Below are 57,671 nucleotides of genomic sequence, written 5' to 3'. Positions count from 1 at the left end.
CTTTTAGTAAAGAACCAGAGTTTATACAAAATGGTGCTGATATATTAAGAGTTGTAGTTTTAATGGTGCCTGTTATTGGAATTCAAGTAGTAGGATCTACCTTATTTCAATCTATAGGTAAGGCTATGCCATCATTAATATTATCATTACTTAGACAAGTAATATTCTTTATACCTTTAGTTATTATATTGCCAAAATATATAGGGATTTCAGGCATATGGAAGTCATTCCCTGTAGCTGATTTTGGAGCAACGGTTATTACAGCTATTTTAATGATTAATGAAATGAAAAAATTAACTATGGAACAAGAAAAGTACGCTGTAGAATAATAGTACTTTGCAATATTATTATATTCTCTCTTGTAGTATTTAATTTTGAAGATTAAAATTAATACTATAAGGGGGATTTTTACATGATAAAGGAAAGTTTTAATTTTAAAGATAAAGATGGTCTTGAAATTTTCGTTTATAAATGGAGTCCAGACAAAAACATAAAAGCTAAAGCAGTACTTCAGATAGCTCATGGAATGGCGGAAACAGCTGTAAGGTATGAGAGACTTGCTGAGAATTTTACAAAGCAGGGATATATTATATATGCAAATGATCACAGAGGACATGGTAAAACAGCAAATGAAATAGAAAAACTTGGTGATTTAGGCGAAGATGGATTTAATGCTATGGTAGAAAATATGTATCAGCTTACTAAAATTATTAAGGAAGAGAATGATAAACTTCCAATTTTTCTACTAGGACACAGCATGGGATCTTTTTTAACGCAAAGATATATTTGCCTTTACGGAAAAGAGTTAAAGGGAGTAATATTTTCTGGGTCAAATGGTAGTCAAGGAATTATGGCTGACATTGGAAGATTTATAGCAAAAAGAGAAATAAGAAGAATAGGAAGAAGTGCAAAAAGTGAAAGGCTAGATAAATTATCTTTTGGTGGATATAATAAAAGCTTTAAACCAAATAGGACAAAATTTGATTGGCTAAGTAGAGATGAAAAAGAAGTAGATAAATATATAGAAGATCCATTTTGTGGTACAATTTTTACAGCCGGGTTTTTCTATGACTTATTAGGAGGTTTAAGGCTAATTGCAGATAAAAGAGAAATAAGTAAAGTGCCAAAAGATTTACCAATATATATTTTTTCAGGAGATAAAGATCCTGTAGGTAAAAATGGAAAAGGGGTATTAAAACTTGTTAAATCATATAAAAATCAAGGAATTAAAGATTTAACATACAAGCTTTATAAGGATGGAAGACATGAAATGTTAAATGAACTAAATAGAGACGAAGTAATAAATGAGTTATTACTTTGGCTTGAGGATCATTTGCAAAAATAAAATCGTAAAAATATAAAGAAAGATAGTAGATAGCGTCAGTGCAATCACTGTCTTTTTTTATTACAAAAAATATTAGCTTATATAGAAACATGTCAAATGATGTATAATATATTTATAGTATTGTAATTGGAGGTAAGAGAATGGTGGATGAAATCAACTTAAAAGAACAGAAAAAAGATGTACTTGAGAATAAGTTATCTTTTGAAGAACTAAAAAGGATTGTGGATAATGCTTTTGATGAAATCTTTGTTTATGATAATAATTATAATGTAATTTATGTAAATAAGGCATGTGAAAAGCATTACGGAATGAAACCATCTGAAATTATTGGAAAGACATTTTGGAAATTAGAAGAACTTGAATGTTGGCATCCATCTGTATTACCTATGATATATAAAGAAAAAAGGCGAATGACCATACAACAAAAATCTTATCTTGGAGAAACATTAACAACTACTGCAGTACCGATTTTTAATGAAAACAAAGAAATTGAGTTTGTAGTAATGAGTGTTAGAGACGGCATAAATGAGATATCTGTAGTGAGAAAAGAGTTAGAAGAAAATATAGACAATAAAAAGGATACATATGATTTTCATGAACATACTACGGATTTATCAGGAAATAGAATTATTTTTAGAAGTAAACAAATAAAAGAACTACTTAGTCTAGCTAAAAGGGTTGCTAAAGTAGATTCTACAATAATGATTCAAGGAGAATCCGGTACTGGTAAAGGAGTTATAGCAAAATATATACATAAAAATAGTAATCGGAAAGATAGACCATTATTAACTATAAATTGTGCAGCAATACCTGAGGACTTACTTGAATCAGAATTGTTTGGATATTCTAAAGGAGCATTTACAGGAGCAGCTAAGGAAGGAAAAGTAGGTCTTATTGAATTGGCTGATAAGGGGACATTGTTTTTAGATGAAATAGGGGAGCTTTCGCCTAGTCTTCAAGCTAAACTATTACACGTAATTCAGGATAAGCAGTTTATTCCAGTAGGAAGCAGAGAAATAAAAAATGTTGATATAAGAATAATAGCAGCAACTAATCGTGATTTGTTTGAGATGGTAGAAAATAATAAATTTAGAGAAGATTTATATTATAGATTAAATGTAATTGAAATTGATATTCCACCTTTGCGGGAAAGAACAGAAGATATTGTAGCGTTAAGCAATTATTTTATCAATAAATTTAATAAGAAATATAAGTATACTCGCTTTATATCAGAAGAATGTTTAGAATTTTTGGTTAATTACAGCTGGCCAGGAAATGTAAGACAGCTTGAAAATTTAATTGAAAGATTAGTAGTTACATCTATTAATCCTATGATAGAAATTAGTGATCTTCCTAAGATTTTTTTTAGAGATCAGAAATCAGATAATGATAGACATTTACCTGAAACTTTTGATTTAGCTGTAGAGGAATTTGAAAAAAAATTAATCACAAAAGCTTATGCAAAATTTAAAACTTCTCGAAAAGTGGCAGAGTGTTTGAATATTAGTCAAACAAAAGCATCTAGACTTATACGAAAATATTGTTCTTCAGAAATAAAATAAATAATTATTAATTGACGGTTTAATAGCCGTTTTTTTTTATTTAAATAATTATTCGTATGAGTTGAAAAATGAGTCAAATATGATGATTTTGATTCAAAAATGACTCAAATTTAATGAGTAATTGTGATTATAAAGTTAAATAACCAAGTAAATTGGATAAAAAAATATTGGCACGTATATTGCTATATATAAATTACGAAATCAAAAATGAAAGAAGGTGTGTTGAATGAAAAAGGCAATAAAAAAGTCTAATGACGATAACGTAGCAACTGCTTTAGAAAATATTGATTTAAATGAAGTGGTTCAAATAATTTCTGAAAAAAATGACAAACTAGGCGAAATTCAAGCAATTGAATCGATTCCTTTTGGCAATAAGATTGCTCTTTACGATATAAAAGAAGGTGAAAATATTTCTAAATATGGTCATATAATTGGGAAAAGCATTAAAGCAATATCAAAAGGTAGATTAGTTCATGTGCATAATGTAAAAAGTAACAGAGTTGATATACCAGAAATGGCTAAGAAAGAAATTATTAAACAGATGGGGATTAAAGTAGGTTAGTTATTTTTTAATATGTAATAAGTGGAGGAGCGTTAAGCATGAAATTTAACGGATATGTAAGACCGGATGGCAGTGTAGGTGTTAGAAATTTAATTTTAATTATTGCAGTTGATGAATGCTGTGAAGGTATTGCAAGAAAAATTTCTGAAAAAGTAGATAATTCTGTAGTAGTTACAAATTACTACACTTGTATGCTAGGAGGAAATGAAGAAACTTTAAGCAATATGATTAATGCGGGATGTAATCCTAATGTTGCTGGTGCATTAGTATTAGCTATGGGATGTGGAAGTATTGATCCAAATTTAGTAGCTGATCCAATTAATGAAACTGGTAGAATGGCGAAAACGATTACTTGTATAAAGAGTAATGGGACAAGAAAAACTATAGAAGAAGGAATCAAATTAGCAAGGGAAATAGAAGAGTTTGCTAAAGGATTCAAACGAGAACCAGTAGATATTTCAAAATTAATTGTTGGGGTTAAATGTGGTGGCTCAGATACAAGTTCTGGTATTGCATCTAATCCAAGTGTGGGGAAAGCAGTTGATTTATTGGTAGATGCAGGTTCAACAGCTGTATCAGGTGAATTGTTTGAACTTATAGGTTGTGAAGAGGTTTTATGTAAGAGAGCGGTAAATGATGAAGTTGCTGAAAAGATTAAAAAGCTAATTTCAGATGAAGAAAAAAGATGGAGCGTACCAGGTGCAGACCTTGAAACTATGAGTGTAGGAAACAGTATAGGTGGACTTACAACAATTGAAGAAAAGTCACTTGGGGCACTTCATAAGACAGGAACAAAACCAATACAAGGAATTCTAGAATTTAGCAATAAAGGTCATGAGAAACCTACAAAACCTGGAATGTATTTATCAGAAGCAACAATGCTTTGTGGTGGATCTGCAATGCACTTTGCAGCAGTTGGAGCTCAAATTATCTTATGGACAAGCGGAGCAGCTGGATTTAATAATCCAATCGTTCCAGTTATACGTGTAAGTGGAAATGAAGATTTAATCAATGAGGATATTGATATTGATGCTACAAAGATAATGAAAGGTTTAGAATCAGCTGATGAAGTTGGAAAAAGAATTTTTGATAAAGTAATTGAAGTAGCAAATGGAGAAAAAACTAATATTGAAGACATTGGATATTCTTATTGTAGCCTTATTCAAAAAGATTTAAGAGTTGAAAATTGTTTAGGTATATAAACTAGCAGGAGGAGAATAGAAAAATGAAAGATTTTATTAAGTATAATGTTCCAATTAAAAACACTCATGATTTGCCATCATATCCTATACCAACATTGCAAGATACGTTAGACAGATATTTGGAATGGGTTGAACCTCTTGTGTCTTCAGATGAGTTTGAGGAAGCTAAAAAATCTGTAGATGAGTTTTTAAGCATAGAAGATTCTAAAAAATTGGAAGAAAAGATACAAGAACTAGGAAATAGAGAAGATGATAGTTGGATTTATGATTACTGGGTTAAATCCCACCTTTTAGTACGAGCTCCTCTTACACCTCATACTAATGTTCCAATTATATATGAAAACCAGAAACTCCTAAAATTCGAAGTGCTTGAGAGAATAGCTATCCTTATGCATTCAGCTGCTGTTGTATATAAAGATTTTAAGGAAACGGGTAATGGAGAATATTGGATTAAGAATAAACGTTATTCTAATGATGAATTTCATGGATTGCTAGCGTCCATCAATGATATCAAAGAAGGAATGGATGAATACTATATTAGCGATAAATGTTCAGAGCATATTGTATTTTCTTATAAGAATCATCTTTATAATGTTCAAGTAATTAGAAATGAAGAGGTAGTTTCTGCTGGTGAAATTCTAATGGTGCTTAAGAATATTGTTTCAAGTACTATTGAACCGCTTATACCAAATGCGAATTATGTAACTATTGGTGTAGATAGAGATGAAGCAGGAAGAGTACTAGAAAAGATTTTGCAAAAGGATAGCAATCAAAAGGCATATCAACAAATTAAAGATGCCATTATAGTTATGAACTATGATGATATAGAGGTTAATGGTGTATATGAAGAACTAGACAATGGTTCTTATAATAGAGAGTATGTAAATCGTTGGCATGGAAAGGGATTCCAATTTTCTTGCACGAAGAATGGTGTTTTCTCTTTTATTGCAGATCATTCATTTGTAGATGGTGGAACAGAAATATACTTTATCAATAGACTTAAGCAATACATTGATGAAACTGCATTTTCATTTGAAGAATTAATTTCAAATGCTAAAGCAGAAGAGGTAATTTTTGATCTTTCAGAGGATGTTAAAAAACCCCTTTTAGATTTAAAGAAAGGCTTCGATCAGTGTATGGATAGTTTTGAAACTAGATATGTTGATTTTGATGGATTATCTAGGCAAGGGTTAAAAGAAAAAGGAATTCTTTCTGGTGATGGATTTATTCATCTTGCATTCCAAGTAGCACAGTATATGACTTACGAACGTATTAATAATACGTATATCTCAGTGGATGCTAGAAAATTCTTTAGAGGAAGAACTGAGTGTAATCGACCTGTCTCAAAACAGAGTGTTAGTTTTGCAAAAGAGTTTATGAAAAAAGAAAAATCAAAAGAAGAGCTTTATCAAATGATGAAAGATGCATTAGATGAACACCATAGACGTGTTAAGTTATGTCAGGCTGGACAAGGAGTAAACAGATATCTATATGTACTGGAATCAGTATACAAAGACTATGGTAAAGAAATGGGAATTACTGAAAAACCATCTTTGTTTAATACAGAAGCCTTTAAGGTTATAGCGAATAATCATTTATCTGCGACTTCATTTGGTCACCCAGATATGAAATACCTTTATTTCCCTCCTGTTGAAGAGCATGGGTTCGGTATTTACTATTTTGTAGATGTAAAATCATTTATGATTATTACAGCTTATAAAGACGATGTAGAAACAATGGACAGAATGATAGCAAATCTTCAAGAGTGTATTAAAGGAATGTTAGACTTGCATAAGTAAGATGTACTCCACAAAAACTACTATAACATAGAAGATTTTGTGGAGTAGTAGAAATAACTAATAAATAGGATAAAACTTATTATTTATAAGAGGAGGAATATTAGTGAAGACGAATCAAAATATGAAAAAAGTTAAAATAGATAAAACGGTCTTTTTCGGTGCCATGATTGCTTTATTGGCTGTTTCATTGCCTATCATTATTTTCCCAGAAGCAAGTGCAAAGATACTTAATTCAGTTAACAAATTTATTATAACGAAATTGGGTAGTTTCTTCATTTGGTTTGGATTGTTTTGTTTAATATTTTGTTTATGGATATCTTTCAGTAGATATGGAAAAGTAAGATTGGGAGATGAAGGTGAAAAACCAGAATTCAGTAGTTTCTCTTGGGCTGCAATGCTTTTTTGTGCTGGTGTAGGAGCTGGAGTTGTATATTGGGGAGTTATTGAATGGGTTTATTACTATAAAGCTCCACCACTTGGAGTTGCAGTAGGTTCATGGCAGGCAGCTGAAATGGCAGCAGCATACGGTATATTCCACTGGGGACCTATGGCTTGGGCTATCTATTCAGTAACAGGTTGCGCTGTTGGTTACATTATTTTTGTGAGAAAAGGTAATATTTTAAAATTAAGTGAAGCTTGTCGTGGTTTAATTGGAAATAGGGTTGACGGAATTATTGGAAAACTAATTGATATTTCATTCATTTTTGGTATTGTTGGTGGTGTTGCTACAAGCTTAGGACTTGGGTCACCATTAGTAACGGCAGGTCTTTCAAGAGTATTTGGAATTAAGGAAACGCCTGGTCTTCAAATAGGTATATTATTTCTTGTAACACTTATTTTTGGATTTAGTGCTTATTCTGGATTAAAGAAGGGAATAAAAGTTCTTAGTGATTTAAACGTAGTATTGGCTATAGGTATTGTTTTATTTGTTTTTCTAGCTGGAAATACTATATTTATACTTGAAATGGGAACAACTTCACTTGGTGTTTTAGCTACAAATTTCTTTAGAATGAGTACATGGCTTGATCCAGCGGGTAAATCAATGTTTCCTCAATCTTGGACTGTTTTTTACTGGGCATGGTGGGCTGCATATGCACCGTTTTTAGGAATGTTTATTGCACGTATTTCAAAAGGTAGAACTATTAAACAAATGGTAATGGGTTCATTAATTTATGGATCAGCTGGATGTATTCTTTTCTTTGCTGTTCTAGGGAACTATGGATTAGATCTTCAACTTTCAGGAAAAATGGATGTTGTAGCGACACTTAATGAATTAGGTGGTCCACAAACTATTATTTCTATTCTACAAACTTTACCTTTCGGTAAATTGGTTATAACTTTAGTAGTAGTTCTTAGTGTTACATTTATGGCTACTTCTTATGATTCAGCTTCTTATATTCTTGCAGCCAATTCTCAAACGCAAGTAGGAGAAAATGGTGAACCTATAAGATGGCTTAGATTAGTATGGGCATTCAGTTTGGCACTTATTCCTATTGGATTCATCTTACTTGGAAGTCCACTGAAAACTCTGCAGACAGCATCACTAGTTTTTGGTATTCCTGTTTGTATTATTGTTATAATGTCTGCATTCTCTTTCGTGAAAATGGTGAAAGTAGATATTAAAGAGAAAAAATTGAAACAAAAAGCGGTAATTAATGAATTTGAAGATGATGAATTTGAAGAGGCGGTATAAAAAGGCTAGATATTTATAAAACATTAATAAAAACCTGTAGAATAGTAAAATCTACGGGTTTTTATTTCATAAATGAATTGTACTTAGGGATATATAATTAATGAATATTAATATGGAGTGAGTAAATTAATCGGAGGTTAGAAAATGGATAGCCAAGAGAAGTTAAAGACAAAAGAAAAAAATAAAATAGAAAATAAATTGACTCTTGAAGTATTGAAAAAAATTATAAATAATGCTTTCGATGAAATTTTTGTTTATGACAATAATTATCGTGTGGTTTATGCAAATCGAGCAAGTGAAAGACACTATGGAATTAAAGCAACTGAGATTATTGGAAAAACATTTTGGGAGTTAACTGAAATTGAATGTTGGTATCCATCAATATTACCTATGATATATAAAGAAAAAAGACAACTGACTATAGAGCAAAAATCTTATCTTGGTGAAACCTTAATAACCACGGGAGTTCCTATTTTTGATATAAATGGAGAACTTGAATTTGTAGTAATGAGTGTAAGAGATCATATAAATGAAATATCTGTAATAAGGGAAGAGTTAGAAAATAATCTAGTTAATAATAAAAAAAATACTTATAAACTAGAAGATAATAGCATAAAACAATTATCAGATAAAATCATTTTTCGAAGTGATAAAATGGAAGAATTACTTGAGTTAACAAAGAGAGTTGCCAAAGTAGATTCAACAATAATGATTCAAGGTGAATCTGGTACAGGTAAAGGTGTTATAGCAAAATATATACACAAAAATAGTAAGCGTAAGAATAGACCACTTTTAACTATAAATTGTGCAGCAATTCCTGAGGAGCTACTTGAATCAGAATTATTTGGTTATTCTAAGGGAGCTTTTACGGGAGCTAATGCAGAAGGAAAAATAGGGATTATTGAATTGGTAGACAAAGGAACTTTATTTTTAGATGAAGTTGCAGAGCTTTCACCGAAGCTTCAAGCAAAGATTTTACACGTAATTCAGGACAAGCAGTTTATTCCAATAGGAAGTAGAGAAATAAAAAAGGTTGATATAAGGATAATAACAGCTACCAATAGGGATTTATTGAAAATGGTTGAAAATAATAAATTTAGAGAAGATTTATATTACAGACTAAATGTTATTGAAATTGATATACCACCTTTAAGAGAAAGGCCAGAAGATATTGTAGCTTTAAGTAATTATTTTATCAATAAATTTAATAAGAAATATCAATATAGTTGTTATATATCAGAAAAGTGTTTGGATTTCTTATTGAATTATACTTGGCATGGAAATGTAAGACAACTAGAAAATGTTATTGAAAGATTAGTTGTTACATCAACTAAACCTATGATAGAAGTTAGTGATCTTCCTAAGAGTTTTTTTAGAGATATAAAATCAGATAATGATAGACATTTACCCCAATCTTTTGATTTAGCTATAGAAGAATTTGAAAAAGAAGTAATTACTAAAGCCTATAAAAAATTTAGAACTTCTAGAAAAGTGGCAGAGGCTTTGAGTGTTAGTCAAGCAAAAGCATCTAGGCTTATAAAAAAATATTGTACTTCAGAAATATAAAAAATAAATTTTATAGATTTTTTTAATGATTCGTAACGAAAGTTACGGTTTTTTTTTGCCTTAAATTTTATAATTTAGGCAAGTACTTTGGTAGAAAAAGTGCTTGAATAAGTGTGTGAATATAATTACTTAGAAAATATATAAACAATAATAATGGAGGTTTTATAAAATGAGTATGTTTTGTTATCAATGTCAAGAAGCAGCTGGAGGAAAAGGCTGTACAGGAAAAGGCGTATGTGGAAAAACTCAAGATGTAGCAAAGACACAAGATTTATTAATATATATTACAAAAGGAATATCTATATATAGTACAAAAGCTAGAGAAGTAGGTATAGTTAATAAAGAAGTTAATAACTTTATAGTAGAAAGTCTTTTTTCAACTATTACTAATGCTAATTTTGATAATAAGGCTTTAACAGAAAGAGTAAAAAAAGGATTGAAGTTAAGACAGGAAATGAAAGAACAATTAATCAAAGCTGGTATTAAAGTAGGATCAGCTGAAAATGATAATTGGTTATCAAAATTATTAAAATTTGCAGGTGTAAAAACTAAAGAAGAAGAAAATTTACATGAAGCTGCTACTTGGTTTGCAGACAATGCAGAAGAATTTAGCAAGAAAGCAGAAAAGGTTGGAATTTTATCTACAGAGAATGAGGATATTAGATCATTAAGAGAACTTTTAATTTATGGATTAAAAGGTATGGCGGCTTACTTGCATCATGCCAACAACTTAGGATACGATGATGATAATAGTCATGCATTTATGCAGAAAGCTTTAGTGTCAACTTTAAATGATAACTTAAGTGGAGATGATTTAACAGCAATAGTTCTTGAGTGTGGTAAATATGGTGTAGATGTTATGGCTTTATTAGACAAGGCTAATACATCAACTTATGGAAATCCAGAAATAACTAAAGTAAATATAGGAGTTAGAAATAAGCCAGGAATATTAATAAGTGGACATGATTTAAAGGACTTAGAAGAATTATTAAAACAAACTGAAGGAAAAGGGGTAGATGTATATACTCACAGTGAAATGCTTCCAGCACATTATTATCCAGCATTTAAAAAGTATACACACTTTGCAGGGAATTACGGTAATGCATGGTGGAAACAAGATAAAGAATTTGAAAGCTTTAATGGGCCAATATTAATGACTACAAACTGTATTGTACCTCCAAAGAATTCTTATAAAGATAGAATGTATACTACTGTAGCAACTGGTTTTGATGGAGTAAAGCATATACCAGAAGGAAAAAATGGTAAAGCAAAAGATTTTTCACAAATAATAGAACAGGCTAAAAAATGCAAACCACCTGTAGAAATAGAAAAAGGAGAAATAGTGGGAGGATTTGCTCATAATCAAGTACTAGCATTAGCTGATAAAGTAGTAGATGCAGTAAAATCAGGTGCAATAAAAAGATTCTTTGTAATGGCTGGTTGTGACGGAAGAATGAAGAGTAGAAATTACTACACAGATTTTGCAAAAGCATTACCTAAGGATGCTGTAATACTTACAGCTGGATGTGCTAAATATAAATATAATAAACTTGATTTAGGAGATATAGGGGGAATTCCTAGAGTATTAGATGCTGGACAATGTAATGATTCTTATTCATTAGCAGTTATAGCTCTTAAATTAAAAGAAGTATTTGGATTAGAAGATATTAATGAATTACCTATATCATACAATATAGCATGGTATGAGCAAAAAGCGGTAATAGTATTATTAGCCTTACTACACTTAGGGGTTAAAAATATTCACTTAGGACCAACTCTACCAGCGTTCTTATCACCAAATGTAGCTAAAGTATTAGTAGAAAACTTTGGAATTGGTGGAATAACTAATGTAGAAGATGACTTAAAAATGTTCATGGGAGAAAAATAAAATTAATTAAAATACCAGCAAATTGCTGGTATTTTTTATATACTACTTAATTGAAACATATTGTAAAAATGATTGTATTAAAAGCTACAATTTTACAAATACTATGGCTAAAGTTATTAAACATAAATAATTATATCGTAACTATAGTTACGATATTTCGTTTTATAAAACAGTATAATTATAAATAAGTAAGGGGATGAAAAATATGGACATGCCAAAATATGCAGCGTTACAAAAGGTTAGAGATGGAAAAAGAACATATGCAGTTACACCAAGAATTCCAGGAGGATTTATTAAACCAGATAAATTAATAAAAATTGCAGAAGTTACAAAGAAATATAAAGGGGTTTTAAAAATGACCTCTGGGCAAAGAATTATGATAACTGGATTGAAGGCTGAAGATGTTGAAAAAATATGGGAAGAATTAGATATGGAACCTGCCGTTAAATCTCCATATTCAGTTAAAAACGTGGAAATGTGCCCAGCTACCTTCTGTAAAAGAATGAAACAGGATTCCTTAAGATTAGGAATGAGACTTGAAAAAAGATTTTATGCAGCAGAAGCTCCCAATAGAACAAAAATTGGAGTGGCAGGTTGTAGAAATGCTTGTGGAAGTGTTCATTCTAAAGATATTGGAGTTATAGGTACAAAAGATGAGGGATATGTAGTAGTAGCGGGAGGAAGTGCAGGATTTCATCCTAGACTATCAGATAGAATAGCTAGTGATCTAACAGAGGATGAAGCATTTATAATGGTAGAAACTATATATGAATATTACAATAATAATGCTGAATTTGGTACTAAATTAGGTCATTTTATTGATGAAATTTCTATAGAAAAGTTTAGAAATGATGTAATGGAATTATTTAATGAAAACTTAAGTAAAAATAAGGATAAAGTACTGGAGTAAAAAATATTTTAAGGTTAAACTTGACAATTTAGGGAAAAATGGTAGTATAGCTTTAAATATTGCAAAGCAAAGAAATATAAAGGGGGCAAAAATAAATGAGTTTAGAAAGTGTAAAAAAACAGTTTGAAGAACAAAATTTAGATTTAGAAGTTATTGAGCTTGATGAGAGTACAGCTACTGTTGAGCTTGCAGCTAAGGCTATTGGGGTTGAGCCTGCACGTATTGCGAAAACAATGGCATTTGGATTAAAAGATAGAGATATCTTAATAGTTTCAAAAGGTGATGCTAAAATTGATAACAGAAAATACAAGGATTTTTTCAATGGTAAGGCTAAAATGTTGAGCTTCGATAAAGTGGCGGAGGTAACAGGTCATCCTGTTGGAGGAGTTTGCCCATTTGGACTTGAAACTGCAATGGAAATATATCTTGATAATTCACTTAAAGAATTTGATTATGTATATCCAGCAGCAGGTTCGCCAAATTCAGCAGTAAAAATAGCTCTTGATAAACTAGAAGAAGTAACTAAGGGTAGCTGGGTAGATGTTTGTAAATAATAAATATATAATAGGTAACAAAAAAAGTACTTATTAAAAATGATTTATCATAAAATTATAAGGTGTGAAATGTATGTTATGCAATAATTGAGAGGTGAAGGCAGTGGGAAGTAAAGTTTATTTTATGAATTTACGATCTAGAAGTCCAAGGGAAAATAAAATAACTAAATTGAGAAAGTTATTTGAAACAGCGGGATTTGGTGATTTTTTAGGAAAAAATGATTTAACTGCTATAAAGCTTCATTTTGGAGAAGCGGGTAGTGAAGGTTATGTAAATCCTGTTTTTGTGAGACAAATTGTAGATAAAGTAAAAGAAAAAGGAGCTAAGCCTTTTTTAACTGATACAAATACTTTATACTCAGGTAGTAGAAAAAATACAGTAGATCATATGGAGACAGCAATATTACATGGATTTGATTATGCTGTAGTGGGAGCCCCTATTATAATTGCAGATGGGCTTTTACAAGAGAATGCAGTAGAAGTTGAAATAGATAAAAAGCATTTTAAAACTGCTACTATTGCAGGAGCTATTGCACAAGCAAATAACATGATAGTTCTTTCTCACTTTAAGGGACATGAAATGGCTGGGTTCGGAGGAGCAATTAAGAACTTGGCTATGGGTTGTGCACCATCAAAAGGAAAGAAAGCTCAACATTCTACTAGACCTGTAGTAAGTGAAGATAAATGCATAGGATGTGGAAATTGTGTAAAAGTTTGTCCGGAAGAGGCAATTACTTTGAAAGATAAAAAATCCATTATAGATAAAAATGAGTGTATAGGTTGTGGAGAATGTATGACAGTTTGTCCTACAAAAGCCATAGAGATTAATTGGGATACAGAAATTAAAGAATTTACTGAGAAAATGACAGAATATGCGTATGCTGCAGTTGTTGATAAGGAAGATAAAGTAGGATATATTAATTTTGTAATTAATGTTACTCCAGACTGTGACTGTGTTCCATGGAGTGATGCATCTATAGTGCCTGATATAGGTATATTAGCATCTTGTGACCCTGTAGCTTTGGATAAAGCTTGTTTAGATTTAGTAAATAAAGCAGCAGGAAATACAAATACTTTCCTCAATGAACATGCACATGATTGTAAATGTGGAGAGGATAAATTCAAAGCTATGAGAAAAAATACCCATGGAGATATACAAATTAGTTATGGAGAAGAAATTGGACTTGGAAATAGTGAATATGAATTAATTGAAATATAGTGGGGGACACATGAAACTAAACAGAGAATTTTATAATAGAGATACTTTAGTAGTAGCAAAAGAACTTTTAGGGAAAATCCTTGTTCATGAAGTAGACGGAATAAGGACTGTGAGTAAAATAGTAGAGGTAGAAGCTTATATTGGACCAATGGATAAAGCTGCACATTCGTATAATGGAAGAAGAACTCCAAGAGTTGAGCCTATGTATGGAAATCCAGGTTTTGCATATGTGTATTTTATATATGGTATGTACTATTGCTTTAATATTGTAACAAGAGAAGAAGGAATGCCAGAAGCTGTATTAGTTAGGGCAGTAGAGCCAATAGAAGGAGTAGAGATAATGGCAGAGCGAAGATTCAAAAAATCGTTTGATGAACTGACTAAAGCACAAAAGAAAAATTTAACTAATGGTCCTTCAAAATTGTGTAATGCATTGAAAATTAACAAAGAACAAAATAAAGAAGATTTGTGTGGAGATAAATTATATATAGAACAAGGAAAAGAAGAAGAGTTTACTATAGGAACTTCGGAACGTATAGGAATAGATTACGCAGAAGAAGCTAAGAATTATCCTTGGAGATTTTATATTGAAGGAAATCCCTATGTATCAAAATTGAGAAGGAAATAAGAAATGGCAGAGAATATCCCTGCCATTTCTTATTTTTATGCAGGATAAGGAAAAAAGAGTGCAAATCCAATACAGAAAACACCAAATATTACCATGAATATTCCGCTTATCAAAGATTTCTTTCTAAGACGTTGTATGTACTGTTCATCTGTTTCACCAGACTTTTGTTTACCTTTAATTTTTGTGATATCGAAAGTTGGTTTGGTAGCGTTGACAATATACATAGCACCTAGTACTAAAAATAATCCACCAATAAATAAAAACAACAAGACGTATTCCCCCTATAAATAACTTTTATATTACTAACAATATATAATAACATAAATTTTTGAAAAATGTATAAAAAATTACAGAATAAAAAAGTATCAGATATTTTGTCTGATCCCCTTTTTATTATTGTAGATGAAAAAAAATGTCCATATGTAAATTTATAATAAAATTAGCGATTAGGGTTTTATTAAATTCGAGGAGATGAAGTTATGAAAGAAAAAATGGAGAAAATATTAAAAAAAGCAAGTTTTAAAATAAGTCTAATAGAAATAGCAATCACTAATGCAGCAGCATTACTTACATTTTATTTAATATATACATTGAATATCGAACAAGTTCCTCAATTAGAGAAATACTATGTTATCCCTCTTATAGTGCTTGTTATATTTCTTTTAAAACAAAATAAAAAGATTATGGCGGAAACTAGAACTGAAGTTGAGGAAATGTTTAATGAATATTCAAAGGAGGAGTTATAAATGAAAGAAATATTAGTAACATATACAGAAAAAGGAGAAAAAGCATTAAAATATTTTAATTTAGAAAAGCAAAGAATAGAGAATGTGTTAAATAAAATGATAAGAAAAGAAGGATATAAGTTAACAAATAATGAGGAAATAACTTTTTTTGAAGCCTTTGTAGATGAAAAAACTTTTGCAAAGTATATGCTGATTGGGAAAATTAATAAAATAGATATGGATAAATTTAAAGTTGAAATAGAGGAATTTAGTAAAAAGGTTACAGATGGTAAGAATAAAAAAGTTCATATGTATGTAATGCCTAACTATGAAAATGAAAATGCACCTACATTAAGAGAACACCTCCAGAATATAAATAAATAATATGCTGGAGGCTTTTTTATGTTTAAAATAAAATTTTACGAGCACTTTTTAGTTTTTAAAGATGACAATGTTGAGTTTTCAGGTAGTTTAAGCCATGAATATTTAGGAGCACATATTGTTTGAGAACCGTAAATACCATGGTGACCAGAGAATAGGTAACTTATTATACAAGAAATAAACAAAAAGGGTATTCCTTGTCCATGGAATAGTTCTAAGCCCATAACAAAACAAGCTAAAGGTGTATTAGTTGCACCTGCAAATAGAGCTACAAAGCCTAAACTAGCTAAAAAGTAAGGGGACATATTCAGTAGTTGCCCTAAAGCATTACCTAAAGTTGAACCTATGAAGAATAACGGAGTAACTTCTCCACCTTGGTACCCAGCACCTAATGTTATTGAAGTAAATAAAGTTTTAAAGAAAAATGTTGGTAGTGCTACTGGTTCTTTTAAAGATTTATCTATCATTGGAAGTCCTAAACCTAAATAATCTCTAGTATTTAATATGAAAACTAAAATAATAATTATTGTACCGCCTATTAAACTTCTATATGCTTGATTCTTAGTAATTTTACCAAAAGTTTTTTTGAAAAAATAAGTAAGTTCACTGAATAAGATACTTCCAAGTCCAAAACAAATAGATGCAATTATAACCTTAATTAAAACAACAAAAGACATCTCAGGAATTTGTATCATTTGATAATGTGAGTGTGTAGCGCCTAATGCTAAACATACTTCATTTGATACAAAAGCGGATATGAAGCAGGGAATAAATGCATAGGAATGCATTTTACCTATTGCTATTACTTCCATTGCAAAAATTGTTCCAGCAAGAGGAGTTCCAAATACAGAACCGAAACCACTGCTTATACCGCAAAGTAATAATATTCTTCTATCTTCCTTATTAATTTTTAACAATCTAGCAACTGTATCTGCTACACTTCCACCCATTTGAATAGCAGTACCTTCTCTTCCAGCAGATCCTCCAAATAAGTGAGTGATTATTGTTCCAAACAAGGTAAGTGGAGCTAGTCTTGAAGGAACAGATTCTTCTTTTTTAATTCCATGTTCTACTTGCTCAATAATTAGATTATTCCCCTTGCTGCTATTTTTTCCCCACTTCATGTATATGAAGCTGACTAAGGCACCACCTATTGGAAGTAGAAATATAATGTTAGGATGAATCTCTCTGATACTAGTTACTTTACTAAGTGATATCAAAAAGAAAGCAGATAGCATTCCAGATGGCACAGCAACTAAGGAAGCTAATACTAACCATTTAATAAAGAATATAATGGCGTTAAAATGTTTAAAATCTTTGTTTGTGTAATTTTCTAATATTTTTCTCATGTAATAGTACCCCCTTGCATTTTTAAAACAAATAATAAAAAAACTTCTACAAATTAGCATGTACATAAAAACATATGTATATGCTAATTTGTAGAAGTTATTAACTTAATAGAGTATAACCTATTAAGTGGTTTAGGATTTCTCCAAGGGCAACTTCATGCCCATTTTTAATTTAACCATGAAATTATAACATGAATTTTATTTGAATACAAGGATTTGATTACCAATAAATTTAACATTCACCCATACAGTATTTCCCACATAGTATAGAGTATAAACAATTAAGATGGAGTGTGTTTTAGTGATATATGCACTAATATTGGCCGGTGGAAAAGGGACAAGACTATTTCCATTATCTCGTGAGAAAAGTCCAAAGCAGTTTTTGGAAGTAATAAATGAAAAGAGTTTTTTACGGAATACCGTTGATAGAATAACTCCTTTAGTTAATAAAGAAAATATATGTGTGGTTACTAATAAAGACTATATAGATAAAGTTAGTGAAGAATTACCTGAAATAAATAAGGATAATATATTTGTTGAACCTACTAACAAGGAGACCCCGTTATAGACGATATAGGTCGTGGGGTGAAGGGGGGAGGAGAGTACATAAAATATATTAAGAGTAGTAGAATTTATCTGATCATAGATAGCTTTTATTTTTTGAAAAACCTTAAGGAATATTAAGAAAAATTTGATACAATATGTATTGATAGTTAAATTTTTATATTATACTTATTTATAAAATAAAAAATTGCTATAAATAGATGATTTAAAGTTTTGGAGTGACAATTAAAAATAAAAGTAATTTTAGTTTTTGTAGAAAAGAAGTATTGTTGCCTTAAATCTATGGATAGTAAATAGGAAAATACGCTAGAAAGAGGGGAGATAATTATTTTAATGCAGAATTTTACGTGAAAAAGAGTTAGTTATCAAGAAAGGTGAATAAAAATATCAAAGGATAAAGTATAGGTTTTGAAGTTTAATAAATTTTAAAACTAACTAAATATAGAGGAGTAAATATATGAAGCAACCAATATTAATGATAGCAGCTGGTATGAAAAAACCAAAGAAACAATTTAATCCTATGAATGAATTAAACCTATATTTAAATTATGGATTATTAGGGTTGGCAACAATTTTGTATAACAAGGGATATGAAAATGTAAAAATGATTCAAGGTGATTATAAAAATGTTGATATCGTTATACAAGATATAAAATCTTTTGGAATAGATATTAAAAAGTTAAAATATCCTGTTTTTATATCTGTACCAAGTTTTATTTCTTTATCATGGGCTGAAGAAATGGTAGAAAAAATAAAGAAAGAAAACAGGGAAATAAAAATAATATTTGGAGGAAGATGGGTTGTAGATAACAATATTAATTGGCTTAAAGAAAGATTGAATAAGGTTGATTTTTTTGCTAAAGGATATGGGGATAAATATATAGAACATTGTTTACATGTAGAAAATTGGAAAAATATAGACGAGCATTATCAAGAGGAAGTACAAGTCTTTAATGAGTTTAACTACAAATTGCTTTATCAGTATGAAAAATATCAACCGTGTATAGAAATATCTAGGGGGTGTGGAAGAGGCTGTGAATTTTGTTTAGAAAATAGGCAGAAAGCATTATTACCTAAAAATCCTGAAAATATAATGAAAGAAGCAATATTGACTTGCAAAATTTATAAAGAGGATGAATTAAATTTTTATTTTCAGGCAGCAATTTTTAATCCAACAATAGAATGGACTGAAAAATTTTATAGAATGTATAATGAACATAGAGCTAAGTTTAAATGGAGATTTGAAACAAGGGTAGACACATTAAATAAAGAAACATTATCTTTATTATCAAAATCAGGGCTAAAAGTAATTGATTTAGGGCTTGAATCAGCATCCTATACACAGTTGGTAAGAATGAATAAGACAAAGAATATAGATAAATATTTAAAAAAAGCTGAGGAGATAGTAAAAAAAGCTCATAACAATAATATTTGGGTAAAACTTAATATATTACTGTATCCAGGAGAAAACAGAGAAACACTTGAAGAAACGTTAGATTGGTTAAATAAAAATAAGAAATATATAAAAGGAGTATCAATAAATCCATTAATAATATATAGAAATGGAGAGTATACAAAAGAGTTTGTAAGAAGCATAGAAAAATTCAGTGAAAAAATGGTCGATATTGATAGAGTGGACGAATATGGATATACATTTATAGATTTAAGTAATGAAATAGATTTGAAAGAATCTGAAAAATTATCTTTGGAAATATCTAGAGAATATATGAATATTGATGACTATTTTGATTTAAAATCAATATCATATTTTTCTAGATTTACTGATTATGAAAAACTAAAGAAAGATATTATTGAGAATACATCTAGAAGTGAAATGTTACCATTTGAGATTATGGAGGAATAGAGTATGATATTTTGCATTATAGGATTAAGTTGCGTAGGAAAAAGTACTGTTGTTGATATGATTAAAGAAATGTATGGAATTAGGGGGATTAAGCAGTATACGACCAGATCTGAGCGAGAGGGAAAAGAGGAGAAAGATTATATATTTGTAAGTGAAGAAGAATATAATGAATTAGAGAAAAAAAATAGAATATTAGCAACCAGAAAATTTGAAATAGAATGTAGAGAGTATAAATATGGAATTCCAAATGATATTTCTAACAAAGAAACTTATATTATGCCAATAGATCCTGAAGGATATTTGAAATTAAAAAATAATATAGATAATTTAGTAGTGATTCTATTAACTGTTGATACTATGAAATTAATTGAAAGATATAAAAAAAGAGGTGGTAAAAATTTAGAAGAATTTAAAATTAGAATGCAAAAGGATCAAAAAGAAATAAATAAAATAAAAGATGAAATAGGTTATTTTATAGAAAATAATGATATATCGAATAGTGTTATTGAAATTAAGAAGATAATATTGAATTCTTAGGATAATATAAATCAGGCTAGTTTAAATGGAAACTGTACAATAATATTGATGAGAGAGTATAAATGTATAGAAAAATAGGTAGCATATTTTTGGAATTTATTGAAAAGGAAATAAATTCAGTTTCGGGTAATGAGATTTAAAAAATGAAAATAAGATAAATGAATTATTAATGAAGAGACTATTCTGATATTAGTAAGCTTTAAATGAGTAAAAACACTTGCATTATTTTACATTTAGCAACAAAAAAACTGTTCCAGTTTTGTAAGGAGCCTGTCCCCTTATAAAGATCTAAGTATAAGCATTGGTGGATTTCACATAGTATATTTCGCCTCCACCATTAAAACCCACGAATACATAATAATCGTATTGGAGAAATCTGGTGCGATTTATTGTTTTAAGCTGAATAGTTATGCTATAATAAATCATAAAAAATGGTAATCCAAATAAAGGACATAATGTTAAAGTTGTAGATATGTAAGAAGTATTTAACATAAATAAGAATATATATAAGACATTTAAAATAAAGGAGTAAGGTGGTTTACTACTATGTCAAAGTTTGAAAAACCTAAGGTGTTAAAAAAAATATGGAAAAAGGAGTATAATCCATTAAGAAATATAGTCTTATGGGGATGGGATAAAAACGATAACCCTAGTTTTGTTATTTTCTATGGACAACATGAGTTTGAAAGTACAGAAAATGATGATGATTATTATGATTATAATTCTGCAAGTTATATACTTGATGATGATGTTGAGTATACAAGCTATGCTGTATTTAAAGGGAAGGATGGGCACTTACCTTCTTTTGAAGCTATAACAATTATAGATGATAGTGGATACTATAACAGAAATGATGATGATTACCCCAAAATGTACTATAAAAAAGGGGTAAAAAAAGGTTGGTATTGGCAGGAACCAGATGACAACTATTTAGTTGAAGAATTTAAAAAGTTAGAACCAGAGCAGCAGGTTAGCTTTCCTTATTTTATTTCTCAATCTCATGAGCAATACGTACAAAAAATAGAAGCACAAAACATTCAGTTTTCTGACTTCAGATTAGCAAAAAATCCAAATGAAATTTTAAAATTACAGGGTGACCTTACAGCATATTATGAAATTATTACTGATATACTTAGTCATCACAATCTTTATATGAGAAAAAAGAATTTGAAGCAGTTGCTTTCAATGAATCCTTCTAATGAAGTGTATAAGATACTTTTCGAGTTAGGAAGCGCTGAAGTAATATCAGGGTTATTTTTAGAGTTAGGAAAAATGAATAATTCAATTTTAGTTGAAGAAGCAAAAAAACTTGTTCAATCTGAAATAAATTGGGCACATGAGAGTTATGCAAATGGTGTAAAGCGATGTGCAAATATATACATAAATGCTATGGACAAGGAATTAAAAGAAAATAGGACAAAGTGGATTCGTGAATCTCTTCCAGAGATGGATTTGAATCTTATTAGTATAGATGGTGAGGAAATTTCACCAGATAAAGTACTAGATGGATCTGCATATAGAAGATATGCTTCTTATGGATTATTAAGGGAGTATAACTACAGTTATGATTATGAACAACGTAAATCTGTGAAGAAGGATGTTCCAAAACGTTATAAGATAGGGCCATACACAGATGGGATAAGAATTAAAATTGGTGATTTTAAAAATACATTACAGGAAGCTGAGACTTATGGATTAGCTGATGTGATTGGGAAAATAGCCTATTACTTAGATGCACCACGATTAACTTATTATTTTAAAGGTAGTGATAGAAACAAACAATTAGATTATTTTCAAAGATATGTGAGAAGAATTATTGATTCTTATGCTAAGAATGACCCAGATAAATTTATAGAAGCTATGAAACATCTTTTCATAAGTTATAAGCCAGGAGATTATGTATGTAAGTTTCGTGGTAACTTCCAATTTAATAAGTTTATAAAGCACTATTTATATTATGATTTTAAGGAAAAAGCTCCTGTCGGATGGGATAATTGGGAAGCTAGAGATGAGTGGATGAGTAATGACCAACTAATGAAGCTTGAAGGTCGATATGAGTTAATGCAGGAAATATGGGACAATCATTTAGATGTTGTGGTAGATATTGCCCTTAAATCACAGGTTAATACTGTGGTAAAAGCATGTTATTATATCTTGAAAGATTCTCCAAATACTAATGAGCTAATTGAGAATATTACATATAAGCAGTTAATTAATTTAGCACTTGCATCATATGAACCACTTGCTGAAATGTTCATGGATATTCTTAAAAACAAGTTAGAGCAATTAAATACCTTTGATTCAGAATTGATGATTGCTTTAATTGGTTCTTCAGATAAGAAAATGCACGAACTTGCTATGGAGTTCTTTGAAAGCACAAATGGATTATTTGCACCTTCAGATGTGGCAGATTTATTATTCTTAGATAGTCTTGAAGAATGGAAGGAATTATTTAAGCAAAACCTGTTTTCTTTAGATGGAGATCAATATGTGGAATTTATAAAGTACACTATAAATAATGCAAATAGATTCACAGAAATGGACATAACTCTTTCAGAAGATATCAGAGACATGCTTTCAATATCAATGGATAAAGCGAAACATATTTCAAAAGCTGAAAAACTTAATTTAATGTCAGATTTGATTGCTGTGCTAAATGAAGGACAAAAGATGCCGGAATGGTTAGGGACATTTGTGGAAGAAGTAATTTTTTCATTTGCATATGAAGATCTAGAGTCTTTGCTTACAGAAATAATTATAGAACCTGCAAAAAGTTCAATTCCATCGAGAAATAAACAAGTTATTTCTATTTTGGAATCAATCAAAAATAAGAGTTTACCTTCTGATTCTGAAATCATAAGTATTTTAGAATCTGGTACATCTAAAATGATTAAAACATTATTTGGTATTATCACGCAAAATAGTGAAGAACTAAACAACAGATTTTCAACTTTGCTAATCATGCTTGAATCAGAGGCAACTGCACTTAATAAAAAAGCAGAAGAGATTTTTGATAATATGCCTCAGGAAAAACAAAAAAAATTACATGGTCTTATTATTGATTCGCCTGTAATTAGAGCTTATTCCTTTGGACTTAAAAAATTGGATGCAATTTATGGGGAGTTAATTCCTGAAGAGTTTATCATTCAAATGTTGGAACATAGTTCTTCTGATGTGAAAGCTTATATTTCTGATAAAACGAATAAAATTCTTGATAACTTAGGAAATGGAAATGAGGATCTTTTTATGTATTACATAAGAACTCTCTTATTGTTACCTAATAAAATTTCTAAAAGTAAAGATAGGGTGTATGAAGTTATTCCTAAGTTCGTACTTAAATATAGAGATAAATTAGAAGAAATTCAAAATATATTACTGGATATTGGAGGTTCCAATATCATTAAGGATTCAGAACGTGCACTGATTGCACTAGCTAAAATTAGAGAGGAGGTTATGTAACTTGAAAGTTAATTATGAATATGCAAGTCCATCCATGTGCGTTCAGCAAGGGGACCAAACTGTTTTAGGACTTAGTCCTGATCTTTCAAGAGATGAAAAAGTATCTTTTTTAGGTAAATTGAAACATCCCCTTGTTTTTAGAGATGCTATGCTTATGCTCCGTGAAATTGTTGTTTCAGATATGAGCCAGAAAAAGAAAGAAAGAGTTGAATTTTTTGCATGGCTTGAGCAGGAGATTGAAAGACGAATGCTTGAGCATGAACAGTATATGCCTGGAGTAAGAGAAAATTTACAAAAGGATATGGATGAACTAGTAAATCAAATAGGCCAAAAAGGTGATGAAATAAAGAAGCTAGTAGATATTAAAAACCACATAAAGAAAGAAATTGACAAATATGATATTTGGAAAGATTATTATAAAATCGAAAGAGATTTTTGGAAATTTATAAAAGATAGAGATTATGCACTATGGTTTGTATTAGACCCTGTAATAACTGTGCACCCTGATCAAGTGTCGTTTGAAGCATTTTCTCTAGATGAATCTACATATGGATGTTTATCTATTGATATGGATGAATTTGAATTGCTTCAAGAGCCTAAGCTTGGAACAACAAATATAGATTTTTCAGCTAAATTGGCTAAGGAAATGGAAAGATTCCGTACATATACAGATGTAGAGTTATCTGTAAATCCAGGAGGTTTTACTGTAGATACAGGGGTAATGCCTGAGCACGTTGAAAAGAAAATAGATTTGCCAGAAACTTGGATAAAGGGCTTTAATCAGGTTTCTTCAGCAGCAAGTCTAGGTGGAATAGATATTGAACTATCTCCAGTAGATATGTATGATATATGTTCTTTTTTAAGAAGACACAAAGCACATAAAAGTCCTAGATATATGAAATGGGTATTAGAGCCTGGCAAGCCAGTGAAAATTGTTTTTGAACCTTTTGGAAAAGAATGTACTCTTAAAGCTATTTACAATGGAGAGAAAAAGCGAGAAGAGAAGATATGGGGAAGAAGACGTTGGCTGGTTATGGAGAAGATAATCCCACTTGCTAAATCTTTTAAAGTTAGATTGCTTGGTTTTGGAATGCCTCAATTTATCACAGCAGATTTAGGAACAATGAAGATGACTATTGGTTTTTCTTCATGGTCTTCTAATGACTGGGTAAAGGGAACTGCATTTAACATTTTAGGTGGATTTATTGGAGATGGAAACTATGAGGATATCTATAAGTTGATGAAAGAGCATAGAGGTTTATCTTTGGAGGATATTTATGATAAATTAAATGATACTTCAAAGAAAGATAATAAAGCAGGCGTAGGTATGCTATTTAGACGTGGTGAAGGATATTACGATGCTGTTAACGATACAGTACGATTTAGACAGTTATGCAATACTCCTATTGCTAAAGAATTATATGAGACAACTCCTATGGAGTTAAAAGTTCAGGAAAATATGGATGAAGAAATGAAAAACTTCAAAGTAAAAATGACAAGTGATAAGGAATTTGTTGCATCCCATTCATTTAAAACGCCTAACAGTAAATATAAAAATTGGAGATATCATGGTTCTGATGACTATTATAGAAAATTTGATATGACAGAAACAGAATTAACTATTGATGAGGATGGTCAAATTTCTAAAGTGAAATGTACATGTAGGGAGTTTACGAAAGGACCAAGGAACATTTCAGCTCCTTGTTCACATATCCTTGCTTTATATATGATGTCTTCAAAATTTTTGAAGCTAAAATTGAAGCCAGATAAAGAATATAAAATGAATGATATTATGGAGTTGTTATTATGATGGATAATTATGAAACTGTACAAAATACACAGGCAGAATACAGAGAAAGAGTAAATCATATGGGTAAAAAAGAATTTACTCTGTTAAAAATGCAGGAATATGGATTTTGGCCAAAAGATTTACCTACACCTTATGAAAGACAAGATAATGAAACACCCGAGCAGTATGAGGACAGACAAAAACTTTTAAAAGAATATAACAAAATAATTAATGAAATTGGAGAATTATACAAAGAAAAAGATGAAATTAATATAAAGTTACGTCAGATGAAGAAAGAATATGACGAAACTTGGGATTACGAAAAAATCCGATTAGATGTAGCACAAAAAATTATGAAAGAGTCCATTGCACGACGAGCTGAAAGAAAAAAACAACGAGAACTTGAAAAAAGACAGCGCTCAGAAGCATGGGAGAAGAAAAAAGCTGACAAAATTGTGTTTATTGGAAAAGGCTATTCCAGCTTGCTTCATGATATGGAGTGCGATGATGAGAAATTATTATCTCTAGGACTACCTATCATAAAAACTGATAAGAATTTGGCTGAATTATTAGGTATTGAGTATAAACAACTTAGATTTTTAGTGTATCATAGAGATGTAGTTTACGTTGATCATTATAATAGATATACAGTTCCTAAGAAAAAAGGTGGTCTTAGAAATATTGCAGCCCCAAAATCCACAATGAAAACTGCTCAGAAGAAAATTTTGGAGGAGATTTTGTCCAAATTTTCTGTTTCAAATCATGCACATGGATTTTTGAAAGGAAAGTCAGTTGTTTCAGCAGCACAATCGCATGCTAAGCAACCTGAATTACTGATTAATATGGATCTTGAAGATTTCTTTCCAACTATTACATTCGAAAGAGTTAGAGGTATGTTCAAGGCTTTTGGGTATTCTGGATACATTGCATCATTGTTGGCTATGATTTGTACTTATTGTGAGCGTATGCCTATAGAAGTAAGGGGAAAAATAAAGTACGTTAAAACATCCCACAGAATTCTACCACAAGGTTCGCCAGCAAGTCCTATGATTACAAATATTCTTTGTGTTAAACTAGATAAAAGACTAAGTGGATTAGCTTCTAAGTTTGATTTTGATTACACGAGATATGCAGATGACATGAGCTTTAGCTTTAAAGCTAACATAGATGATATGGAAAATTTAAATTCTGGGAAATTTTGCGGTCTGGTTTCAAAAATAGTAAATGAAGAAGGTTTCAAGATTAATAAAACTAAAACTAGATTTTTACGAAAAAATAATCGTCAATGTATTACTGGTATTGTTATAAATAATGAGCAGATTGGTGTTCCAAAAAAATGGATAAAAAGATTAAGAGCCGCTATTTATAATGCTAATAAGTTGAAAAAGACTGAAAAGGTTCCAGCTAAAGTAATAAATGAAATATCTGGTATGACAGCATGGATAAAAAGTGTTAATGCTGAAAGATATAAAGATATTATTGATGATGCTATGAAAATAATAAATAATTAACTATTAAGTATTGAATTTATTGTCTTAATTTGGTATACTGTTACATAGAGTTGAAAGTATAATAATAGATTTCTTGGCCTTTATGCCTCGGTGTTGCGCCGCGGTGGAGATTTGTAGCTCATACATCACCAGGTTGTGCGCAATTCGCTGCGCTGCCACTAATGTGCAAATGAAAAATCGATCCTTCGGTTATTCGACATTAGTGGCGCTACGCTGAAGTGTCACAACCAGATATAAGAATTGTTAGCAAGAAATCTATTATTTGTTTTTTTATAAATATTATTAGAGGAGTTTGAAGACTATGCTTCACCTCTAACAATAAAAACAACGCCGTACTGGAATTTTCAGTACGGCGTTGTTTAGTTTGAGAGTGTATTATCCTCCAGCATATAATTATAAATGAATTAATATGCTGGGGGATTTTTACGTCCCCAAAAAATAATCCATTTAAAGAGTTTTTGTACAAAAATATAACAATATTATACAAAATTTAGTATAATATTATTTAAAAGGAAAACCTTTTAATAAATAGATATATTTTAAGTATTTGTTTATTTATCATAAATTTTCATAATAATAAGCTAAATAATTAAAAACATAACCTTGAAGTTATGTCAAAGATAATACTGATTACTTTATAGAACTATAAAATAAAGTATAAAAAAGGATGGATGAATTATGTTGGGACTTAAAGAATACCAAATGGATAAGTTAATTTATGAAGGTAAAGATACACTTGTTTACCAGGGTTATAGTAAACGAAAAAAAGAAAGTGTAATTCTTAAGACAGTATCTTCAGAGAGAGTAACATTAAGAAGTATTGAAAAATTAAAGAATGAATATGAAATTGCTCAAAGAATTAATTGTGTTAAAGGGGTATTAGAAGCATACGCTTTAGAAAATTGGGATGGTAGACCAGTTTTAGTTAAGGAATACTTTGAAGGAGATTCACTTAAAAATCTAATTAAAAATAAAGATATTAGCATAGAAAAATTTTTTGAAGTAGCTATTCAACTTGTTGATATTCTAAATGATATACACAAGAATAAAATTGTTCATCTTGATATTAATCCTAATAATATTTTAATTAATGTTGATGGAGAAGTAAGGATTATAGATTTTAATAGTTCTATGATAATGATAGAAGACAATAAAAATGAAAAAAATCCTGAACAATTAGAAGGTACTTTAGAATATATATCACCAGAACAGACAGGAAGAATAGGTAAGCTAGTAGATTATCGTTCAGATTATTATTCTTTAGGTATATGTTTTTATCAATTATTAACAGGAAAATTACCTTTTAATAATTCTGATAGAATAGAACTTATTTATGCGCATATTGCAAAAAAAGCTATACCTCCCATTGTAGTTAATGATAGGATACCACAAGTAATCTCAAACATCATAATGAAGTTAATAGCTAAAATGCCAGAAGATAGATATCAAAGCTTAATTGGTTTAAAAAGAGATTTAGAAAGATGCAAAGAAAGTTTTAAATCCAATCACAACATAGAAAACTTTGAAATTGCACAGGAAGATATTAATGATAGATTTGAAATATCACCCAAATTATATGGTAGAGAAGAAGAAATTAAAGAATTACTTGCTTCCGTTGAAAGAGTTGGTAATGGTTCTAAAGAATTATTATTAATCAAAGGTTATTCAGGAATAGGTAAGACAGCTTTAGTAAATAAAATACAAAATGAAATTTTAGGTAGCTCAGCTTATTTTATATGTGGTAAATTTGAACAATTGCAAAGTGAAACACCCTATAATGCTATTATTCAAGCACTTGAAAAATTTATCCATGAGTTGCTTATGGAATCTTCTGAACAATTACAAATATGGCGCAAAAAAATATTACGGGCAGTAGGAAATAATGGACAAGTACTTGTGGATGTTTTACCATCTTTAAAACTGATTATTGGAGAGCAAGAGCCAGTTCCAGAATTAGGATCAATGGGAACTCAAAATAGATTTAATTTAATTATTGAAAACTTTATGAAGGTAATTGCTGAAAAAGAACATCCACTTATTATGTTTATTGATGACCTACAGTGGGCAGACATTGCTAGTTTGAATTTTATAAAAACTTTAATGACAAATGAAGCAATTGAAAATTTGTTAATTATTGGAGCGTATAGAGATAATGAAGTTAATTCACTTCATCCAGTTAACATTATGAAAAATGAGCTTATTAATAATAAAGCTAATGTTAATATTATAGAATTAAAATCATTAAAGGAAAAAGAAGTACAAGCATTACTTGAAGATACTTTAACGAGTTCAAGAAAAGAGTCTACTTCGTTTAAAGAACTATCGGATTTTATATATAGTAAAACTGCAGGAAATTGCTTTTTTATGAGAGAATTTTTAAAGATATTGTATGATAAAAAATACATTTGGTTTGATTACCAGTCAATGCAGTGGTGTTGGGATACGGAAGAAATAAAAAAAATGGATATAACTGAAAATGTAGTAGACTTGCTAATACAAAAAATAAATACACTAAATCCTTCAACTGTAGAAGAATTAAAAAATGCTGCTTGCATAGGAAATCAATTTGATTTAAGAACTCTTACTCTAGTTAGTAATAAATCTTCAGAGGGGGTATTGGAAGAATTACAGGTAGCTGCTGATAAAGGACTAGTATCTATTTTAAAAAATGAAAGTATGGATTTATCAAAAGATAATATTAAATTTAGATTTCTACATGACCGTATACAACAGGCGGTTTATGCTTTAATACCTAAAGAAATGAAACCAGCTGCTCATCTACACATAGGTAAATTACTGTTAAAAGAATATTTACATTCTGAAAAAACAGAACAATTATTTGAAACAGTAAGACAGCTTAATGCAGGTAGAACTATCATAAGTGAAACAACAGAACGTATAAAACTTGCTGAGTTAAATTTAAAAGCAGGTATGGCGGCAAAAAGTTCATCAGCTTATAAAGCAGCATTTGTTTATTTTGAAACAGGTATTAAAATGTTAAGTAATGATTCTTGGAAAAAATATTATGATATGACACTAAAATTATATTCTGAAATAACAGAAATGTCTTATCTTATTGGTGATTTTGAAAAAATGGAGCAATATTCAAGAATGGTTTTAGATAATGCGAAAACAGTAATTGATAAAGTTAAGGTGTATAATGTAGAATTGCAAGCTTATCAATCTCAATTTAAAATACAGGAAGCTTTGAATATAAGTATATCAGTATTAAAAGAAATGGATATAGATATTCCTATAGCACCAACACAAGCTGATATAGAAAGTGCTTTTGCTAATCTAAAAGAAGCTATGTCAGGAATGGAAGTAGAAGAATTAGTTAATCTTCCTGTAATGAAAGAGCCTATAAAACTTGCAGCAATGCAAATTTTAGCTGGCAGCATATCTGTTACATATAAAACAGCACCTATGCTGACTCCAATAGTGGTATGTAAAATGATGGAACTTTCATTGAAATATGGTAATGCACCTCTTTCAGCAATGGCTTATGCATCCTATGGAATGATTCTTAGTTCATCAGGAATTGATATAAATCTTGCATATAAACTAGGGAAAATGAGTTGTGCTCTAATAGAAAGTCAAAAATTAAAACAATATAAACCAATGGTTTTAAACATATATAGTGGGGCTATACAACAGTGGAAAGAACATTTACGTTTAACTTTAAATCCTAGTGAAGAAGTATATTATTCAGGTATGGAGAACGGTGATTTTGAATATGCTGGATATGGACTCTTGGTATATTCTAAGAATGCAATTTATCTTGGTGAGTCGCTTAAAGAATTAGAAAAAAAAATAAAAATAAATATAGAAAGACTTAGAAAAATTAAACAAGGAGTATCTTCAAATTGGATAAGTATTTTTGGACAATTTGTTTTAAATATGCAAGGAAAATCAAATACTCCTACAAAATTAATAGGTGAATTATGTGATGAAAATTCTATTATTGATATTATTAGTAATAATGGTGATATAGTTACAAAAACATACCTTTTGGTTAACAAAATGATGCTTAATTATTACTTTCAAAGATATTCTTCTGCTATTGAATGTGGAGAAAAAGTAGGGGAAAGTATTAAAGGACTTTCAGGATTATTAGATGAAGTTATCTATATTTTCTTTGATTCTCTTTCAAGACTTGCGGTATATTCTGATGCTTCAGATAAGGAAAAAGAAGAGATTTTAATAAGAATTTTACAAAATCAAGATAAAATGAAAAAATGGGCTGAGAATGCTCCAATGAATTTCTTGCATAAATTTTATTTGGTTGAAGCGGAACAATTCAGAGTATTAGGGAAAACTGATGAAGCGATAAAGTGTTATGATAAGGCCATTTCATTGGCAAAAGAAAATGAATACATAAATGATGAAGCTTTAGCTAATGAGCTTGCTACAAAATTTTGGCTTAGTAAAAATAACTATAGATATGCTAAATTACACTTTAAAGAATCATATTCTTGCTACAAGCGTTGGGGAGCAGAATCTAAAGTAAAGGATTTACAAAATAAATATTTACAAATTTTTCATGAAAAATTTGAAGGTAATATCATTGAAAGTCAAACTACAATTTTAGAGTTAGTAGATATTGCTGCAATTATGAAGGCAAGTCAAGCTATTTCACAGGAAATTGTTTTAGAAAAATTAATAAAAACATTAATTAAGATTGTTATAGAGAATTTGGGGGCTCAGAAAGTAGTTTTTATTGTTAAGGAAAAAGATAATCTTATAATTAAAGGCAAAAAAGAAAGTGAACAAGAAAAAATAACTGTTGGATTAAATATAAAAGTTGAAGAATATGGGGATATTCCTAAGAGCATTATAAATTATGTTAGTAGGACTATCGAAAATGTTATTTTAGAAAATGCTATTGATTCAACAAAATTTGGCAATGATAAGTATATTGTTAAAAACAAATCTAAATCAGTTTTATGCTATCCGTTAATAAATCAAGGCGAATTTAAGGGAATAATTTATGTAGAAAATAATCTTATGAGAGGTGCTTTCACAAAGGATAGATTGAAAGTTTTAGAAATACTCTCTGCTCAAATAGTTATTGCTCTTGAAAATGCAAAGTTATATGAAAAGTTAGAACTTTCTAATGTAGTATTAGATAATAAAGTAAAAGAACGTACATTAGAGTTAAAAGAAGAGAGAGATAGATTGCAAAAGTATCTTGATATTGCAGAAGTTTCAATTTTAGTTTTGGACAAAGATGATAAAATAACATTAATTAATAGAAAAGGGTGTGAAATTTTAGGATATTGTGAAGCGGAATTACATGGAAAGCAATGGAGTGAATTTATTAGTAAGAAAGAGCACAAAGAGGAAAATAACGATGTTCAAACATTAATAAGTGGAGAATTAGTGAGATATTCAGAAAAAATTGTTACAACTAAAAATGGTGAAGAAAGAATGATATGTTGTTATAATGTTACACTAAGAGATAAATATGGAAAAGAAGAAGGAACATTGAGCTGTGGAGTAGATGTTACTGAATATAATTTACTAAGAGAACAGCTTGAATATAATAAATTAAAATTAGAGCTTTTAGCAAATTTATCTCATGAGTTAAAAACACCATTGAATCTATCATTTTGTGCATTACAAATGTTAAATTTATATCTAAATAATAATTTAAGTTCAGAAGCTAATGAGAAATTTGAAAAATATACAAAAGTTATTAAGCAAAATAATTATAGACTTCTAAAGTTAGTTAATAACATAGTTGATATAACTAGAATAAATTCTAACTCTTTCGAATTAAATTTAAAAAATAATGATATAGTAGAATTTATTAGCAAGATAACTTATTCAGTTTCAGATTATGTAAAAAATAAAAATAGAAGATTAAAATTCAACTCAAATATAAAAAATAAGGTAATTGCTTGTGATCCTTTTAATATTGAAAGAGTAATGTTAAATTTACTTTCTAATGCTATAAAATTTACGGATGAAGGAGATGAGATTTCTGTAAATATATATGATAAGGAAGATTCAATTAGTATAGTAGTAAGAGATACAGGAATTGGAATTCCAAGAGATAAGCAGAAGATGATTTTTGAACGTTTTAGGCAGGTAGATAAATCTTTTACTAGAAATAGTGAAGGAAGTGGAATTGGCTTAACAATTGTTAAATTACTTGTTAAATTGCATAATGGTAATATTACTGTAGAGAGTAAAGATGGTGAATTTACGGAATTTACTATAAATCTACCTTCTAGAAAATTAGATTATGAAGAAGATATTGCTATGGATAATTATAATGAATTTGAAAATAATTTAATAGATAGAATTGATATAGAATTTTCGGATGTGTATGGATTATAATTATGTAACCCAATATAAATAACTTACCTCCAGCATATAATTATAAATGAATTAATATGCTGGGGGATTTTTATGTCCAAAGGAAAACCAAAGGTTAAGTTTCACTATGGACAGGAAGATATTAAAAAGCTTATGAAGAGAATAGTTAAGTATAAGCTTCAAGAATCTAATATAAAAAAGCATACAATCGCCACTTACTATGAGAAAGTTCAGAGGTGATAGGTGTGAAAAAAGTCTGGAATGTAGCTATATATACAAGAGTATCAAGTGATAAAAAGGAGCAGGCTGAATCTATACCTGCTCAAATTGAAAGTTTGAAAAAGTGGTTAATTGAAAAGAGTAAATATGATAAAGAGGTTGTATACAATCTTGAAGAAATATATGAAGACCAAGGCTTTTCAGGTTCTAATTTTGAAAGAGCGAGCTTTATAAAAATGAAGGAAGATATAGAGCTTGGAAAGATAAACATGGTAGTAACTCGTGATTTATCTAGATTCGCTAGAAATTATATAACTGCAGGATATTATCTAGAAGATTATTTTAAGCAAAAAGGTGTTAGATTTGTTTCTGTATTGGACAATGTTGACACTATTGATGAAGTTGATGATATTGTTCCGTTTAAAAATATTTTAAATGAAATGTATATTAAAGATTGTTCTCGTAGAACTAGAGATGGACTTAAACAAAGGATGCTCAGAGGTTCTTCTATTGCAAGCAAACCTCCTTATGGTTATAAATTTGAAAAGGTTTATAAGGGAAGTGTTAAGAATATAAAACTAGTTCCTAAGGAAGATGAAACTACAGAAGTAGTTAGAGAGATTTTTAGATTATATATCCAAGGCTGGGGAATGGGAAAAATAGCAACTTATTTAAATAACAAAGGAATAGAACCGCCATCAGCACAAGTTAAAAACTTTGCTAAAGGAAAATTTGGACTATGGACTAATAATACTATAAGATATATACTCACAAACCCTAAGTATGCAGGTATTATGGTTCAGGGAAGGTGGAAAAAAGTTAGTTATAAAATCAAAAAAGTAAAAACAACTTCAAAGGATGAATGGATTATAGGTGGAGAATTTCAAGGTATTATTTCTAAAGAAGTTTTTGAAAAAGTTCAAGAATTTATAAAGAAAAGAAGTAAGAATTTTAGACACAAAGGTGGAAATGTACATCTTTTTTCAGGAGTTCTTAAATGTAATGAATGCGGTGGAAGTATGAGTTATAGGGCTAGATATAAGGGCTATAAGTGTACCAATAGCCAAATGGGTGGGGGAAGATGCACAGCTCATTCTGTTAAAGAGGAATACCTTAAAGAGATAATCCAAAATGATTTGAAAAAGTATGTACAAAAAATGATTAATCCAAAGGAACTATACGAATTGGCAAAAGATAAGGTTAAAAATGAAGATAATTATGAGAAGGAGATTAAGAAAATCGAAAAAGAGCTTAAAAAATTAGATTCTCAATTTGAAAAGATGTATATGAACCGCTTAGAAGAAACTATCAGTAAAAGAAATTTTGATAACTTGATAAGCGCAATACAAAAAAAGCAAGAACGTTTAGTCAATAAAAAAGAAGAAATTGAAGGGATAAAAAGAAGTTTTCAAGACAAAGAAAAGCTTTATGTGAAGTATAAAGATAAAATTGATAAAATATTAAACTTTGAAGAGTTTGATAGAACCACCATTGAAAGTTTAATAGATAAAATTGTTGTTTCTGAAGATAAAGATACTAGAGAAAAGATTATAGATATTTACTATAAGTTTAGATATTAATTATAATATGAGAATTTATATGCCCAAAATGACCAATAGCGTCTAGAACCCGACTGCAACTTGTATAGGTCTTTCAGCAGTTAAACTTCTAAAAAAAGATAAGGATGCAGTTATGGTAGTTCTTCCTTCAGATCATTATATACACCAGCATAAGGAATTTATAGATACTTTATCTCAGGCAATTCAAATAGCAGAAAGAAGGCGGGGCCTGGTAACTATTGGAGTAAACCCTACAAGGCCAGAAACAGGATATGGATATATTCAAATGGGTGATAGGATTAATGGAGATATTCCGACTTTTAAAGTAGAAAGATTTACTGAAAAACCGAACATAGAAGTTGCAAAGGATTTTTTATTTAAAGGAACTTACCTTTGGAACAGTGGGATGTTTATTTGGAGGGCAGATGTATTCTTAAGAGAGATGGAAAAATATCTTCCAAAGATGTATAAAAACCTAATGGAGATATATAAAGAGGTAGGAACAGAAAAAGAAGAAGAATCAATAAATGAACAGTACAACTTGATAGAAGGAATATCTGTTGATTTTGGAATAATGCAAAAGACAAGAAAAGGATATGTAATAAAATGCGAGTTTGAATGGGATGATATTGGAAGTTTTTCAGCTATGAGCAGATTTTTAAATAGTGTTAGAAGTAACAACGTTACAGGAAAAACTTTTTTAGAGCAGAGTGAAAATTGTTTTGTTTTCTCTAAGGAAAAGCTTGTTATAGGTTTTGGAATAAAGGATTTAATTGTAGTTGATGCAGGAGATGTACTTCTTGTAATGGATAAAAATAAAGATCAGGAGTTAAAATATCTAGTTAATCAGATAAAAGAAGAAAATAAATATGATGATTACTTGTAATAGTAGTTAAGAGTCTACAGAGTGTGAATTCTGTAGGCTTTTATTTATGGTGATATTGTATTGTTTCAAATAGGATGTACAATTTTTAACCTATCATTTTTTTCAATATTAATGATAGGTTAAATAATTTGTTTGAGCTTTTTCACATATAAATATTGTGATTTATAGAAAATTAATGAGTTGTTTAAAAATCAACTAGCACAACGAGTTAATTTTTAAAAGTTATGGATTATATATATTTTTTCTTATATTGTTCTCCCCATTTCATCATAGAATGCAGTATAGGTTTTAAGCTAAAACCGTCTTCGGTAAGAGAATATTCAACTTTGGGGGGATTGCTGCATAAACTTTTCTCTTAATAAGACCATCTGCTTCCATAGATCTAAGCTGTTGAGTAAGTACTTTTTGACTAACGGAACCTAATGCTTTTTTTAATTGTCCAAAACGCTTAGTACCATCAATAAGCTCTCTTAATATTAAAACCTTCCATTTGTCTCCTATGAGTAAAAGAGTTGTTTCTACTGGACAAGCAGGTAATTCTTTTTTCATAAAACGTTTCACCTCTTTTTCACATTTGTTAGTCTGATCTCTGTGATTATCATCATCATATTAACAAAGTCTATTTAAGACTTTAATTTTGCAATAGTTACCTATAAGTACCTATAGTACTTTGAAGTGCGTACTTGTGAATTTATACTTGTGAATTTATTATATAAGTGTGAACAAGAAAAATCAATTTAATTTAGGAGCGATGATAACATGAAGTCAAAATTAATAACTTTAGTGACAATATTAGCTGTAGGGCTAAGTATAGCGGGATGCAGTGCTAAGAACGATGTTAAGCAAGAAACTAAACAACAAACCAAACAAGAAACCAAACAAGAAACCAAAGTAACACAACTATCCAATAAAGAGAAGGTTGTTGCACTATTAAAAAGTATTGAAACAGGAGCAGCTGAGCCAGTTGGATATATCAATCCAAACAAATACATACAACACAATTTATCAACTGAAGATGGACTTGCAGGATTTGGTAAGACATTACAGGCACTTCCAAAAGGTTCTGCAAAAGTAAATACAGTTAGATCATTTGAAGATGGAAATTACGTAGTGGCTCACACTGAATATAATTTCTTTGGTCCTAAAGCTGGTTTTGACATTTTTAGATTCGAAGATGGTAAAATCGTAGAACATTGGGATAATCTTCAGAAGATAGCTGGTCCAAATCCAAGCGGTCACACTATGTTTGATGGGGCTACTGAAATGAAGGACTTAGATAAAACAGAAGCCAATAAAGAACTTGTTAAAAACTTTGTACAAGATGTTCTTATGGGAAAAAAACCTGAAAAGCTTGCAGAGTACTTTGATGGTGATAATTATATCCAACATAATCCCAATATAGCGGATAATCTTTCAGGATTAGGTGCTGGATTAAAGGCAATGGCTGATAATGGTATTGAAATGAAATATGATAAAATCCATATGACACTTGGACAAGGAAATTTTGTATTAGCTGTTAGTGAAGGAAGTTTTGCTGGAAAGCATACATCTTATTATGATTTATTTAGAGTTGAAAATAATAAAATCGCAGAGCACTGGGATGTGGTGGAAAACATTCTAGTTGAGTCTGAGAGAAAGAATGAAAACGGCAAATATTAAATAATTGTTTTGTTTTTTCTAAAGAAAAACTTGTAATAGTAGTTAAGAGTCTACAGAGTGTGAATTCTGTAGGCTTTTATTTTAATCAATTTTTACATTAGGTTATGGATAAGTTATGATAAAATTATACATATAAATCTTAAATTCTATTTATGTAAAAAATTAAAGGTTAAAATATAATAGTAGATAGAGGTGTTTTAGTGGTTTGTAGTTGGGAAGTAAAGCGAAATAGGTAAATAGCAATTTCAAGAAAGAATGAAATTAATTAATGTTTAAGCTAATATTATAAAAAATAAAGTATAGATTATAAGTATAACTTATTGGAATATAGACATTAATATTATTCAAACAGGGGGATAAGGAAATGTCAGAGATTTTTAAATTTTGTGATCCTATGATGATATTAGCTGATTATAAAAATCCAGAACGGCACAAACATCTTGCTTCACACATTATTATTTCTTTAGGTGGGGAAATGGAATGGCAGATTGAGAATAAAAATATAAAGTGTCGTGGAATTTGTATTGATTCAAATGTAATACATACAGGAACAATAGCTAAAGAAGGTTCAATTGTATTTTTATTTACAGAAATAAGCAGATATACTGCATCAGTAAAGAAAAAATATCTTAATGGAAATCCTTATGAGGTTTTAAATGATAATGTTGTTGATAGAATGATAAAGGAATATGTAAATCATCTGAATGATAAAGAAACACTTGATGCAATATTACTACAGCAGTGTGGAATTGATAATTCAGATAATCATAGATATGAAGAAAGAGTAAAAAAAATTTTATATTACATTAGTGGATTAAAGACAATTGAACATTCAATTGTTGACGATTTAAGCAATCAGATATATTTATCTAAGAGTCGGTTATCACATTTATTTAGGGAACAGACAGGTATGACCTTACACAGTTATCTTGCCTTTGAAAAGCTCCGTAAGACTTATAAATACTTTTGTGAAGGTAGTAACATTACCGAAGCATGCATGTTAGCAGGGTTTGATAGTTCATCCCATTGTGCATCAACTTGTAAACGAATGTTTGGCATATCTTTAAGAGATGTATATAAAACAATAAAAGAATAGCAACTAATTGAAAGTAATTATACCTCCATTTCTTTTAGAATAAATATAAGAAATGGAGGTACTTTTAATATGGTTCAGTTTCAGGTTGATTCTTATAAATTAAATGAGAATCCAAATTTAAATTTTCAGCTAAATCGTACAGTGATGTGGGATGGGGGAAGGATAGAAGACGTTAAGAAGATAGCGAAAGATATACATACCAGTAATGATTGGAAAAGAAAAATGATTGCTATAGGTGATGAAGCGAATAAAGATGGAAGAATAGAAAATGCCATTGCTTATTATAGGATGAGTGAATTCTTTATGTATGACGGTGATCCAGACAAGAAAAAATATTATCTTTTAGCAACAAAAATGTTTTATGAATACTATGCAGATTATTTTGAAAGTGGAAAAGTAAAACAATATAAAGTGCCGTATGAAGGCGTAAAGCTCCCAGTAATGTTTGCAAAAGCTAAGCAGGAAAAGAAGGGTACGATACTTCTTCATGGTGGAAATGATTCATATATAGAAGAATTCTTTTTTTCTATGCTTTATTTTGCAGAACAGGGATATGATACTTATCTTTTTGAAGGACCAGGGCAGGGGGGCGTAATACGTGTTCAGGGGAAACACTTTACTCATGAATGGGAGAAACCAGTAAAAGCAGTGCTGGATTATCTTAAACTGGATGAATTAACTATAATTGGAGCATCACTTGGGGGGATGCTTGCACCACGTGCAGCAGCTTTTGATGACAGAATTAAAAGAGTTATTGCATGGTCAGTATTTACAAATTTTGCAGATGTGCTGATTGGAATGCGGCCTAAAAAAGTACAGAGAATAACTAATTTTTGTATGAAACACAATTTGGCTTTCATAATTAATACTATTATAGGAGCAAAGATTAAAAAAGGTGATGAACTTGTAAAATGGGGATTTCTTCATGGGATGTACGCTTATGAAGCAAAGACACCTTATGAATATCTTAAGAAAATGGATCAGTATCAGATTTATAATATAGCCGATAAGATTAAGCAGAATGTTTTAATCATTGGGGCAACGAAAGATCATTTAATTGATTATCGCACAGTCGGATTAGAAATTAATGCTCTGACTAATGCAAGGTCAATTACAGTCAGAATTTTTACAGAACAGGAGCATGGCGAAGCACATTGTAATTTAGGAAACTTAAAACTTTGCTATGATACTATGATTAATTGGATTGAACTTATAAAAGATAAGGAATAAAAGTGAAAAATAATTTTGGAGGTATAATATGAACAAGATATATTATTTTACGGGAACTGGTAACAGTTTGCAGATTGCTAATGATTTGAGTGCAAAATTGGGTGAATGTACAATTCATAAGATTACAGAATATTCCAGAGGAAAAATAGATGGAAGCACACTTGGAATTGTTTTTCCAGTGTATAATTGGGGACTACCACTGATTATCTGTGATTTTTTACGAAAATTAGATGTCTCAGATAAAACATATATTTACGCTATTGCAAATTATGGAGGACTTCCAGGAAAAGCACTTGATCAGTGTAAAGATATCTTAAAAGAGAATGGAGTGAAATTGTCAGCAGGGTTCTTAATTAATATGCCTGGTAACTATATTTTTGGTTATGGGGCAAAGAGCAAAAAGGTTCAGGAGAAGCTATTTGCAAAAGAAGCAAAGAAAATCATCCATATTTCTGACTGTGTAAAAATAAAAAAAGAATGCAAAATTGAGAAAAGTCATGCTATTATAGACCGTGTGTGTTGTAATTATTTTTATAAACATATCAATGAATTTCATGAAGCAGATCAATATTATACAGTAGATAATAATTGTATTGGATGTGGTTTGTGTGCAAAAAGATGCCCGGTAAATAATATTACAATGGTTAATGGTAAACCAAACTGGAATCATCATTGTGAATTATGTGCGGCATGTATTCAAAGTTGTCCAAAGAAGGCAATTGATTATAAGGGTGTGACGGGAAAAAGAAAACAATACTTAAATCCTAATGTAAAATTGTAGGCAATTTTTGTTGGAAATGGAGGAGAAATAAATGGATTATATGATAAAGTATGCTGCGTATTTTGGCTCTGGGCAAAGACTACACACAACAAACGTAATAAGGATTTGTTCAGGGCCTAATTTATTAGATTAATTTAGGAACTGGTGTTTTGTGTGGTTTTTGCTTTATTACTTACAAATAATAAAGTAAATAGGAGCAAAAATATGAAATATGAAAACGCACAAAATATATTGCCAGAATATATTATTCAATTGATTCAAAAACATATAGAGGGTGGATATTTATATATACCAACAAAATGCGAAAATAAAAAAGCTTGGGGAGAAAATAGTGGTGTAAGAGATATTTTAAAAAAGAGAAATATAGAAATTTTTAATAGTTATAATGAAGGAATGTCTATTAAAAAACTTGCACAAAAGTATTATCTTACTGAGCATAGTATCAGAAGAATAATTAGACAACAAAAAGACATATAAATATAAATCGGTATTTATTATCAATTTAGATAATTTAATACCGATTTTTTATTGGAGTTTTATGGATGAATATGAACAACTTTAATACAGAATCGTTTATGAACTTGGTAAATGATAAAAAATAAGGTTAATATAGTTATAATGAAAACATACGTTAAGTTGATTTTTATAAACATTGTGGTTTTGTGGTAAAAAAAGGAGAATAGAAAATGAAAAATTACATATTAGATGATTTAATTAAATCAGTTAAAACGCAAAATCTTCACGTCCTTAATGTGGTCGTAAGAAATGATGGGGATATAATTGCTGAACATGATTTTGAAGAAGAAAAACCAACCCTTCTATGGTCTGTAAGTAAGACATTTACATCTATGGCAATTGGTATTGCAGAAAACGAGGGATATTTTAGTCTGAATGACAAAATTGTAGATTATTTTGAAGATGATATTATACAGATAAATGATAATTTAAAAAAGATGACCATTCATGATCTACTTTGTATGAGTACAGGACATGCAGGATGTCCTTTGATGAAAGCAATGGATGAAAATAAGTCACTTGATGATATTAGCAAACTTTTCTTTGAAGAACCTGTCACTTTTGAACCAGGTACACACTTTCTATATAATAACGCTGCAACTTATATGCTTTCAAAACTTATTAGTATTACAACTGGATATAGTCTGAAAAAATATTTAATGCCTCGTATTTTTCAACCATTGGGAATATCTGATCCAAAATGGAATTGCGATGTTAATGGTATATCATTAGGATGTTCAGGACTATATTTAACAGCAAGAGAATTATCAAAATTTGGTCAACTGTTACTTAATCATGGTGTATGGAACAAAAAACAACTTATACCTGCAGAATATATTATACAAGCTACGAAATGCCAAATTGATACATCTGAATTCAATGAATATTTCGCAACTGCCGATCATAAACAAGGATACGGTTACCAAATATGGATGAATTCATATCCTAATTCTTATCGAATGGATGGATTGTATGGCAACTATGTAGTAATATTGCCAGACAAAAATGCAGTTATTACATACGTTTCAAATGAGCCATCAAATATGACAGGCGTTTTAGAATTAACATGGAATACAATAGTTAATAAACTATAATTACAAATATAAGGTGATTGATGTATAATAAAATGTAGATTATAAATATAATTTATTGGAATATAAACATTTAAGATAAAGGAATGTATGTAAAAATGGGATGGACAATTGCACTGTATATTTTGATTGTAATAGAGTTTTATTGTATATTGAGAGAATTAAATATAGGAAATTACCGTGGAAAACTTATTTTAAAGATAAATAATGAAAGAAATATATCTATTTTTTGGACGGTAATATTAGTTTTTTGGAGTATTTTTATGCTTTTTAAAATAATAAATTATATAAGTTATAAGGAAATATATTTAAAGAATATTAAGCTGAGTATATTTTGGATAGTATTTTCTCTTGAAAAGATTATAACCGATAGAAATTATTCAAAAATAAGAGAAAAGGGAATATCAATTAGTAGTGGATTCTATAAGTGGAATAGATTTAAAGAGTACCAATGGATCTCTCAAAATACTATTCAAGTTAAAGTTAAGGGCATATTTAAAATTTTTGATGAAGAGATAGAAGTGCAAAATCAGGATAAAGAGAAAATTGATGAAGTACTACAGAAATTCAAGAAAGAATGAATTTAATTAAGGGAGATATTACAAAGTTAAAAGTTGATGCAATTGTGAATGCTGCAAATAGTAGTCTTTTAGGCGATGGGGGGAGTAGATGGAGCAATTTATATAGTAATGCAACTTGATTGTAAACTAAAAAGAGCGTAAACTTTTTTGTTGAACAGTATACTTACTTAATTAATGTTTAAGCTAATATTATAAAAAATTGGAGTTATATATATGAATAAAGTAATAGATATCTTAAAAATTTCAAATTATGATAAGTTTAAGTGCATAGCTGACAAATGCAGATTTACATGTTGTGAAGGTTGGGACATTAGTATAGATACTGATACCTATAATAAATGGAAAAAAGAAAATGATAAGTCTAATTATATTTTAAATAATGTAAAAATAAAAAAATGCGGAAATAAAAAAGAGTATTTTATAAATAAGGAAACCAATGAAGTATGTCCGTTTTTGGATAAACAGGGTTTATGCAAGATAGTAAAAAGCCATGGAGAAGAGCATCTATCTTTAACATGTCATATGTTTCCAAGGATAGAGAATATCTTTGAAGATAGAAAGGAACTTCTATTATCATGTGCATGTCCTGAAGTAGTAGATATTATAAGCAACTTAACTGGTAAAATAAATATGATTTCAGAAAATGATATTAATTTAAAAAGTAATTTATTAGAACTTAAAATCAGGGAAGCTGTGGTTAATATTATTCAGCAGGAAAATTTTTTGTTGGAAGACAAGCTAATTATTAGTTTTCAAATGCTATTAACTATTTTAGAAAATGAAAACTTTGGAGAAGATAATTTATTACAAGAACTAGAAAAGTATAAGAACAGAGAGTATATACAAGAACTTATAGATGTATATCGGGAAATAGAGTTAAACATAAATGATTCAGTTGAAGAAATTAATTATCTATTTTTAGATATTATACAGAATTATAAGGAAGTTTCTAGTTTAGAGATTCTTTTAAAAGATATTTCTGATTTTGCGGAAAACATGAAAATTGGAAATCTTTTAATTAAGTGGCATGATTATAAAAGTTTATTTGAACAATATAATCAGCTAATTGAAAATTGTATTGTATCTAAGATTTTAAGTAGCTGCCTCAGCGATGATATTGAGGAGATGATTATTTCTTTTCAAATGATTATACTAGAATATTTATTAGTAAGGTATGCTATATTTTTGAAATATTGCATGAATAAAAATAAAGAAATAGATACTGAAGACATAAAAGATTATATTGTAGCTTTTTCAAGAATTATTGGGAACAATACCGAAGCGGTTATAGAATTTTTGGAAGATGGTTTTGGTGATGCTGTTTTGGAATTTGGATATTTGTGTTTTATAACTTTATTTTAATAGTTTAGTAATAAAACAAAAAAAGAAAAACTTTTATAAAAAGTAAAGCATCAAAGGAGCAAGAAAAAGTATTTAAATGAAGTAAAAAAGTTGAAAAATTAATTTATAAGTTTTAGAGAAACTAACATGGAATAAAATATCTGTGTTAGTTTTTTTACATGGAAAATGATAAATATATTATTGCTGCGTCCTTAGGGGTCATAGCATAAATTGAAAAGTTTCTGCTTGCTGCTGGTTAGATTTTAAATATTGTTAAGATATCTGACAACACTCGCATTTTATAGTAATAACATATTTTTCCCACACTTATGATTTATAATAATAAATAAGTTTTAGATTTAATAAAAAGTGGGGGATTTTTATGAAAAGAGTAGTGTCAAAAATATTAATTATATTAATTGTAATAAGTATGCTTTCACCACTCAACGATGTTTTTGCTGGAACTATGAAATATTATGACAATATTGATGTAAGTAAATTTCCACAACGATTAAAAGACCATTTATCTAATCATCCATGGCAAGATGGATTTCTTGATATTACAAAACAACCATATAGTGCTAAAGGTGATGGTATAACTGATGATACAGATGCTATTCAAAAAGCTATTGATGATGCATATGTGAGTAATCTTATTGTATATTTCCCTGAAGGCACATATTTGGTATCAAAACAATTAGTATTAAATCAATATCCAGCAGATTGGTTACAAAAAGATAAAAACATAAAGTCTGGGAGTCAAAGAAAATTTGGAAATATACTTGTTGGTTCTACTAAAGGTAAACAGAGACCGAAAATTGTTTTAAAAGATAACAGTAATATTAATCAGAATATATTATTACTTTTTAGGTATTATGATTCAAGGTTGGAAGGTGTTCAAGCTGTAAATAGAAGCCAACATTATTTAGCTACAATTAGAGGCATAGATGTAGATATGGGAAATAATCCCCCAAATAGTGCAATTTCAATGGATGGAGCACAATATTGCACCATTCAAGATATTAATATAACTGGAAAATCATTCTATGCTGGAATACACAAGATTCCAGGAGCGGTAGGTAGCATAATTAATGTTAAGGTTAGTGGAGGAGATATTGGCATTTTAAGTGATTCATATGTTCCAGAGGCACTTGTAGCTGGAGTTGTTCTTGAAAATCAGAAGGAATATGGGGTAAAGATAGTTGATAGTAGAAATTCACCTGTTAACTTGGTTGGATTTAAAATTGTAAGTCCACAGTTGCCAAGTTCAAATTATCGTGCAGTTTATGTAGATGAGCGAGGAGCCATTGAAAAAAGAGGAGGAAAACAAAGTCGTGCTCATGTAACTTTAACTGATGGTACTATAGAGGTAAAAGGTGATAAAGGAAAAGCAATTGAAAGCTATAATCAATATGTGATATTAAAAAATGTTTATGTAAAGGCTGATACAATTATAAATACAGGTATTAAAAATCCTCCTATTGAAAATGTAGAAGGAGATAAGAATAATTGGAAAAAGATAAATAATTATGCCTTTGCCCCTAAAGATAATAATGGATATATACATGTAGATGGAAAAGAATATGGAAATTCAAAGTCTGATGTCCAATACCATGATGATATTTTAAATGAAAATTCTAAGGAGGATTTTGTTAATAAGCATATTTGGCCTGTAAAAATGCCTTCATATGATGATGAAGATAAAGTTAATATTGTTACTGATTATGGTGCAACTCCATACAATAATGATGATGATGACACTGTAGCTATACAAAAAGCAATTGATGATACAACAACAGAAGGAAATGGTAATTTTGGTAAATCAATATTTATACCTAGAGGGCATTTTCATGTAAAGAGTACCATTACTTTAAAAAAGGGAACAAAAATATTTGGAGCTGGAAAAAACATTTCTGTAATTCATGAAAGTCCAGACTTTAAGATATTGGGAAATACTGCTATTGTTGATACTGTTAATGATAAAGATGCAAATATTATTATGTCTGACTTTGCAATATTAAGACAGGAATCTTCTCAGGCAAAAGGGCTTACAAATAATAAGTACGTATCAATGTTAAGAGTAAGGGGAAATAATACTGTATTTCGTGATGTTCAATTTGCTTCTATTGAAGAAAACAAAGATAATTACTATTTAAATTCTGAGATGATTTTTACAGAAAATGCAGGCGGAAAGTTTTATAATGTAGCGGTTAATACCAGTGTAAAAACTTCGTCAGGTGGGAATATACATGGAGATTATAGACGTGTACTTATTGATGGAGTAACTAATCCTTTGACTATTTATCAATGTGGTGTTAATAATACTGAAAAAGCTTATCTGATGGAGGTAAGAAATTCTAATAATATTTCTATATATGCTATAAAATATGAGGAACAGAATCAATTGCTAAAAATAAAGGATTCTTCCAATATTTCTATAACTGGAGGATATGGATATTTTACAGTTGTTGATAATATTGATTCTATAATAAATATTGAAAATTCTAAACAAATTTATTTAGCAGGGATAGCAAGAAATACTATGAATAAATATGAAGAAAGAAAAGATAAAAATTGGATTATAAATGGAAAAGATTTTATAAAAGATGACAATGATATAATACTTTATATAGCTTCTTCAGTATATTCTAAGGATACAAAAGAAGAATTGCTTTTAAATAATGACTTTGAAAAAGGCTTAGACAATTGGAAAGCAAATGGTAATGCACAAATAGAAGAAGAAAATGAAAAAGTATATCAAGGAGTAAAAGCTATTAAAATTACGAATCAAAAATCTAAAGATGATAGTGTTGTTCAAGATATAACATCCGTTTTACAAAAAAATGGGCCTGGAAAGTATAGCTTAAGCGCATGGATGTCAGTAAAATCAAAGAAAAACTCTAAAGTAAATTCAAAAAAAGAGTCTCATAAGGATAAATCTATAAAGGCATATATTAAAATTGAATTAAAGCACGATGGTATTACTGAGTACTTTACAGTAGAGGATAATGCTTATGATTATTGGAATAGGATTAGTGATACTGTTAATTTATCTTGGAAAAAGCTTGAGTCAGCAAAAATTTATATAGAAAATCCTCATTTAAAAACAGATTATTATATAGATGAAATGAGTTTTTCAAAAGATACGAATAGTAAAGATGTCAATGTTAAGCAATATTCTAATATAAAATCATATAATTTTTTTTTAATACCTGTATTGGGTGTATTAATAGTGGCGTATATGAAAGTATACAGGAAAAACTTTTTTAGAACAGAGTGAGAACTGTTTTGTGTGGTTTTTGCTTTATTACTTACAAATTAAAGTTAAGGGCATATTTAAAATTTTTGATGAAGAGATAGAAGTGCAAAATCAGGATAAAGAGAAAATTGAAATAAGTATTTAAGTTTAGTATAATTAATTGAATTAACAAAAGTATTACATAGATTGGAGGATTTAATTGACTATGGAAATTAAGAGATATGAAGGTACAGGAAGAATGAGTCGTGTAGTAGTACATAATGGAACAATCTATCTATGTGGACAAACTTGTGGTGATGCTGATAAGGGTATCAAAGAACAAACTAAGGTTGTACTTGAAAAAGTTGAAGAGTTGCTTAATAAATATGGATCAGATAAGCATCATGTCCTTTCAACAACAATTTATTTAAAAGATATGTCTATGTTTCAAGATATGAACGAAGTTTGGGATGCATGGGTTGAAAACGGTTTTGAGCCTGCAAGAGCTTGTGTGGAAGCTAAGATGGCTAGAGAAGAAATTTTAGTAGAAATGTCTGTTATAGCAGCGGTAAAGTAGTACTATAATTTATTTTAAGATAAAAAGGAGAATTTCGTAGTTATACGAAGTTCTCCTTTTTATATTGTCTATATTACATTTCTCCAGTCTCTAATTTGCATGGGGATTTATAATGTTTCAATGTTGAGAAATAATATGAAGTAAAGAACAGATTAATATTAATGAAAAGATGAATAAATGTGTTTTAATGTGTCGAAATGTGATGAAATGTTTTTGAGTGTTGAAAAAAGTTGTGATATGTGGTAAGATGTTGTTAATAAATAAATGAAAACGATTGTAGTAAATAGAATATTTATCAGAAGACCAAATAAAATCAAGAATGTTGAGGTGACAAAAAGCAATGTTGGCAGTTGATAGGTTGAAAAAAATAGAAGAATTATTAATCGAAAATGGTAGTGTCATTATTAGTAATTTAAGTGAGTTGTTAGATGTTTCTGAAGAAACAATTCGAAGAGATTTTGAGAAACTCGAAAAAGAAAACAAATTAAAACGTGTTCGAGGCGGTGCTTATTTACCTGAAACATCAGACAATGAAGTTCCAATTCGGATAAGAGAGAATATATTTTTAGAAGAAAAACAATTACTTGGGGAAAAATGTATTGAATTGATTGAAGATGGCGACTGTATCATGCTGGATAGTAGTACAACTGCACTATACATAGCTAAAAATTTGAATACAATCAAGAAAAAAGTTACTGTCATTACAAATTCTTTGAAAATTGCATATGAATTTGAGAATAGCAAAACTGTTAAAGTGATTTGCTTAGGCGGAACTCTTAGAAAAAGTACTAGCTCTTTTGTTGGATACATGACAACTGATGCCTTACAAAAATTATCTGCTGATAAAGCTTTTATAAGCTGTTCTTCTATAAGTTCAGATTTTGGTGTAACAGATAATCATGAGTTAGAAGCAACGGTAAGGAAGATTATGTTAAAAAATTCAATAAAAAAGTGCTTGGTTGTAGACTATACAAAATTTGACTCACCTTCAGTCAATCAAATTTGTAAATTAAATGATTTAGATATGATTATAACAGATAGAAAAATTCCTAAAGAATACAAAGATGTTTTAATAAAAAATGAAGTAGAAATAGTTATTGTAGGTGAAAATAAGAGGGGGAATTAAGTGTGGAAAATTTTACATTTAAAAGTGGTACCAAAATTATTTTTGGAAAAGGTGCTGAAAATACTGTAGGTGAACATGTTGCAAAACATAGTCGCAAAGTGTTGGTTCACTATGGTGGAGAGTATTTAAAAGAGTTTGGAATTCTTGATAGAATTACTAAATCCCTTGAAGAAAATGGTATAGAATATGTTGTTTTAGATGGTGTTGTTCCAAATCCAAGATTATCCTTAGTATATGAAGGGATTAAGATTTGTAAGGAACAAAATATTGATTTTGTATTAGCAATTGGTGGTGGAAGTGCTATTGATTCTTCTAAAGCTATTGCTTTAGGAACAAAATATGATGGTGATGTTTGGGATTTCTATTCTGGTAAAGCAGAGCCTAAATCAGCTCTAAAAGTTGGAACAGTTCTTACAATCCCAGGTTCAGGTTCTGAAATGTCAGAAAGTAGTATTATCACCAATGAAGAAAAAAACTTAAAATGTGGTATAGATTCTGAATTAATTGTTCCTGAGTTTTCTATTTTAAACCCTGAAATGTGTTATACAATACCACCATACTTAATGTCTTGTGGAATAGCTGATATTTTATCTCATTTGTTTGAAAGATACTTTACTACTACAAAAAGTGCAGTGCTTAGTGATCATCTATTAGAAGGTGCAATGAAGGCAGTTTTAGAAGTTGGACCTCGTATGAAGAAAGAACCAAAAAATTATGATAATTGTTCAGAAATTATGTGGCTAGCAACAGTTTCACATAATGGTATGTTAGATGCTGGAAGAGTTTCAGATTGGGGTTCTCATAGAATTGAGCATGAGATAAGTGCACTTTATGATATAACTCATGGTGCTGGTATGGCTATAGTTTTCCCAGCATGGATGAAATATGTTAAGCATGAGAATATGGATAGATTTGTACAATTAGCTACAAGAGTATTTGGAGTTACAAATGAAAATGATAAAGAGGCAGTAGTTGAAAAAGGAATAATTTGTTTAGAAGAGTTCTTTAAATCATTAGGATTAAAGACTACTCTAACTGAAGCAGGAGTTCCTGTAGACCGATTTGAAGAAATGGCACTAAAAGCATTAGGTGATTCAGAGTGTGTAGGTAGATTTAAAAAAATGAAAAAAGAAGATATAATTGAAATTTTAAAATTAGCAATTTAATTGAGATAAAAATGAATTTATTAATAAAAAATTAGGAGAGTTAGAAATGAATTTAAAAGAATTAAAACATGAATTATTAGTAACTGCAAAATCTTCTTACAATTTAGGGCTTGTAGCTGGAACAAGTGGAAATGTAAGTGCTTATGACAAGGAAACAGATGCTATGATTATAACTCCATCGAGTATACCTTATGACACAATGACTTTAGAAGATTTAGTTGTATTAAAACTTGATGGGACAATTCTTGAAGGAGATAACCAACCTTCTTCAGAGTGGAGAATGCACGCACAAATTTATATTGAAAGAAAAGATATTAAGTGCGTTTTACACACACATTCCCCATATGCTACAGGTTTTGCTGTATGCCAAGAAGGAATACCAGTAATTTTAATTGAAATGGTACCATTTATTGGTGGAGATGTTCCAGTTGCAAAGTTTGGAATGCCAGGAACAGACAGTGTTGGAATTGAAGCTTTAAAGGTTTTAGATGACAGAAAAGCTTGTTTGTTAAGCAATCATGGAACTCTAGCAATTGGAGAAACAATTGATAAAGCGTTAACAACTTCAATATATCTTGAAGATGCTGCGAAAATATATCACATTGCGAAAAATGCTGGAAATGTAAAAGTTCTTTCAGAAAAAGAAATAAATGCAATGAAAAACTCTTAATTAAAATATTATAGTTTTTATTATGAATATATAAAAGAGGTGTAGAAATGTTTAGAGCAGATAAAGGATTAGCATTTATATTACAATATGAAAATGTGGCATGGTACGAGAATGGAAAGGTTCGTATTTTAGATAGAAGAATTTATCCTGTAGAAACAAAATTTGTAGAATGTAAAAACCATGTTGAGGTTTCTAAAGCGTTAACAGACATGGTAACACAAAGTGGAGGGCCTTATATTGCAGTAAATATGGGAATGGTTTTAGCTGTTCATGAGGCGAAAAATTTACCAAATGATGAGTATATCGAATTTATTAATAAGGCTGCTCATACACTATGTCATGCTAGACCTACTACAGTTTCAAATATGTTAAAAGCAGTAGACAGATGTCATAAGACTGCTCTTGAAGTTGTTGAAGATCGTGAAAATGCAGTTCAAATTGTACTTGAAGCTGCAATTGATGAAGCTAATAAAAAATATGAAAGATATGAAAAAGTAGCTAAATATCTATATGATAAAATCCCTAAAAATGGAACAATTATGACACAATGTTTCGGTGAAACAGTTATTGGAATGTTAATGAGACTTTGCAAGGAAAATGATAATAATATTAAAGTTATTTGTGCTGAGACTAGACCATATTTTCAAGGAGCTCGTTTAACAGCTAGTGTAGTTAGAGATATGGGAATTGATGTTACTGTAATAACTGATAATATGCCAGGTTATGTAATGAAACTAAAGAATGTAGATTTGTTTACTTCTGCTGCAGATGCTATAACAATGGATGGACACGTTGTAAATAAAATTGGTACATTCCAAATGGCCTTAGCAGCTCATTATTGGGGAATACCTTATTTTACTACAGGCATCCCTAACCAAAAACATGCTGATATTAGCTCTGTTAAAATTGAGGAAAGAGATCCTGAATTTGTGACACAGGCCATGGGAGTGAAAACTACTATGGAGGGAGTTAAAGGATTTTATCCTTCATTCGATATAACTCCACCTAAATTAATTTCGGGAATTGTTACAGATAAGGGAATTTATTCTCCTTATAATTTGAATAAGTACTATGAATAAAAATAAGAAGGAGTAGGGAAACCACTCCTTCAAGGGTACTTGTTTGATGGGGAGAGGTACGTGATGCATTTTGTGGGAAACTATTAGTATAAGATGTAAAAAAATATTAAATAATTTTAATATTAATTTAAATGAATGGGGGAAGTATTATGACAGGAACAAGCCGTTTTGATAAATATTTTTTAATGGATGAAAACGATGTAATTGAATATGTAAAAGAAAAATTAGACTTTTTTGAAGATACAACAAATCTAGAGTGTAAAGAAATAGGTGATGGAAATTTAAATTATGTATTTAGAATTGTTGATAAAAACTCTAATAAGTCAGTGATTTTAAAACATTCTGGGGAAGATACTAGAGCAAAATCAGGAAGAAAATTAAACCTTGATAGAAATAAGATTGAATGCAAGGTTATGCAACTACAAAGTAAGTATTGTTCTGAACTTGTTCCAGAAATATATATGTATGATGAGGTTATGAGTTGTTATGCAATGGAAGACCTTTCTAATTATACAATTATGCGTACCGCTCTTGTGAAGAATAAAACATTTGATCATTTTGCTGATAATATTACAACATTTATGGTAAATACTTTATTACCAACAACTGATGTTATGTTAAATCATAAAGAAAAAAAGCAATTGGTAAAAGAACACATAAATCCGATTTTATGTGAAATAAGTGAACAACTAGTTTTTACAGAGCCATTTACTAATTTCTCTAACGAAAATATTGTTCTTGATTCAATGAAAGATTTTGTAGAACAGACTCTTTATAATGATAATTCACTTAGAGTTGAGTGTGCAAAATTAAAGTTTAACTTTATGAATAATGCACAAGCTCTATTGCACGGAGATCTTCATACTGGATCAATATTTATTAATGAAGATGACTTAAAAGTAATCGATCCAGAATTTGCATTCTTTGGTCCAATAGGATATGATGTTGGAAACGTAATAGCTAATTTATTTTTAGCATGGGCACATGGATTTTCAACTATTGAAAATGAAGATGAAAGATCAAAATATCTGTTAAGTATAGAAAAATGTATTGTTGATATTGTAGATATGTTTAAGAGTAAATTTATTAAAAAGTTTAGACTAGAAGCTACAGATTTATTGGCTAAAAGTGAAGGGTTTGATAATTGGTATCTTAAAGGTGTGCTAGAAGATACATCTGGAAGTGTAGGTTTAGAAATGATAAGACGTATTGTTGGAATTGCTCCAGTTGAAGATATTACTAGCATTAAAGATGAAGAAAAAAGAGCCAAAGTTCAAAAAATATTAATTTTAGCAGGTAAAGAATTTATACTAAATAGAGACGAATATACAACAGGAGAGCAATTTGTAGAAACACTTAAAAAACATATGAAATCAGTACTGGAGGATTAAAGGAACCACAAAATAATACTGAAATATTGCTGTTCAAAAATTTATTTAACATAAACTAGTAAAATAAATTATAAGGAGGTGAAAATATAATATCAAGTAGCTTTGGAACTTTCAAATCAAAGCTAATATAACAAGCAACAAGTAATACTAATGTAAACGTAAACATGATTTGTCTGAAAATTATTAAAACTAAATGTAAGTAACTAATGACTTTGGGTAGAAATATGACCTATAGTATTTCAATGGATTAATAAACTTATACTAAAATGTTTTTATTTTATGAAAATTATTTTAATGCTAGGAGGAATTATTAATGAAAAATGGAAAACAAGATAGCAATAGCAATAGTTTTTTAGGTCTGACTCCATTAATTGTATTTTTAGTTATATTTATGGCAACGGGAATAATTACTAAGGATTTTACTAATATGCCTGTACTTGTTGCGTTTATAGTTGTATTAGCATATTCTCTATGCCTTAATAAAAAAGGTGAAAAACTATCTATAGATGAAAAAGTAGATATTTTTTCACGCGGTGGTGGAGAACCAACTATAATACTTATGGTAATAATCTTTATATTAGCTGGTGCTTTTTACTCTGTAGCAAATGCTATGGGTGCAGTTGAATCTACAGTAAACTTAGGTTTAAGTGTTTTACCAACTAAAGCAATTTTACCTGGTGTATTTATGATTGGATGTGTAATATCTTTTGCTATGGGTACTTCAATGGGAACAGTTACTGCTCTTACACCAATAGCAGTTGGAATGTCTCAACAAACAGGTATTTCGCTACCACTAATTGTTGCAACAGTAGTAGGTGGTGCAATGTTCGGTGATAATCTTTCATTTGTATCTGATACTACAATAGCAGCAACAAGAACACAAGGTGTAGAACTTAGAGATAAGTTTAAAATGAATGGTTTAATCGTATTACCAGCAGTTATTGTTACTTTAACAATATTATCATTTATTCCAATAGGTAGTGCTACTCTTGAAGTTGGTCCATATTCCGTGGTAAAAGTATTACCATATTTATCAATAATTGTATGTGCTTTGGCAGGATTAAATGTAATGGCAGTATTGGCAGTAGGTATATCAACTGGTGCAGTTATAGGATTAGGTATGGGTGCATTTAATTTTGTAGAATTATTAGGTTTCATTCAACGTGGTTTTGGATGGATGGAAGATCTTTGCTTAATAGCTATTGTTATTGGTGGTATAGTAGAGTTAATGAAATATTATGGTGGAATAGGATTCTTACTTGAAAAAGTAACTTCTAAAGTTAAAACTAAGAAAGGTGCAGAATTAGGAATTGCAGCACTTTCTAGTTTAATAGATATAGCAACAGCAAATAATACTATTGCTATAGTTAGTGCTGGTCCTTTAGCAAAAGATATAACAAAAGAGTATGACATTGATCCAAGAAGAACAGCAAGTTTACTTGATGTTTTCTCATCTGCATTCCAAGGAATAGTTCCTTATGGTGGACAAATACTTGTTGCAGCAGGATTAGCTAAATTATCTCCAGTTGAATTAGTACCTTACAGCATATATTCTATGTTAATGATTGTATTCGGAATATTAGCAATAGTGTTTGGAATACCAAACTTAAAAAGAAAAACTGATAATACAAAAAAGGTAGAGTCATAAGAAAGTAAATAATAGTTAAGGGCCTACAGAATTTAAATTCTGTAGGCTTTTATTTATAATGATAATTCAAATATGTAAATTCATTTTATTGATTATATCAATATAAAATATTAAAATTGGAATTAAATATATTAAATTTTATGATTGTTGGATATTATGAATTAATAGGAGGAATATTTTTTATGACAAATAAATTTCTAATTGGTGATATGGCAAAAATCCATAATGTCTCAACACAAACATTAAGATATTATGATAAAATAGGGCTTTTAAAACCCAAAATAGTAGATCAAGATAATGGATATAGATACTATACTATAGAACAATTTGAACAATTGAATACTATAAAATATCTAAAGTTTTTAGGTATGTCTTTAAATGATATAAAGGAACATTTAAATAAAAGAGATATAAAAAATATTATGAAATTACTTGATAAGCAGAAGAGTTTAACACGTAAGAAAATTCAAGAATTAGAATTAATAGAGGATAAACTTGAAAGTAAGATTAACAGCATAGAAGATTGTATTAATATAGAAAAATATGAAACGGTAAGAATAAGAGAAATGTTTGAAAGAAATATTGCTTTTGAATATATAAAAGATTCAGATTCAATAGTTGAGTTTGAGTTATGTTTAAAAAATTTACAAAATTTATTTAAAGATAATTATTTAATGTTTACTGGGGAAATAGGAGTAATAGTTTCCGAAGATAATTTAAACATGAATAGATTTGATAAATATACTGCAGTTTGTATTTTAATAGAGGATAAGCTTAAATACAGTAATGTGAAAAAATTACCAGCAGGAAAATATGCCTGCATATATTATAAAGGACCATATAAAGAATCTTATAAAGCTTATGAAAAACTATTAAAATATTTAAGTGATAATAATTATGAAATTGTAGGAGATGCACTAGAAATTGGATTAATTGATTGTTCTGTAGTATTAAATGAGGATGAATACTTAACGGAAATCCAAATTCCAATAAAATAATCTATTGACCTTATAGTTACTATAAGGTATAAAATAACCTCTGTTAACTGATAAGGAGGTTTTATTTTATTATGAAAAAAGATTTAGATTTAAAAAATGATTCTATTTCAAAACTATTTTTAACATATCTTATTCCAGCAGTTATTGGTATGCTTATAATGTCTCTACATGTAGTAATAGATGGTATATTTGTAGGTCGTGGGGTTGGAAGTGATGCTTTAGCTGCTGTAAATATTGTAGTACCATTATATTCATTATTTGCAGCTATAGGTTTATTAATTGGCTTAGGGGGAGCAACTGTAGCTTCTATTAAATTTGGTGAAGGTAAAAATGAAGAAAGTAGCAGTATTTTTACACAAGCAGTATTATTAGCTGCAATAATAAGTATAACTATTACTGTTTTTAGTGAATTAAATATCGAAAAACTTTCTTATATTCTGGGAGCAAATGATAAAATATTGCCTTATGTAAAAGATTATATGGGTGTATTATTATATTTTGGACCTGTATATGTTTTAGCAGATACCTTAGATTGCTTTGCGAGAAATGATAGAGCACCTAAACTATCAATGTATGCTATGGTTATAGGGGCGATAATTAATTGTTGTTTAGATTATATTTTTATTTTTAAATTTCATTGGGGAGTAAGTGGTGCAGCTCTAGCAACAGGAGCTGGAAATATACTATCCATTATAATGTTATTAATGCATTTCGTATTAAAAAAAGGTAATCTTAAATTTATTAAAACAAGAATTGTTTTAAATGATGTAATTAGAATTTTTAGAAATGGATTTCCAAACTTTTTATCAGAAATGTCTGCAGCAGTTGTTACATTAATATATAATTTAGTTTTTATGAAAATGCTTGGTGAAATAGGAGTATCTGCTTATAGTATAATAAATTATATTCATATATTAATGCTTATGGTTTTCATTGGAATATCACAGGCTATGCAGCCAATAATCAGTTATAATTATGGAGCTAAAAAGTATGAAAGAGTAAGAAAAAGCTTTAAGTTGGCAGTTAGTGTATCAGTTATATTTGGAATATGCTTTTTTACATCAGGAATTTTGTTTGGAAAAAATATAGTTAAATTATTTAATAATAACAATATGGAACTAATAATGTTGGCAACTACAGGTATGAAAATTTATTTTGTAAGCTATTTATTCATGGGAGTTAATATAGTGACAATTTCATATTTTCAAGCTATTGAAAAAGCAAAATTTTCAACAATTATTACATTGTGTAGAGGTTTGATATTCAGTATAGCTGGATTATTTATTCTTCCTAAAATATTTAATATAAATGGAATTTGGCTAACTGCTCCTGCAGCAGAATTATTGACTATTTTTGTTGGTTATTTTTTATTAGAAATTTATAAAAGG

44 protein-coding genes, 3 pseudogenes and 1 riboswitch (2 of these 48 running past the window's edge) are annotated in these 57,671 nt (G+C 29.4%); of the genes and pseudogenes, 44 read left to right on the top strand and 3 right to left on the bottom strand.

Going from position 1 to position 57,671, the window contains the following annotated elements; translation table 11 throughout:
* From OXH55_RS04985 to OXH55_RS04925, 13 genes are all read left to right on the top strand, one after another.
* A protein-coding gene (locus tag OXH55_RS04985) for an MATE family efflux transporter (protein WP_268048445.1) crosses the window boundary here: on the top strand, positions 1-329 show its end. It extends 1,033 nt beyond the left edge of the window; the window shows 329 of its 1,362 coding nt (coding positions 1,034-1,362); its start codon lies beyond the left edge, outside the window; its stop codon occupies positions 327-329.
* Positions 330-412: 83 nt separating this feature from the next.
* The gene (locus tag OXH55_RS04980) at positions 413-1,345 is read left to right on the top strand and encodes an alpha/beta hydrolase (protein ID WP_268048443.1); all 933 of its coding nucleotides are present in this window, start codon (positions 413-415) and stop codon (positions 1,343-1,345) included.
* A 140-nt stretch (positions 1,346-1,485) separates the two neighbouring features.
* Entirely contained in the window at positions 1,486-2,907 is a 1,422-nt protein-coding gene (locus tag OXH55_RS04975; protein WP_268048442.1) for a sigma-54 interaction domain-containing protein, read from the top strand.
* A 226-nt stretch (positions 2,908-3,133) separates the two neighbouring features.
* Positions 3,134-3,469: a UxaA family hydrolase gene (locus tag OXH55_RS04970; RefSeq protein ID WP_268048440.1), complete on the top strand. Its 336-nt coding sequence runs from the start codon at positions 3,134-3,136 to the stop codon at positions 3,467-3,469.
* Between the two features lie 38 nt (positions 3,470-3,507).
* The gene (locus tag OXH55_RS04965; protein ID WP_268048438.1) at positions 3,508-4,671 is read left to right on the top strand and encodes a UxaA family hydrolase; all 1,164 of its coding nucleotides are present in this window, start codon (positions 3,508-3,510) and stop codon (positions 4,669-4,671) included.
* A gap of 23 nt (positions 4,672-4,694) precedes the next feature.
* Positions 4,695-6,470, top strand: coding sequence for a choline/carnitine O-acyltransferase (locus OXH55_RS04960; protein ID WP_268048436.1), 1,776 nt, complete (start codon positions 4,695-4,697; stop codon positions 6,468-6,470).
* Between the two features lie 103 nt (positions 6,471-6,573).
* Positions 6,574-8,163, top strand: a complete 1,590-nt coding sequence (locus OXH55_RS04955; RefSeq protein ID WP_268048434.1) for a BCCT family transporter — start codon at positions 6,574-6,576, stop codon at positions 8,161-8,163.
* A 144-nt stretch (positions 8,164-8,307) separates the two neighbouring features.
* Complete coding sequence (locus OXH55_RS04950) at positions 8,308-9,729, top strand: sigma-54 interaction domain-containing protein (RefSeq protein WP_268048432.1); 1,422 nt, start codon at positions 8,308-8,310, stop codon at positions 9,727-9,729.
* Positions 9,730-9,898: 169 nt separating this feature from the next.
* Positions 9,899-11,617 (top strand): hydroxylamine reductase, encoded by a 1,719-nt coding sequence (gene hcp / locus OXH55_RS04945; RefSeq protein ID WP_268048430.1) that lies wholly within the window; start codon positions 9,899-9,901, stop codon positions 11,615-11,617.
* Between the two features lie 211 nt (positions 11,618-11,828).
* Entirely contained in the window at positions 11,829-12,527 is a 699-nt protein-coding gene (locus OXH55_RS04940; protein ID WP_418921828.1) for a nitrite/sulfite reductase domain-containing protein, read from the top strand.
* A 95-nt stretch (positions 12,528-12,622) separates the two neighbouring features.
* A complete protein-coding gene (locus OXH55_RS04935; RefSeq protein ID WP_268048426.1) occupies positions 12,623-13,081 on the top strand; it encodes a YbaK/EbsC family protein in 459 nt (152 codons plus the stop codon).
* A 103-nt stretch (positions 13,082-13,184) separates the two neighbouring features.
* Positions 13,185-14,300, top strand: coding sequence for a DUF362 domain-containing protein (locus OXH55_RS04930; RefSeq protein WP_268048424.1), 1,116 nt, complete (start codon positions 13,185-13,187; stop codon positions 14,298-14,300).
* Between the two features lie 10 nt (positions 14,301-14,310).
* Positions 14,311-14,928, top strand: a complete 618-nt coding sequence (locus OXH55_RS04925; RefSeq protein ID WP_268048422.1) for a DNA-3-methyladenine glycosylase — start codon at positions 14,311-14,313, stop codon at positions 14,926-14,928.
* Between the two features lie 35 nt (positions 14,929-14,963).
* Here the strand turns inward: OXH55_RS04925 and OXH55_RS04920 are convergent, their stop codons facing one another.
* Positions 14,964-15,197, bottom strand: coding sequence for a hypothetical protein (locus tag OXH55_RS04920; RefSeq protein ID WP_268048420.1), 234 nt, complete (start codon positions 15,195-15,197; stop codon positions 14,964-14,966).
* Positions 15,198-15,407: 210 nt separating this feature from the next.
* Here OXH55_RS04920 and OXH55_RS04915 point away from each other — a divergent pair, with 210 nt between their 5' ends.
* Together OXH55_RS04915 and OXH55_RS04910 are read left to right on the top strand one after the other, a co-directional pair.
* Entirely contained in the window at positions 15,408-15,674 is a 267-nt protein-coding gene (locus tag OXH55_RS04915; protein WP_268048419.1) for a hypothetical protein, read from the top strand.
* Positions 15,675-16,037, top strand: a complete 363-nt coding sequence (locus OXH55_RS04910; RefSeq protein WP_268048417.1) for a hypothetical protein — start codon at positions 15,675-15,677, stop codon at positions 16,035-16,037.
* Between the two features lie 35 nt (positions 16,038-16,072).
* On the opposite strand, the gene OXH55_RS04905 is transcribed toward OXH55_RS04910, so the two are convergent.
* Positions 16,073-17,383 carry a voltage-gated chloride channel family protein gene (locus tag OXH55_RS04905; protein ID WP_268048415.1) on the bottom strand — a complete coding sequence of 437 codons (1,311 nt, stop codon included), beginning with the start codon at positions 17,381-17,383 and terminating at the stop codon, positions 16,073-16,075.
* A gap of 84 nt (positions 17,384-17,467) precedes the next feature.
* A riboswitch (Fluoride riboswitch) is annotated at positions 17,468-17,555 on the bottom strand.
* Positions 17,556-17,684: 129 nt separating this feature from the next.
* Between OXH55_RS04905 and OXH55_RS04900 the strand changes: the two genes are divergently transcribed.
* From OXH55_RS04900 to OXH55_RS04855, 10 genes and pseudogenes are all read left to right on the top strand, one after another.
* Positions 17,685-17,951, top strand: coding sequence for a sugar phosphate nucleotidyltransferase (locus OXH55_RS04900; RefSeq protein WP_268048413.1), 267 nt, complete (start codon positions 17,685-17,687; stop codon positions 17,949-17,951).
* 453 nt (positions 17,952-18,404) lie between these two features.
* Positions 18,405-19,811, top strand: a complete 1,407-nt coding sequence (locus OXH55_RS04895; RefSeq protein ID WP_268048411.1) for a B12-binding domain-containing radical SAM protein — start codon at positions 18,405-18,407, stop codon at positions 19,809-19,811.
* A 3-nt stretch (positions 19,812-19,814) separates the two neighbouring features.
* Entirely contained in the window at positions 19,815-20,348 is a 534-nt protein-coding gene (locus OXH55_RS04890) for a hypothetical protein (protein WP_268048409.1), read from the top strand.
* 546 nt (positions 20,349-20,894) lie between these two features.
* A complete protein-coding gene (locus OXH55_RS04885; RefSeq protein WP_268048407.1) occupies positions 20,895-23,807 on the top strand; it encodes a hypothetical protein in 2,913 nt (970 codons plus the stop codon).
* A gap of 1 nt (position 23,808) precedes the next feature.
* On the top strand, positions 23,809-25,617 hold the full coding sequence (locus OXH55_RS04880) for an SWIM zinc finger family protein (RefSeq protein WP_268048405.1): 1,809 nt from the start codon (positions 23,809-23,811) through the stop codon (positions 25,615-25,617).
* Positions 25,614-27,107 carry a reverse transcriptase family protein gene (locus OXH55_RS04875; RefSeq protein ID WP_268048403.1) on the top strand — a complete coding sequence of 498 codons (1,494 nt, stop codon included), beginning with the start codon at positions 25,614-25,616 and terminating at the stop codon, positions 27,105-27,107. The genes OXH55_RS04880 and OXH55_RS04875 overlap by 4 nt, the downstream gene beginning before the upstream one ends.
* A 702-nt stretch (positions 27,108-27,809) precedes the next feature.
* Positions 27,810-33,452 (top strand): AAA family ATPase, encoded by a 5,643-nt coding sequence (locus OXH55_RS04870; RefSeq protein ID WP_268048401.1) that lies wholly within the window; start codon positions 27,810-27,812, stop codon positions 33,450-33,452.
* 72 nt (positions 33,453-33,524) lie between these two features.
* Positions 33,525-33,671 carry a hypothetical protein gene (locus OXH55_RS04865; RefSeq protein ID WP_268048399.1) on the top strand — a complete coding sequence of 49 codons (147 nt, stop codon included), beginning with the start codon at positions 33,525-33,527 and terminating at the stop codon, positions 33,669-33,671.
* 5 nt (positions 33,672-33,676) lie between these two features.
* Positions 33,677-35,230, top strand: a complete 1,554-nt coding sequence (locus OXH55_RS04860; protein WP_268048397.1) for a recombinase family protein — start codon at positions 33,677-33,679, stop codon at positions 35,228-35,230.
* 52 nt (positions 35,231-35,282) lie between these two features.
* Positions 35,283-36,095, top strand: a pseudogene (locus tag OXH55_RS04855) (mannose-1-phosphate guanylyltransferase); the annotation flags it as partial.
* A 229-nt stretch (positions 36,096-36,324) separates the two neighbouring features.
* Here the strand turns inward: OXH55_RS04855 and OXH55_RS04850 are convergent.
* A pseudogene (locus OXH55_RS04850) lies at positions 36,325-36,644 on the bottom strand (winged helix-turn-helix transcriptional regulator).
* A 210-nt stretch (positions 36,645-36,854) separates the two neighbouring features.
* Between OXH55_RS04850 and OXH55_RS04845 the strand changes: the two are divergent.
* From OXH55_RS04845 to OXH55_RS04755, 19 genes and pseudogenes are all read left to right on the top strand, one after another.
* Complete coding sequence (locus tag OXH55_RS04845; protein ID WP_268048395.1) at positions 36,855-37,754, top strand: nuclear transport factor 2 family protein; 900 nt, start codon at positions 36,855-36,857, stop codon at positions 37,752-37,754.
* A 364-nt stretch (positions 37,755-38,118) separates the two neighbouring features.
* On the top strand, positions 38,119-38,850 hold the full coding sequence (locus OXH55_RS04840) for a helix-turn-helix transcriptional regulator (RefSeq protein WP_268048393.1): 732 nt from the start codon (positions 38,119-38,121) through the stop codon (positions 38,848-38,850).
* A gap of 69 nt (positions 38,851-38,919) precedes the next feature.
* Positions 38,920-40,080, top strand: a complete 1,161-nt coding sequence (locus tag OXH55_RS04835) for an alpha/beta hydrolase family protein (protein ID WP_268048391.1) — start codon at positions 38,920-38,922, stop codon at positions 40,078-40,080.
* Positions 40,081-40,108: 28 nt separating this feature from the next.
* The gene (locus OXH55_RS04830; RefSeq protein WP_268048389.1) at positions 40,109-40,861 is read left to right on the top strand and encodes an EFR1 family ferrodoxin; all 753 of its coding nucleotides are present in this window, start codon (positions 40,109-40,111) and stop codon (positions 40,859-40,861) included.
* A gap of 153 nt (positions 40,862-41,014) precedes the next feature.
* Positions 41,015-41,338: a CD3324 family protein gene (locus OXH55_RS04825; protein ID WP_268048387.1), complete on the top strand. Its 324-nt coding sequence runs from the start codon at positions 41,015-41,017 to the stop codon at positions 41,336-41,338.
* Between the two features lie 209 nt (positions 41,339-41,547).
* Positions 41,548-42,471, top strand: coding sequence for a serine hydrolase domain-containing protein (locus OXH55_RS04820; protein ID WP_268048385.1), 924 nt, complete (start codon positions 41,548-41,550; stop codon positions 42,469-42,471).
* 95 nt (positions 42,472-42,566) lie between these two features.
* A complete protein-coding gene (locus OXH55_RS04815; RefSeq protein WP_268048383.1) occupies positions 42,567-43,049 on the top strand; it encodes a DUF5673 domain-containing protein in 483 nt (160 codons plus the stop codon).
* Positions 43,046-43,151, top strand: a pseudogene (locus tag OXH55_RS04810) (RNase III inhibitor); the annotation flags it as partial. The gene OXH55_RS04815 and the pseudogene OXH55_RS04810, both read left to right, overlap by 4 nt.
* Before the next feature lie 111 nt (positions 43,152-43,262).
* The gene (fliB, locus tag OXH55_RS04805) at positions 43,263-44,411 is read left to right on the top strand and encodes a flagellin lysine-N-methylase (RefSeq protein ID WP_268048380.1); all 1,149 of its coding nucleotides are present in this window, start codon (positions 43,263-43,265) and stop codon (positions 44,409-44,411) included.
* Positions 44,412-44,772: 361 nt separating this feature from the next.
* On the top strand, positions 44,773-47,670 hold the full coding sequence (locus tag OXH55_RS04800) for a glycosyl hydrolase family 28-related protein (RefSeq protein ID WP_268048378.1): 2,898 nt from the start codon (positions 44,773-44,775) through the stop codon (positions 47,668-47,670).
* 184 nt (positions 47,671-47,854) lie between these two features.
* Positions 47,855-48,205, top strand: coding sequence for a RidA family protein (locus OXH55_RS04795; protein WP_268048376.1), 351 nt, complete (start codon positions 47,855-47,857; stop codon positions 48,203-48,205).
* A gap of 340 nt (positions 48,206-48,545) precedes the next feature.
* Positions 48,546-49,331 (top strand): DeoR/GlpR family DNA-binding transcription regulator, encoded by a 786-nt coding sequence (locus OXH55_RS04790; RefSeq protein WP_268048374.1) that lies wholly within the window; start codon positions 48,546-48,548, stop codon positions 49,329-49,331.
* 2 nt (positions 49,332-49,333) lie between these two features.
* Positions 49,334-50,497 carry an iron-containing alcohol dehydrogenase gene (locus OXH55_RS04785; RefSeq protein ID WP_268048372.1) on the top strand — a complete coding sequence of 388 codons (1,164 nt, stop codon included), beginning with the start codon at positions 49,334-49,336 and terminating at the stop codon, positions 50,495-50,497.
* A gap of 46 nt (positions 50,498-50,543) precedes the next feature.
* Positions 50,544-51,167, top strand: a complete 624-nt coding sequence (locus OXH55_RS04780; protein ID WP_268048370.1) for a class II aldolase/adducin family protein — start codon at positions 50,544-50,546, stop codon at positions 51,165-51,167.
* Positions 51,168-51,214: 47 nt separating this feature from the next.
* The gene (locus OXH55_RS04775; protein WP_268048369.1) at positions 51,215-52,246 is read left to right on the top strand and encodes an S-methyl-5-thioribose-1-phosphate isomerase; all 1,032 of its coding nucleotides are present in this window, start codon (positions 51,215-51,217) and stop codon (positions 52,244-52,246) included.
* 149 nt (positions 52,247-52,395) lie between these two features.
* Complete coding sequence (mtnK, locus tag OXH55_RS04770) at positions 52,396-53,637, top strand: S-methyl-5-thioribose kinase (RefSeq protein ID WP_268048368.1); 1,242 nt, start codon at positions 52,396-52,398, stop codon at positions 53,635-53,637.
* A gap of 313 nt (positions 53,638-53,950) precedes the next feature.
* The gene (locus OXH55_RS04765) at positions 53,951-55,285 is read left to right on the top strand and encodes a Na+/H+ antiporter NhaC family protein (protein ID WP_268048367.1); all 1,335 of its coding nucleotides are present in this window, start codon (positions 53,951-53,953) and stop codon (positions 55,283-55,285) included.
* A gap of 182 nt (positions 55,286-55,467) precedes the next feature.
* Positions 55,468-56,283 carry a MerR family transcriptional regulator gene (locus OXH55_RS04760; RefSeq protein ID WP_268048366.1) on the top strand — a complete coding sequence of 272 codons (816 nt, stop codon included), beginning with the start codon at positions 55,468-55,470 and terminating at the stop codon, positions 56,281-56,283.
* A gap of 71 nt (positions 56,284-56,354) precedes the next feature.
* On the top strand, positions 56,355-57,671 hold the 5' portion of the coding sequence (locus OXH55_RS04755; protein WP_268048364.1) for an MATE family efflux transporter. Its footprint extends 33 nt past the window's final position; the window shows 1,317 of its 1,350 coding nt (coding positions 1-1,317); the start codon lies at positions 56,355-56,357; its stop codon lies beyond the right edge, outside the window.

It is taken from the genome of Clostridium ganghwense (assembly GCF_026735165.1).
GTDB classification, from domain to species: Bacteria; Bacillota; Clostridia; order Clostridiales; family Clostridiaceae; genus Clostridium_H; species Clostridium_H ganghwense.
The sequence above is the reverse complement of the archived record's forward strand: the minus strand, read 5'-3'. Positions and strand labels throughout refer to the sequence as shown.

What these genes read in the sequence shown, in the direction of transcription:
- OXH55_RS04980 (WP_268048443.1), top strand. Translation starts at nt 413, where the DNA reads ATGATAAAGGAAAGTTTTAATTTTAAAGATAAAGATGGTCTTGAAATT.
- OXH55_RS04975 (WP_268048442.1), top strand. Translation starts at nt 1,486, where the DNA reads ATGGTGGATGAAATCAACTTAAAAGAACAGAAAAAAGATGTACTTGAG.
- OXH55_RS04970 (WP_268048440.1), top strand. Translation starts at nt 3,134, where the DNA reads ATGAAAAAGGCAATAAAAAAGTCTAATGACGATAACGTAGCAACTGCT.
- OXH55_RS04965 (WP_268048438.1), top strand. Translation starts at nt 3,508, where the DNA reads ATGAAATTTAACGGATATGTAAGACCGGATGGCAGTGTAGGTGTTAGA.
- OXH55_RS04960 (WP_268048436.1), top strand. Translation starts at nt 4,695, where the DNA reads ATGAAAGATTTTATTAAGTATAATGTTCCAATTAAAAACACTCATGAT.
- OXH55_RS04950 (WP_268048432.1), top strand. Translation starts at nt 8,308, where the DNA reads ATGGATAGCCAAGAGAAGTTAAAGACAAAAGAAAAAAATAAAATAGAA.
- hcp (WP_268048430.1), top strand. Translation starts at nt 9,899, where the DNA reads ATGAGTATGTTTTGTTATCAATGTCAAGAAGCAGCTGGAGGAAAAGGC.
- OXH55_RS04940 (WP_418921828.1), top strand. Translation starts at nt 11,829, where the DNA reads ATGCCAAAATATGCAGCGTTACAAAAGGTTAGAGATGGAAAAAGAACA.
- OXH55_RS04935 (WP_268048426.1), top strand. Translation starts at nt 12,623, where the DNA reads ATGAGTTTAGAAAGTGTAAAAAAACAGTTTGAAGAACAAAATTTAGAT.
- OXH55_RS04925 (WP_268048422.1), top strand. Translation starts at nt 14,311, where the DNA reads ATGAAACTAAACAGAGAATTTTATAATAGAGATACTTTAGTAGTAGCA.
- OXH55_RS04915 (WP_268048419.1), top strand. Translation starts at nt 15,408, where the DNA reads ATGAAAGAAAAAATGGAGAAAATATTAAAAAAAGCAAGTTTTAAAATA.
- OXH55_RS04910 (WP_268048417.1), top strand. Translation starts at nt 15,675, where the DNA reads ATGAAAGAAATATTAGTAACATATACAGAAAAAGGAGAAAAAGCATTA.
- OXH55_RS04905 (WP_268048415.1), bottom strand. Translation starts at nt 17,383, where the DNA reads ATGAGAAAAATATTAGAAAATTACACAAACAAAGATTTTAAACATTTT.
- OXH55_RS04895 (WP_268048411.1), top strand. Translation starts at nt 18,405, where the DNA reads ATGAAGCAACCAATATTAATGATAGCAGCTGGTATGAAAAAACCAAAG.
- OXH55_RS04890 (WP_268048409.1), top strand. Translation starts at nt 19,815, where the DNA reads ATGATATTTTGCATTATAGGATTAAGTTGCGTAGGAAAAAGTACTGTT.
- OXH55_RS04885 (WP_268048407.1), top strand. Translation starts at nt 20,895, where the DNA reads ATGTCAAAGTTTGAAAAACCTAAGGTGTTAAAAAAAATATGGAAAAAG.
- OXH55_RS04875 (WP_268048403.1), top strand. Translation starts at nt 25,614, where the DNA reads ATGATGGATAATTATGAAACTGTACAAAATACACAGGCAGAATACAGA.
- OXH55_RS04870 (WP_268048401.1), top strand. Translation starts at nt 27,810, where the DNA reads ATGGATAAGTTAATTTATGAAGGTAAAGATACACTTGTTTACCAGGGT.
- OXH55_RS04865 (WP_268048399.1), top strand. Translation starts at nt 33,525, where the DNA reads ATGTCCAAAGGAAAACCAAAGGTTAAGTTTCACTATGGACAGGAAGAT.
- OXH55_RS04845 (WP_268048395.1), top strand. Translation starts at nt 36,855, where the DNA reads ATGAAGTCAAAATTAATAACTTTAGTGACAATATTAGCTGTAGGGCTA.
- OXH55_RS04840 (WP_268048393.1), top strand. Translation starts at nt 38,119, where the DNA reads ATGTCAGAGATTTTTAAATTTTGTGATCCTATGATGATATTAGCTGAT.
- OXH55_RS04835 (WP_268048391.1), top strand. Translation starts at nt 38,920, where the DNA reads ATGGTTCAGTTTCAGGTTGATTCTTATAAATTAAATGAGAATCCAAAT.
- OXH55_RS04830 (WP_268048389.1), top strand. Translation starts at nt 40,109, where the DNA reads ATGAACAAGATATATTATTTTACGGGAACTGGTAACAGTTTGCAGATT.
- OXH55_RS04820 (WP_268048385.1), top strand. Translation starts at nt 41,548, where the DNA reads ATGAAAAATTACATATTAGATGATTTAATTAAATCAGTTAAAACGCAA.
- OXH55_RS04815 (WP_268048383.1), top strand. Translation starts at nt 42,567, where the DNA reads ATGGGATGGACAATTGCACTGTATATTTTGATTGTAATAGAGTTTTAT.
- fliB (WP_268048380.1), top strand. Translation starts at nt 43,263, where the DNA reads ATGAATAAAGTAATAGATATCTTAAAAATTTCAAATTATGATAAGTTT.
- OXH55_RS04800 (WP_268048378.1), top strand. Translation starts at nt 44,773, where the DNA reads ATGAAAAGAGTAGTGTCAAAAATATTAATTATATTAATTGTAATAAGT.
- OXH55_RS04795 (WP_268048376.1), top strand. Translation starts at nt 47,855, where the DNA reads ATGGAAATTAAGAGATATGAAGGTACAGGAAGAATGAGTCGTGTAGTA.
- OXH55_RS04790 (WP_268048374.1), top strand. Translation starts at nt 48,546, where the DNA reads ATGTTGGCAGTTGATAGGTTGAAAAAAATAGAAGAATTATTAATCGAA.
- OXH55_RS04780 (WP_268048370.1), top strand. Translation starts at nt 50,544, where the DNA reads ATGAATTTAAAAGAATTAAAACATGAATTATTAGTAACTGCAAAATCT.
- OXH55_RS04775 (WP_268048369.1), top strand. Translation starts at nt 51,215, where the DNA reads ATGTTTAGAGCAGATAAAGGATTAGCATTTATATTACAATATGAAAAT.
- mtnK (WP_268048368.1), top strand. Translation starts at nt 52,396, where the DNA reads ATGACAGGAACAAGCCGTTTTGATAAATATTTTTTAATGGATGAAAAC.
- OXH55_RS04765 (WP_268048367.1), top strand. Translation starts at nt 53,951, where the DNA reads ATGAAAAATGGAAAACAAGATAGCAATAGCAATAGTTTTTTAGGTCTG.
- OXH55_RS04760 (WP_268048366.1), top strand. Translation starts at nt 55,468, where the DNA reads ATGACAAATAAATTTCTAATTGGTGATATGGCAAAAATCCATAATGTC.